The sequence below is a fragment of the Aureimonas sp. SA4125 genome, assembly GCF_019973775.1.
In the GTDB taxonomy this organism is placed as follows: domain Bacteria; phylum Pseudomonadota; class Alphaproteobacteria; order Rhizobiales; family Rhizobiaceae; genus Plantimonas.
Window position 1 is genome coordinate 4,320,636 of the sequence record NZ_AP025032.1, and the last position, 57,671, is coordinate 4,378,306.

General features: G+C 63.6%; 51 protein-coding genes and 1 pseudogene (2 of these 52 cut by a window edge). 48 read left to right on the forward strand and 4 right to left on the reverse strand.

The window, feature by feature from the left end:
- Together Sa4125_RS20390 and Sa4125_RS20395 are read left to right on the forward strand one after the other, a co-directional pair.
- A protein-coding gene (locus tag Sa4125_RS20390) for a hypothetical protein (RefSeq protein ID WP_224001096.1) crosses the window boundary here: on the forward strand, window positions 1-426 show its 3' portion. The gene continues 372 nt to the left of window position 1, outside the view; only the last 426 of its 798 coding nucleotides appear in the window; its start codon lies beyond the left edge, outside the window; it ends in the stop codon at window positions 424-426.
- Window positions 410-1,003, forward strand: coding sequence for a hypothetical protein (locus tag Sa4125_RS20395; RefSeq protein ID WP_224001097.1), 594 nt, complete (start codon window positions 410-412; stop codon window positions 1,001-1,003). Before Sa4125_RS20390 ends, Sa4125_RS20395 begins: the two co-directional genes overlap by 17 nt.
- 60 nt (window positions 1,004-1,063) lie before the next feature.
- On the opposite strand, the gene Sa4125_RS20400 is transcribed toward Sa4125_RS20395, so the two are convergent.
- On the reverse strand, window positions 1,064-1,789 hold the full coding sequence (locus Sa4125_RS20400) for an SDR family NAD(P)-dependent oxidoreductase (protein ID WP_224001099.1): 726 nt from the start codon (window positions 1,787-1,789) through the stop codon (window positions 1,064-1,066).
- 123 nt (window positions 1,790-1,912) lie between these two features.
- On the opposite strand from Sa4125_RS20400, the gene Sa4125_RS20405 reads away from it, so the two are divergent.
- The 27 genes from Sa4125_RS20405 to Sa4125_RS20535 all read left to right on the forward strand — a co-directional run bounded on the left by Sa4125_RS20405 (window position 1,913) and on the right by Sa4125_RS20535 (window position 29,576).
- Window positions 1,913-2,737 carry an IclR family transcriptional regulator gene (locus Sa4125_RS20405; RefSeq protein ID WP_224001101.1) on the forward strand — a complete coding sequence of 275 codons (825 nt, stop codon included), beginning with the start codon at window positions 1,913-1,915 and terminating at the stop codon, window positions 2,735-2,737.
- On the forward strand, window positions 2,737-3,960 hold the full coding sequence (locus Sa4125_RS20410; protein WP_224001103.1) for a M20 family metallopeptidase: 1,224 nt from the start codon (window positions 2,737-2,739) through the stop codon (window positions 3,958-3,960). The genes Sa4125_RS20405 and Sa4125_RS20410 overlap by 1 nt, the downstream gene beginning before the upstream one ends.
- Window positions 3,961-3,992: 32 nt before the next feature.
- The gene (locus Sa4125_RS20415; protein WP_224001105.1) at window positions 3,993-5,318 is read left to right on the forward strand and encodes an ABC transporter substrate-binding protein; all 1,326 of its coding nucleotides are present in this window, start codon (window positions 3,993-3,995) and stop codon (window positions 5,316-5,318) included.
- 59 nt (window positions 5,319-5,377) lie between these two features.
- Window positions 5,378-6,136: an ABC transporter ATP-binding protein gene (locus tag Sa4125_RS20420; protein WP_224001107.1), complete on the forward strand. Its 759-nt coding sequence runs from the start codon at window positions 5,378-5,380 to the stop codon at window positions 6,134-6,136.
- Window positions 6,126-6,839: an ABC transporter ATP-binding protein gene (locus Sa4125_RS20425; protein WP_224001109.1), complete on the forward strand. Its 714-nt coding sequence runs from the start codon at window positions 6,126-6,128 to the stop codon at window positions 6,837-6,839. The genes Sa4125_RS20420 and Sa4125_RS20425 overlap by 11 nt, the downstream gene beginning before the upstream one ends.
- Window positions 6,839-7,702 (forward strand): branched-chain amino acid ABC transporter permease, encoded by an 864-nt coding sequence (locus Sa4125_RS20430; RefSeq protein ID WP_224001111.1) that lies wholly within the window; start codon window positions 6,839-6,841, stop codon window positions 7,700-7,702. The genes Sa4125_RS20425 and Sa4125_RS20430 overlap by 1 nt, the downstream gene beginning before the upstream one ends.
- A gap of 38 nt (window positions 7,703-7,740) precedes the next feature.
- Complete coding sequence (locus Sa4125_RS20435; protein ID WP_224001113.1) at window positions 7,741-8,694, forward strand: branched-chain amino acid ABC transporter permease; 954 nt, start codon at window positions 7,741-7,743, stop codon at window positions 8,692-8,694.
- Window positions 8,691-9,539: a polysaccharide deacetylase gene (locus tag Sa4125_RS20440; RefSeq protein ID WP_224001115.1), complete on the forward strand. Its 849-nt coding sequence runs from the start codon at window positions 8,691-8,693 to the stop codon at window positions 9,537-9,539. Before Sa4125_RS20435 ends, Sa4125_RS20440 begins: the two co-directional genes overlap by 4 nt.
- A complete protein-coding gene (locus Sa4125_RS20445; RefSeq protein WP_224001117.1) occupies window positions 9,532-10,278 on the forward strand; it encodes an SDR family NAD(P)-dependent oxidoreductase in 747 nt (248 codons plus the stop codon). Before Sa4125_RS20440 ends, Sa4125_RS20445 begins: the two co-directional genes overlap by 8 nt.
- Window positions 10,271-11,206 (forward strand): serine hydrolase, encoded by a 936-nt coding sequence (locus Sa4125_RS20450; protein WP_224001119.1) that lies wholly within the window; start codon window positions 10,271-10,273, stop codon window positions 11,204-11,206. The genes Sa4125_RS20445 and Sa4125_RS20450 overlap by 8 nt, the downstream gene beginning before the upstream one ends.
- A gap of 759 nt (window positions 11,207-11,965) precedes the next feature.
- Entirely contained in the window at window positions 11,966-13,156 is a 1,191-nt protein-coding gene (locus Sa4125_RS20455; RefSeq protein ID WP_224001126.1) for a PfkB family carbohydrate kinase, read from the forward strand.
- Window positions 13,157-13,186: 30 nt separating this feature from the next.
- Window positions 13,187-13,939 carry an ATP-binding cassette domain-containing protein gene (locus Sa4125_RS20460; RefSeq protein ID WP_224001127.1) on the forward strand — a complete coding sequence of 251 codons (753 nt, stop codon included), beginning with the start codon at window positions 13,187-13,189 and terminating at the stop codon, window positions 13,937-13,939.
- 61 nt (window positions 13,940-14,000) lie between these two features.
- A complete protein-coding gene (locus tag Sa4125_RS20465) occupies window positions 14,001-14,984 on the forward strand; it encodes an autoinducer 2 ABC transporter substrate-binding protein (RefSeq protein WP_224001128.1) in 984 nt (327 codons plus the stop codon).
- Between the two features lie 100 nt (window positions 14,985-15,084).
- Window positions 15,085-16,065, forward strand: coding sequence for an ABC transporter permease (locus Sa4125_RS20470; protein WP_224001130.1), 981 nt, complete (start codon window positions 15,085-15,087; stop codon window positions 16,063-16,065).
- Window positions 16,062-17,039: an ABC transporter permease gene (locus tag Sa4125_RS20475; protein ID WP_224001132.1), complete on the forward strand. Its 978-nt coding sequence runs from the start codon at window positions 16,062-16,064 to the stop codon at window positions 17,037-17,039. The genes Sa4125_RS20470 and Sa4125_RS20475 overlap by 4 nt, the downstream gene beginning before the upstream one ends.
- On the forward strand, window positions 17,040-18,002 hold the full coding sequence (locus Sa4125_RS20480; RefSeq protein WP_224001134.1) for a carbohydrate kinase family protein: 963 nt from the start codon (window positions 17,040-17,042) through the stop codon (window positions 18,000-18,002). It begins immediately after the preceding gene.
- A complete protein-coding gene (locus Sa4125_RS20485) occupies window positions 17,995-18,972 on the forward strand; it encodes a hypothetical protein (RefSeq protein ID WP_224001136.1) in 978 nt (325 codons plus the stop codon). The genes Sa4125_RS20480 and Sa4125_RS20485 overlap by 8 nt, the downstream gene beginning before the upstream one ends.
- A complete protein-coding gene (locus tag Sa4125_RS20490) occupies window positions 18,972-19,988 on the forward strand; it encodes an SIS domain-containing protein (RefSeq protein WP_224001138.1) in 1,017 nt (338 codons plus the stop codon). Before Sa4125_RS20485 ends, Sa4125_RS20490 begins: the two co-directional genes overlap by 1 nt.
- Window positions 19,989-20,523: 535 nt before the next feature.
- The gene (locus Sa4125_RS20495; protein ID WP_224008075.1) at window positions 20,524-22,146 is read left to right on the forward strand and encodes an ABC transporter ATP-binding protein; all 1,623 of its coding nucleotides are present in this window, start codon (window positions 20,524-20,526) and stop codon (window positions 22,144-22,146) included.
- Between the two features lie 230 nt (window positions 22,147-22,376).
- Window positions 22,377-22,874, forward strand: a complete 498-nt coding sequence (locus tag Sa4125_RS20500; RefSeq protein WP_224001140.1) for a MarR family winged helix-turn-helix transcriptional regulator — start codon at window positions 22,377-22,379, stop codon at window positions 22,872-22,874.
- Window positions 22,871-23,566, forward strand: a complete 696-nt coding sequence (locus tag Sa4125_RS20505; RefSeq protein WP_224001142.1) for an SDR family NAD(P)-dependent oxidoreductase — start codon at window positions 22,871-22,873, stop codon at window positions 23,564-23,566. Before Sa4125_RS20500 ends, Sa4125_RS20505 begins: the two co-directional genes overlap by 4 nt.
- Window position 23,567: 1 nt before the next feature.
- Window positions 23,568-24,899 carry an FAD-binding oxidoreductase gene (locus Sa4125_RS20510; RefSeq protein WP_224001144.1) on the forward strand — a complete coding sequence of 444 codons (1,332 nt, stop codon included), beginning with the start codon at window positions 23,568-23,570 and terminating at the stop codon, window positions 24,897-24,899.
- A 63-nt stretch (window positions 24,900-24,962) separates the two neighbouring features.
- Entirely contained in the window at window positions 24,963-26,624 is a 1,662-nt protein-coding gene (locus Sa4125_RS20515) for a peptide ABC transporter substrate-binding protein (protein WP_224001146.1), read from the forward strand.
- An 83-nt stretch (window positions 26,625-26,707) separates the two neighbouring features.
- Window positions 26,708-27,658 (forward strand): ABC transporter permease, encoded by a 951-nt coding sequence (locus Sa4125_RS20520; protein WP_224001148.1) that lies wholly within the window; start codon window positions 26,708-26,710, stop codon window positions 27,656-27,658.
- 13 nt (window positions 27,659-27,671) lie between these two features.
- The gene (locus tag Sa4125_RS20525) at window positions 27,672-28,559 is read left to right on the forward strand and encodes an ABC transporter permease (RefSeq protein ID WP_224001150.1); all 888 of its coding nucleotides are present in this window, start codon (window positions 27,672-27,674) and stop codon (window positions 28,557-28,559) included.
- Between the two features lie 8 nt (window positions 28,560-28,567).
- Entirely contained in the window at window positions 28,568-28,855 is a 288-nt protein-coding gene (locus Sa4125_RS20530; RefSeq protein ID WP_224001152.1) for an FAD-dependent oxidoreductase, read from the forward strand.
- Window positions 28,856-28,937: 82 nt separating this feature from the next.
- Window positions 28,938-29,576: a LysE family translocator gene (locus Sa4125_RS20535; protein ID WP_224001154.1), complete on the forward strand. Its 639-nt coding sequence runs from the start codon at window positions 28,938-28,940 to the stop codon at window positions 29,574-29,576.
- Window positions 29,577-29,914: 338 nt separating this feature from the next.
- Here Sa4125_RS20535 and Sa4125_RS20540 read toward each other — a convergent pair whose 3' ends face one another.
- On the reverse strand, window positions 29,915-30,238 hold the full coding sequence (locus tag Sa4125_RS20540; RefSeq protein WP_224001156.1) for a hypothetical protein: 324 nt from the start codon (window positions 30,236-30,238) through the stop codon (window positions 29,915-29,917).
- 364 nt (window positions 30,239-30,602) lie between these two features.
- Between Sa4125_RS20540 and Sa4125_RS20545 the strand changes: the two genes are divergently transcribed.
- The 13 genes from Sa4125_RS20545 (at window position 30,603) to Sa4125_RS24345 (ending at window position 46,896) form a co-directional block, all read left to right on the forward strand.
- A complete protein-coding gene (locus Sa4125_RS20545) occupies window positions 30,603-31,406 on the forward strand; it encodes a helix-turn-helix domain-containing protein (RefSeq protein WP_224001158.1) in 804 nt (267 codons plus the stop codon).
- A gap of 4 nt (window positions 31,407-31,410) precedes the next feature.
- Entirely contained in the window at window positions 31,411-32,514 is a 1,104-nt protein-coding gene (locus tag Sa4125_RS20550; protein ID WP_224001160.1) for an extracellular solute-binding protein, read from the forward strand.
- Window positions 32,515-32,584: 70 nt separating this feature from the next.
- Window positions 32,585-34,303 carry an iron ABC transporter permease gene (locus Sa4125_RS20555; protein WP_224001162.1) on the forward strand — a complete coding sequence of 573 codons (1,719 nt, stop codon included), beginning with the start codon at window positions 32,585-32,587 and terminating at the stop codon, window positions 34,301-34,303.
- Entirely contained in the window at window positions 34,296-35,378 is a 1,083-nt protein-coding gene (locus Sa4125_RS20560; RefSeq protein WP_224001163.1) for an ABC transporter ATP-binding protein, read from the forward strand. Before Sa4125_RS20555 ends, Sa4125_RS20560 begins: the two co-directional genes overlap by 8 nt.
- A 10-nt stretch (window positions 35,379-35,388) precedes the next feature.
- Entirely contained in the window at window positions 35,389-36,615 is a 1,227-nt protein-coding gene (locus tag Sa4125_RS20565; protein ID WP_224001165.1) for a CoA transferase, read from the forward strand.
- Window positions 36,612-37,457, forward strand: coding sequence for a CoA ester lyase (locus Sa4125_RS20570; RefSeq protein ID WP_224001167.1), 846 nt, complete (start codon window positions 36,612-36,614; stop codon window positions 37,455-37,457). The genes Sa4125_RS20565 and Sa4125_RS20570 overlap by 4 nt, the downstream gene beginning before the upstream one ends.
- 24 nt (window positions 37,458-37,481) lie before the next feature.
- On the forward strand, window positions 37,482-38,489 hold the full coding sequence (locus tag Sa4125_RS20575) for a hydroxyacid dehydrogenase (protein ID WP_224001170.1): 1,008 nt from the start codon (window positions 37,482-37,484) through the stop codon (window positions 38,487-38,489).
- Window positions 38,490-38,513: 24 nt separating this feature from the next.
- Window positions 38,514-39,191: an RraA family protein gene (locus Sa4125_RS20580; protein ID WP_224001172.1), complete on the forward strand. Its 678-nt coding sequence runs from the start codon at window positions 38,514-38,516 to the stop codon at window positions 39,189-39,191.
- Window positions 39,192-39,642: 451 nt separating this feature from the next.
- Window positions 39,643-40,401 carry an ABC transporter substrate-binding protein gene (locus Sa4125_RS20585; RefSeq protein WP_224001174.1) on the forward strand — a complete coding sequence of 253 codons (759 nt, stop codon included), beginning with the start codon at window positions 39,643-39,645 and terminating at the stop codon, window positions 40,399-40,401.
- A 58-nt stretch (window positions 40,402-40,459) separates the two neighbouring features.
- Window positions 40,460-41,710 carry an FAD-binding oxidoreductase gene (locus Sa4125_RS20590; protein ID WP_224001176.1) on the forward strand — a complete coding sequence of 417 codons (1,251 nt, stop codon included), beginning with the start codon at window positions 40,460-40,462 and terminating at the stop codon, window positions 41,708-41,710.
- 679 nt (window positions 41,711-42,389) lie between these two features.
- Entirely contained in the window at window positions 42,390-43,367 is a 978-nt protein-coding gene (locus Sa4125_RS20595) for a TAXI family TRAP transporter solute-binding subunit (RefSeq protein WP_224008078.1), read from the forward strand.
- 84 nt (window positions 43,368-43,451) lie between these two features.
- Window positions 43,452-45,524 carry a TRAP transporter permease gene (locus tag Sa4125_RS20600; RefSeq protein ID WP_224001178.1) on the forward strand — a complete coding sequence of 691 codons (2,073 nt, stop codon included), beginning with the start codon at window positions 43,452-43,454 and terminating at the stop codon, window positions 45,522-45,524.
- Window positions 45,525-46,617: 1,093 nt separating this feature from the next.
- Window positions 46,618-46,896 carry an Arm DNA-binding domain-containing protein gene (locus tag Sa4125_RS24345; protein ID WP_345944344.1) on the forward strand — a complete coding sequence of 93 codons (279 nt, stop codon included), beginning with the start codon at window positions 46,618-46,620 and terminating at the stop codon, window positions 46,894-46,896.
- Here the strand turns inward: Sa4125_RS24345 and Sa4125_RS20605 are convergent.
- On the reverse strand, window positions 46,812-48,020 hold the full coding sequence (locus tag Sa4125_RS20605) for an IS256 family transposase (protein WP_223998301.1): 1,209 nt from the start codon (window positions 48,018-48,020) through the stop codon (window positions 46,812-46,814). The genes Sa4125_RS24345 and Sa4125_RS20605 overlap by 85 nt on opposite strands.
- 17 nt (window positions 48,021-48,037) lie before the next feature.
- Here Sa4125_RS20605 and Sa4125_RS20610 point away from each other — a divergent pair, with 17 nt between their 5' ends.
- From Sa4125_RS20610 to Sa4125_RS20635, 6 genes and pseudogenes are all read left to right on the forward strand, one after another.
- Window positions 48,038-49,102 (forward strand): site-specific integrase, encoded by a 1,065-nt coding sequence (locus Sa4125_RS20610; RefSeq protein WP_267461344.1) that lies wholly within the window; start codon window positions 48,038-48,040, stop codon window positions 49,100-49,102.
- 47 nt (window positions 49,103-49,149) lie between these two features.
- Window positions 49,150-50,358 (forward strand): IS256 family transposase, encoded by a 1,209-nt coding sequence (locus Sa4125_RS20615; RefSeq protein WP_223998301.1) that lies wholly within the window; start codon window positions 49,150-49,152, stop codon window positions 50,356-50,358.
- Between the two features lie 68 nt (window positions 50,359-50,426).
- On the forward strand, window positions 50,427-50,726 hold the full coding sequence (locus Sa4125_RS20620) for a hypothetical protein (protein WP_224001180.1): 300 nt from the start codon (window positions 50,427-50,429) through the stop codon (window positions 50,724-50,726).
- Window positions 50,727-52,349: 1,623 nt separating this feature from the next.
- Window positions 52,350-54,056 (forward strand): annotated as a pseudogene (locus tag Sa4125_RS20625) (ATP-dependent RecD-like DNA helicase); the annotation flags it as partial.
- A 97-nt stretch (window positions 54,057-54,153) separates the two neighbouring features.
- Window positions 54,154-55,289 (forward strand): IS3 family transposase gene (locus Sa4125_RS20630; protein WP_224001182.1). Its coding sequence is split into 2 segments (ribosomal slippage): window positions 54,154-54,421 and window positions 54,421-55,289, totalling 1,137 coding nucleotides; the frame shifts between segments, so codons are not numbered across the junction.
- 85 nt (window positions 55,290-55,374) lie between these two features.
- Entirely contained in the window at window positions 55,375-55,887 is a 513-nt protein-coding gene (locus tag Sa4125_RS20635) for a hypothetical protein (protein WP_224001184.1), read from the forward strand.
- Between the two features lie 221 nt (window positions 55,888-56,108).
- On the opposite strand, the gene Sa4125_RS20640 is transcribed toward Sa4125_RS20635, so the two are convergent.
- Window positions 56,109-57,671, reverse strand: partial view of a hypothetical protein gene (locus Sa4125_RS20640; RefSeq protein ID WP_224001186.1) — the 3' portion only. The gene runs 381 nt beyond the window's last position; only the last 1,563 of its 1,944 coding nucleotides appear in the window; the start codon falls outside the window, past its right edge; it ends in the stop codon at window positions 56,109-56,111.

Sequence of the window (57,671 nt, forward strand, 5' to 3'; positions counted from 1 at the left end):
CTCGCCGCCGCCAAGCTTGGGCTTGCCGGCGAGATCGTCGTCGTTGGCTGTCCGGCAGAAGAGATCGGCTGGGGCAAGATCGCGCTGCAGCAGGCCGGCATCTTTGACGAATTCGACGTCATCCTCACTTCGCATGGCGACTATCAGAACGGTTCGCTGTCGCGGCCGTGTTTTGCCGTGATGTCAGGTGAGTTCATATTCCGGGGAGATAGCGCCCATGCCGGCATAGGCACTGTACGCAATGCCCTGAAGACGGCGGAAGAGGCGATGGCCGTTTTCACCGCAGTCTATGAGGAGCGGTTTCCCGGCACCGACGAGAAGCATATCTTCCGTCGCCGGGGTCATGCCCGGGGTGATGCCGGAAGAAGTGAGGATGTGGTGCTCGCTCCGGCATCGCGACCTTGCCCCGATGATGGAAGCCTATGAGGCGATGAAGGAGATCTTCGCTGCCACCGCTGCCAAGACGGGCGTCGCGTTCGAGGAAAAGTTCATCGCGGCCTGCCGCGGCTATCTCGCCAACGACGTCGCCGGCAAGGTGCTCGACGAATGCCTGCGGGTGGTCGGCCCGCCGCGCTGGACCGACGCCGACATTGCCTGGATGCAGGAACTTTCGGAGGCCGCCAGTCCCGGAAAACCCTTCGATCTGCACCGCGGGCTCGAGTTCTTCGACGAGGGCATCGACTATTACGGCCAGGACGATGGCGACTGCAGCTGGATCGTGCCGATTGCACGGGTCAACTGGGCCTATCCCACCAACGTGCCGATCCATCACTGGGCCTGGACGGCGCTCTCCGGCCACCCCTCCAGCAGCCCCGGCCCGCTGATGGCGTCGGAGGCAATGGCGCTCGCCGCGGTGACCTTTCTCACGCGGCCGGACCTTGTCGCAGCCGCCCGTGCCGAATTGCGCGAGCGCGTCGGCGAGGAGACCATTCTTGTCGTGCCGCCGGGGATCAACGAAGTCATGGCCAAGGACCCGATGGCCTTCTGGGAGGCGCGTTGGTAGCGCCGGCCGCGCGGACGCCGCTCCGATCCACCCAAGGGTCAGTCGGCGTCTTGCCACGCTCTAGCGAGCCGTAAATCCTCCATCTACCGGCAGCAGGACACCCGTGATGTAGCTTGCCTCGTCACTCGCCAGAAACAATACCCCCTTCGCCACCTCATCGGGGGAGCCGACGCGGCTCATCGGAGTGTTGCTGATAGTCTCAGCGCGCATGGCGGGATCCTGGTCCCGCACCATCTCGGTCTCTATCAGGCCCGGGAGAACGGCGTTCACGCGAATGCCCCGGGCGGCGTAGGTCACCGCGGCGTTCAGCGTCATCACCGACACGGCACCCTTGCTCGCATGGTAGGCCAATTGGCCGGAACCGCCGACATGGCCCCAGATCGACGAGATGTTCACGATCGAAAGCGGCCCCCGCCCCAGCATCATGCCGATCGCCATGCGCATGCCCAGCATAACGCCCGTCTGGTTGACCGCGATGACATCGTCCCACTCGTCGAGATCGAGGTCGTGCACCTCCGAGCGAGGCTGGGAGACGCCCGCTGCATTGACAAGGATATCGAGGCGGCCATGAACGCGCAGGATTTCTTCGGACAGTTCCGCCCAAGCGGAAGCCGATCGGACGTCGAGCGGCCAGGCTCGGATGGACGCCTCGTTTTCCGACGGCTCACGCACCAGGAGATCTGCAACGATCACCGTCGCGCCTTCTGCCGCAAGCGCGGAGGCACACGCGCCGCCAATCCCGCGATGCCCCCCGGTTACCAGCGCTATCCTTCCCTTTAAACGCATTTCTCAGCTCCTTTCCGCAGCTTCAAGTGCCCATAATTTGAGCACTTTAGTCGATTGCGCTTTCCTGAATCGTATCGTATAGCAATACTACGAATTAGATTTTTACGCAAGAATGGACCCCCGGTGGAGCGCTCACCCCTCTTCATACAGTCGTTGGAGAAAGCGCTTTTCGTGCTCGAGGCGTTCGCGCATGCCGAGCATCTGCTGAGCCTCAGCGAGATCGTCCGTCTGTCAGGGTTGGAGAAACCGGCGACGCAGCGGTGCGTCCATACGCTGGTTCAGACCGGATATCTGGAAAAGGATCCGCAATCCGGGCGCTTCTCGCTGGGCAAGAAGGTGCTCGACCTCAGCTTCCATTTCCTGCGCGCGCATCCCCTGGTGATCGCAGCGACGCCCGTCCTGCTCCAGTTGCGACGCGATTGCGGCGAGCGGACCAACCTCAGTCTTTTCGACGGAACCACGGTCATCTACGCTATCCGCCTGCATGGAAAGCGCGAATACCCGCAGCACTCCACGCTGATTGGTCGCCGCATGCCGACCTACTGTTCGGCCGGCGGCAGGGCGACCCTGGCACGGCTCCCGGTCGAGGAGGTGCGCGCCATTCTGGCTATGTCAGACCTGCGGCCGATGACTCCCCTGACGTTGACGGATCCGGCCGCGATCCTTGACAAGATCGATGAGGCCCGAGAGCGGGGCTACGGCTTCGTCGCCGGCGAAAGCTCACCTGGTGAGCTCGTCATCGCAGCGCCCGTTATCGATGCGTCCGGGCGGCCGGCTGCTGCCGTCCATATCGCCGCCAGCGTCAACAAGTGGAAGGCCGATGAGTTCGAGCGGACCTTTGCGCCGCACGCTATGGAAGCCGCGAGCCACCTCAGCCACAACAATGCGGTGACCGCCGGCATCCCGACTTTTGGCGGCCGGCGCCACGCCCATGGGACGGAAAGCTGATGGGCTCGGCGCTGGACACCGAGGCGCCCGTGCTCGACTGGCTGGCTGCCCGCGTGCCCGACATGGAGGCACTTCTCTGCGACCTCGTATCTATCGACAGCAACAGCACCGATGCTGCGGGTGTCGCCGCGGTGGCGACCCGACTTGAGAAATTTCTGCACTCGGCCAATGTGGAAGTCTCTCGGATTTCCAGCGGCTCCGATGCACCTCTGCTGGCGGCGGGCGTGCCTGGCGCCGCTAGCGTCGCGCCCGCCCTGATGCTCGGGCACATGGACACGGTTTTTCCGATGGGCGCCGCCGCCGCGCGCCCCTTCCGCGTCGCCGGCAATCAGCTTCATGGACCGGGCGTGGCGGACATGAAGGCGGGCCTTGTGATTGAGGCTTTCGTCCTGGCGGCATTGGCGGCGACGACTACGCCAGCGCGGCCCGTCACCGCCCTGTTCACCGTCGACGAGGAAATCGCCTCGCCGCTGTCGCACCTGCACATCCATGCGGCGGCGCGCACGGCCGCCTTCGTTCTCAACGCGGAACCGGGCCGGGCCAACGGCAATGTCGTCATCGAGCGCAAGGGCGGCATGTTCGGCTGGCTCAGCGTCACCGGAAGGGCGTCGCATGCCGGGATCGACTTCCCGGCCGGCGCGAGCGCCATTACCGAGCTGGCGCACAAGATCGTCGACCTGGAGCGGCTGACGGATCTCGACTCGGGAATTACTGTCAATGTGGGACTGGTGGAGGGCGGACAGTCGATCAATACCGTTGCGCCGGATGCCAGGGCGGGAATCGACATCCGTTATGCCACCCCCGATCAGCGGTCCAATCTCCTCCAGGCCATTGACGCGATCGTCTCGCTGAACCGGGACGCGGCGACGAGCGCGGCTTTTGATGTCATCGGCGAGTTCCACCCGATGGTTCCCTCGGAAGGCTCCCGGGCACTGCTGGCTGTTTACCAGTCCGCCGCCGCGACCCTCGGCTTTGCCGCCGAGGGCGAGGCAACGGGCGGCTGCTCGGACGCTGGCTTCGCCGCCTCGCTCGGCATTCCGACGCTTTGCGGTCTCGGTCCGGTCGGCGGCAAGGCCCACACCGAGGCCGAATATGTCGAGCGGGGCTCGATCCTTCCCCGCGCCCAGGCCCTCGCCCTCACCCTACTGCGCTTTCCTCTCGACCCGCCCGAGCTGGATACCGGCTCGCGGCGGCCATTGTTCAACCCGCCAACGGATCGTTGATCGACCGACGGCCAGCCAAAGGAGATGACCCCATGCGTGTGTGCCCGAAAGCTTCCCGGCTCTTGCGTCGGTTCAGAACCGCCGCCCTCGGTTCGAGTGCGCTCTTGCTGGCAGGTCTCCTGCCTGCGGCTGCCGACATGCTCCCGGCGCCGACAGTCGAGAGCCTGACGACCTGCGATTTCACCGAGACGGCAACGGCGAAGATCGGTGTCCTGGCACCGCTGACTGGTCCGACGGCGGCCGACGCCACCGATTACTCCCGTGCGGCGGGCATTGCCATCGCCGAACTGAATGCGGCCGGCGGCGTCTGCGGCAAGGACAAGCGCTATCTCTTCGAGATCGTCGAGGCCGACGCGACCAATATGCGCAACGACGCGGTGGTCACGGCATTTCGCCGCCTCAATGGCACTGAAGGCCTCAACGTCATCCTGACACCCTATGCCAGCACGTCGAACTTCGAAATCGATCTGATGGCGCAGGAGAAGATGCCCTATCTCATCTCGGGCGGCGCGGAATCGACTCGGGCGATCATCGAGAAGGATCCTGAGAAATATCCGACAGTCTGGTCCCGTGTTCCGGACTACGGCGGCTATTTCACCGACTTGCCGCCTCTCCTCAACGACTATCTGGACAAGGGCACCCTCAAACTGCCGGCGAAGACCGTGTACATCGTCGGTTCCGACGACCCCTACGGCTCGACCATCGCCGACGGGCTCGACCGGGTCTTCAAGGAAGTCGGCTGGCAGGTCGTCGGGCGAGACACGGTGCCCTTCCAGTCGGTCACGGACTGGCGCACGCAACTCGCCAAGATCCGTGAGCTCAACCCGGCGGTCATCATCAACACGGAATGGTCGGCCTCGGGCGCAGCTACCTTCTTCAACCAGTTCAACGAGCAGCCGCTGCCGTCGCTGCTGTTCCTGCAGTACGCCCCGTCGATCCCCGAATTCCAGGATGTCACCCGCAACCAGGCCGTCGGCGTCATGTACTCCATGCTGGGCGGCGCGATCGACAGCCGCGAGGACACCAAGGCGATCTCCGCCAAGTTTGCCGAGGAATACGGTCCCGGCGGCTATTTCTCCGTCGCCGGCTACAACGCGGCGCAACTCTATGCGCTCTGCGTCAACCAAGGCAACGATCCGACCGACCGCATGGCCATCGGCACCTGTTTCGGCAAGCTCGACGTCGACACGCCCTCTGGACGCCTGGCCTTCGACCCGAAGACGCATCTGGCAATCCAGGGCAACGACTACATGCCGACGCTCTTCTACCAGCTGCAGAGCGACGGCAAGCCGGCCATCGTCGCCCCGGAGTCGGTGGCCCAGGCCACTTTCGCAGCCTCACCCTGGATGAAGCCGTAATCGCCTCAGCCTGCCGGCCCTTCGGGGCCGGCTTCATCGACGCATGACAGGAGGCGGTGATGCCGGACGAAGGCGCTAACATTCTGGAGGTCGACGGCCTCGGTAAGGCCTTCGGCTCGCTGGTGGCGGTGGACGACGTGTCCTTTACAATCGGCCGGCGCGAGATTCTGGGCATCGCCGGCCCGAACGGCGCCGGCAAGACCACGCTCTTCAACCTCATCAGCCGGATCCCCTTCGGCGCCGACCGCGGCACCGTGCGGTTCGCGGGACAACGAATCGAGCGCCTGGCGCCGCATCGCATCTTTCGCCTCGGGCTGGCCCGCACCTTCCAGAAGGAGACCGCCTTCGCCAAGCTGACGGTCGCCCAGAACATCCGCGTCGGCGCCGCCTATGGCGGTGGGATGCGTGGCGCGGCACTTTCCAAGGCGATCGACGAGGCGTTGGACGTGATGGATCTCTCGGCAGTTCGAGGCGAGCTGGCGGCGACCCTTCCGGTCTATGAGACCAAGCGCCTGATGATCGCCTCGGCGGCTGTCATCGGCCCGCAACTGCTGATGCTCGACGAACCGGCCTCCGGCCTGAACTCTGTTGAACTCGCTGACCTGAAGCTCCTGATCCTGCGGCTGCGCGACCGGGGGGCGGCGATCCTTCTGATCGAGCACATCCTGCCGCTACTTTTCGGCATTTCCGAACGCGTCATGGTGATGGACTTCGGACGCAAGCTCACCGAGGGCCCGCCGTCGGCGATTGCCCGCGACCCCCGCGTGATCGAAGCCTATCTCGGGGGCCCGAAGGAGCTCGACACCGATGCGGCTTAGCGTCGAAAATCTATCGGCCGGCTATGGCCGGATCGAGGTGCTTCACAGGCTCACCATTGAGGTAGCAGAGGGCGGCGCGGTCGGGCTGTTCGGACCGAACGGGCACGGCAAGACCACGCTGCTACGCACGATCTCCGGCCTGATCAAGCCGGTCGCCGGCAGGATCCGCTTCGGCGAAGCCGACCTCACGGGCGCCGCGCCAAACGCCGTCGTCGACGCCGGCATCGTGCACGTGGCTCAGGCCAGCGTTCTCTTTCCGCGGATGACCGTACTCGAGGCTCTGACGCTCGGCGCCTATCCGCGGGCAGCCTGGCCCCACCGCAGGGCGTCCCTCGACAAGGTCTTCGCCATTTTCCCGCGGCTGGCCGAGCGCCGGTCGCAGGCCTGTCGCACCTTGTCGGGCGGCGAACGCCAGATGGCGGCGATCGGCGTCGGGCTGATGGGTTGCCCCAGGCTCCTGATGCTGGACGAGCCGACGCTCGGCCTTGCTCCGAAGATCCGCCAGGAGCTCGCACAGCGCATCGCGTTGGTTGCCGAGACGGGCGTCGGCCTCATTGTCGTAGACCAGGACGTCGACCTCCTCCTCGCCCTTTGTCCTCGCCTCTACCTCATCGAGAAAGGCACGGTGACCATGGACATCAAAGACCGCAGCGAACTCCGGCATCAGGATGTCGTCGAGCGCTATTTCGGGAGCACCGTCTGATGGTCTCGATCCTGGTGGCGGGGCTGGTTTCCGGCTCGATCTACGCGCTGATCGCGAGCGGCCTGTCGCTCGTCTGGGGCGCGCTCGGCGTCTTCAATTTCGCTCACGGCGTGCTCCTGATGATGGGCGCCTATGTCGCCTGGTGGGTGTCGGCGCCTGGGGGCCTAGGTCTCGGCCTGCTCGTGGGGATCCTCGCCTGCATCGCTTTTCTGATCCTCGCAGGGGGTCTTCTGTACGCTCTCCTCGTGCGACCATGGATCGGCACGGCCAATGCCGAGCTGACCGTGATCATGACAACGATTGCCGGCGCGATGTTCCTCGAAAACGCGGCGCTGTATCTGTTCGGCGGGCGGCTGAAGGTCCTCGATCAGGTTGTCTCCGGCACCGTCAGCATCGGCGGTACGGCGATGCAGGCGCAGAACCTCCTCGTCATCGTTCTGGCCCCCCTGCTTCTCGGCGCCCTTGCGCTCTTCCTCAAGCTCAGCAAGTACGGCCTCGCCATCCGCGCCATCGCACAGAACCGCGAGGCTGCGCAGCTTCTCGGAATCCGAATCGAGCGCATGTATCTGGCGACCTTCGCCGTCAGCGCCGTGCTGGCGGGCGTCGCCGGGGTAATGATCGGCGGCCTTTTCAACCTGTCTCCCGGCATGGGCAGCGACCCGTTGCTGCGCGCCTTCCTGGTCGTCGTCTTCGGCGGCCTCGGCAGTCTGCCGGGAACCATCGTCGCGGCGTACCTGATCGGCCTGATCGAGGCGGGAAGCTCCTATTACATCGGCATCTACTGGACCCCCGTCGTCCTCTTTGCCGTTCTCATCACTGTCCTGCTCGTTCGGCCGAACGGTCTCCTGGGGCGCCCGGCATGAGCGCGGTTGCAAGCCGGTACCTGGGACTCGGGTTTTGGATGGCAGCCATCGCCGCCGCTGTGGTGCTGCCGCAGATCTTCACCTCCGGCGTGTCGCAGAACCTTGCCGTCGTCGCGCTACTCTTCGCGGTCGTCGCATCGAACTGGGACCTGACGCTCGGCTATGCCGGCATCTTCAACTTCGCGCACGTCGCGTTCTTCGGCATCGCCGGCTATGTCGCGGCGATCGCCACCATCCATCTCGGCCTTCCCGTCTGGTGGGACATCCTGCTGGCGGTGGCCGTCATCGCCATGCTCTCCGGCGTCACCGCGGCGCTGGCGCTGCGGCTGCGAGGCATCTATGTCGCCCTCGTTACCTTTGCCTTCGTGCAGCTCTGTGTCGCCCTGATCGTCAGCCAGAAAGACTGGACCGGCGGTGCCGTGGGTCTCGTCGGCGTGCCCGATCTCGAGATCGCCGGTGGGCCGCTGGGCGCCGATCCGAAGAACTATGTCTACCTCTCCGCCGGCCTGCTTCTGGCCTCGACCTTCTTCCTGCGAAAGCTGGTGGCGTCCGATTTCGGGCTCAGCCTGATCGCACTGCGCGACAACGAGGCCTACGCGGTGGCGAGAGGCGTCTCGGCAATGCGCCAGCGCGTCCTCGCAATGGTCGCGAGCTCGCTTTTCACCGCGGCCGCAGGCGCGGTCTATGCCCATTACCTGATAGTCGCCTCGCCAGACGTCTTCTCCTTCTCGCTGACGACGCTGATCCTGTCGATGACGTTGCTTGGGGGCACCGCGACGATCTTCGGGCCGATCCTCGGCGCCATCGCCCTCACCGTCGTTACCGAGCAGCTCGCCGGCTTCGGTGTCATCCGCTTCATGATCATCGCCGTTCTGATCGTCCTTACCCTGCGCTTCCTGCCGGGAGGCATCTGGTCGGTGGGGACGCACTGGGTTGGCCGCAAGGCGTCGAAGAGCCGCCGATCCAAAGAAACCGGGAGCCTTCCACAATGAACCTCTTCACCTGGCCCGATGGATACCGATCCGCTGCGAGCCTGACCTTCGACTTTGACGCCGAAACCGTCTGGGTGGCGATGGACCCGCAGAATGCCAGACGCCCCGGCGTCCTCTCGATCGGGCATTACGGCGCGCGTGTCGGACTGCCGCTCATTCTCGATGTTCTCAAGCGTCACGATGTCCGGGCGACCTTTTTCGTCGTCGGACAAAATGTCGAGCGCTATCCCGAGCGGGTGCGCCGGATCGTCGACGAGGGTCACGAAGTGGCCGTCCACGGCTACACCCATACGCCGCCGCAGCAGCTCTCCGTCGAGGCCGAGGAGGAAGAACTCGCCAAGGCGCTGGCCCTCCTGCGCGGCACCGGTGCAGACGTTTGCGGGTATCGCTCGCCATCCTGGGACGTCAGCCCTGTGACTCTCGAACTCTTGGAAAAGCAGGGCCTGTCCTACTCCAGCCAGATGATGGCCGACATTCGTCCCTATCGTCACCCCGGCAAGGCACTGGTCGAATTGCCGATCCAGTGGCTGCTCGACGACTGGCCGTTCTTTGCCTTCGGGCTTGGACAAATGGATCGCCCGATCCAGAGCGCGGCGAGCGTCGAGGCCATCTGGGCCGAAGAGCTGGAGGCGATCCATGCCCTCGGCGGCCATTTCATCCTGACGATGCATCCGCAGGTGATCGGCCGCCCGAGCCGTGTCGCCATGCTCGAACGCATGGTCGCGATGCTGAAGTCCCGCGACGACATCTGGCTCGCCACCTGCGCGGAGGTCGCCGCCCATGCCGCGGTGACCCTTGCCGCAGACGATACGGTCAGTCTCTTTGGGGTCGACGACAATGCATGACTTTAACGGTCGGCGGGCAATCGTTACCGGCGCGGCAGGCGGCATCGGTCGCGCCATCATCGCCGAGCTGCAGCGGTCGGGCGCTTCGGTCGCGGGGATTGACCGCGACGAGGCTGGGCTCGCCGCGCTCGGCGATATGGCTACGGTGACCGCAGATCTCGCCGATGTCGCCTCCACGCGGACAGCCGTCGGCGCGGCGATCGCTCTTCTGGGTGGGCCTGTGGACGTCCTCGTCAACGCCGCCGGTGTTTATGTACTAGCCCCGGCCATGAGGGTCGATGTGGAGGACTGGGACCTCAACCAATCGATCAACCTGCGCGCCAGCTTCTTTGCAGCGCAGGCTGTGATCGCCGAAAGAAAGGCTGCAAGCGCCACCGGGCCGATGGCCGTCGTCAATATCTCCTCGACCGGCGCCTATCGCATGGGCACCGGCGACGCGGCCTTGTCCTACGGCGCAAGCAAGGCGGGGCTGATCGGCCTCACCATCGCCATGGCGGCGGAATGGGCGCGCGAGAACATCCGGGTAAATGTCGTAGTTCCCGGCGTCATCGATACCAGCATGGTCCGCCTGATGGACGATCCGGAAGCGGGTCAGGCCTGGCTGGACACGCGCGTCCCGCTACGCCGGCTGGGCCGACCGGAGGAGGTCGCCAAAGCGGTCTGCTTCCTCGCCTCCGACGATGCATCCTACATCACCGGAACTCACCTCGTCGTCGATGGAGGCTATCTCTGTGTCTGAGCAACTGACCTGGCTGGATATCCTGGAACGGCGTTTGAAGGCACTTGCAGACGGGGTGCGCGCTGACTGGAGTGTCTACGTTCGCTTCCTTGCTGGCAACGAGGAGATCACGATCAACGCCGATCGCTCACAGGATACGATGAGCCTGATCAAGGTGCCGATTCTCGTCACCCTGATGCGGCGGGTAGAACGCGGCGAAGCCGATCTGTCGCGGCGCCTGACGCTCACCGACGATCACAAGCGGCTCGGCACCGGCGTCCTTTTCCTGCTTGATGCCGGCGCATCGCTGACGCTGAAGGATGCGGCCTGGCTCATGACCGTGGTCAGCGACAACACCGCGACCGACATCTGCCTGGAGGCCGCAGGAGGCGTCGACGGCGTCAACGCTGAGATGCGGGCCCTCGGCATTCCCGATATCCAGATGACCGGCGACGCTCTGACCTGGTTCCGCGCCCTCGGCTCGAGCATGGACCCCGAACTCGGCACCGTTGCTCCCGGCGAATTCGCCCGACGGGGCTATCCGCCTCTCGGCGTCAGCGACTTGTCAGACGCCCGCGAACGCTATCACTTCGAGACCGGGCGGCCCTTCAGCCTGGCCAGCGCCCGGGGCCTCGGACTCCTCTTGACGCAATTGCACGAGAACTGCTGCGCCGAACCTCGTACATGCGCTGTCATCCGCGGCTTCCTACTCGGTCAACAATTGCAAACCATGGTGCCCAAATATGCCTGGGGCGTCTCCGCGGCGCACAAAACTGGTGGCTTTCAACCCTTCATCGCTTCCGATGTCGGCATTTTCACACCGGCCTCCGGGTCCCCCGCGATCATCTGCATCATGAGTCAACGCTATCGCGGCCAGCGCGCTCTTCTGGAAGATACCGTTGCCCGAATGGGCGAGCTCGTCATCCATGCAGCGGAAGCCTATCGCTAGAACAAGCAAGGCCATCTCGGCCTCGCCTGTCGGAGCGCGCTTTTGGCAAGAGCATTGCGCCTGTGGCTCGGAACAGCACCGAAATCTGATGGCTCTGCCTGGCTCGTGACGCCGACCTCCGCGCAGATGCCGAGGGCGCTTTCAGCTTGGCTCGGCAAGTATCATCTGATCCCCAAAGCCCTGACCTCTGTGGCCGGGGTCGATCCAAGCGCTGATGTCCACGTAGTAACCGACCGCCACGTCGCCATGACGCATGAAGTATCAGGGGGCGCATCCCATTGCTTGCGACAATCTCATATCCTGGTGCGGGCACGCATAGAGGCGCGCCGACCGCGCCGCAGCCGAGCCACGTTTCGATCACGTCGTCGACTGCGAAGTCGTGCGAATGCGCGCATTTGCTATAGTGCGGTCCGCATCGAGATCATGTTCGGACATCTCGAGGACTGGCAACGGGTCGCCACGAATTTCGACTGATGCCCCATCGTCTTCTTCCCTGCCGTCGCGCTCGCGGCCACGGTCATCTTCTGGCTATGACCGATGATTCCGGACACAGCAATCATCACGACCAATCAACGCCATCTCGCTTGTTGAAGCGACCTACTTCGCAATCCCCACAAGACAAATCGCCTGATGAAATTGAAGAGAATTCAATTTCATGCTCCCCAACGCCCAACTATTCAGCACAACGTGGGGCAAATTAGGGCTTTTTAAGCCAGTAAAAATGTGTTTCATTGAAGCGCTTCAAGATTTGGAGATTGCATGGTTCGTCGCAGACCCACGATCGCAGATGTAGCCAACGTGGCGGGCGTTTCCGTCGGGACTGTCTCCAATTATTTGAACGGGACCGCGAGAATTCGTCCTGCGACGCAGTCGAAGATCGATCGAGCCGTGCGCGAACTTGCCTACAGGCCAAGTACTTTCGCGCGATCTCTGTCGACTGTGAGCGTTCGCCGAACGGGCGAAGATCGCTCTCAAATGCCCCGTCTCGTTGTGGTCGGCTATATCAGCGTCGATTACATGTGCCGTATCGACGTTCTGCCGCATCGCGACGACCGGATCACCGCGCATCACATCGAAAAGGCGCTCGGAGGCCCGGCAGCAAACCTCGCGGTCGCTGCCGCCGGCATCGGTGCCAACGGCACCTTTGGCCTTGATGTCGAGCTGGCGACAGCGCTCGGCGACGACCCGGACAGTGACTGGGCACTTGCGGAGCTTGCCCTCAAGGCGGTGCATGCCTTCCCCATCCGCAAGCCCTTCAACAATCGCCTTTCCCGCTGCATCGTCTTCATCGAGCCGAACGGCAGCCGAACCATTGTGAACGAGCCCTTCGAGCTTTCGGATGTGGATTTGGTCGATCACGTCAGGCTGACCTCCGAGACGCGGACCCGGTGCCTGCATATCGAGGGCTACCACTATGAGAGGATGCGGGGTTCGATCGAGAGGTTTCGAGCGGCCGGCTGGACGATCAGCCTTCATTCCGCCGGACTGCCATCCGGTTCAAGGACGCGCGAGGGCTTTCTCGACGTCGTCGGTCGATGCGACCTGACGTTTGCCGGCGAGGCGCTGATCCGCGAGGCATTTGATATCCGCGTATCTGACCGGGATCTTTCCGCTGCCGTCCAGTCGCAGCTCAATACGCTTGAATCTCGCGGGAACTTCGTCCTCACGCTTGGAGCCTCCGGGGCAATAGCGTTTCCGAATGACGGTGGGAGCCCCATCCGCGTTCAGGCCTTGCCGGTTCGTGTTGTGGATGCAACGGGCGCTGGCGACAGCTTTGCCGGCGTCTTTCTGGCCTACTGGCTGAACGACGCCACAATAGAAATCGCGGCCCGTCACGCCGCCGCGGCGGGGAGCCTCACCACAACAGTCGAGGGCGCCCAAGGGGCTGTTTCATCACACGAAGATTTGCTGGAGAGTCTCGCCCAAAGGCCCCTTCAGCGCGCCTCCTGAACCGACGCAGAACCCTGAAAAGGATCGATGATGGTTTTCAAAATGTCGGGCATCGTCAAGCGCTTCGGAGGATTGGTCGCCCTTGACCATGTGGATTTCGTCGTGGCGACCGGCGAGGTGATGGCACTTGTCGGCGACAACGGCGCCGGAAAGTCGACCCTCATAAAGACAATGTCAGGCGCCCATTCCCCCGACGCCGGCACGATAGAGATGGAGGGCCGGCAGGTCCGATTCCGCTCACCGCAGGAGGCCTGGGAAAGTGGCATTGCGACCATCTACCAGGAACTCGCGCTGGCCGGAAAAATGACGGTCGCCGACAACATCTTTCTCGGACGCGAATTGAAGCGCCCCATGCTCGGCATTCCATTCCTCGACAGAAGCGCCATGCGCAAGCGCACCGCCGAACTGCTTCACCAATTGGACGTCCATGTTCCGAGCATCGACTCCTGGGTCGAGTCGATGTCGGGAGGCCAGCGGCAGGGTGTCGCCATCGCGCGAGCCCTCAACATGGACGCTCGTCTGATCATTATGGACGAGCCGACGGCGGCGCTTGCCGTCGCTGAGGTGCGCAAGGTCCTAGACTTCATCGTGAGACTGCGGGCTCAGGGCAAGTCGGTGGTCCTCATCTCGCACAACATCCAAGACGTATTCGAAGTCTCCGACCGCATCTCGGTGATGCGCCACGGTCGCTGCATCGCAGTGCGAGAGACACGAAACACGACCCCGCAGGAAATCATCGGTCTCATCACCGGGGCTTACGAAGTGCGCGCCAACGCATCCTGAGGACCAAGCCAAAGAGCGGTCCATGGGCATCCAGTCCAACAACGAAGCAAAGGTAGCAGACATGAAAAGCAATTTCACGACGGTCACCATGGGCCTCATTGCGGCGGCTTTCGCCACGGGTGCCGTGGCGCAGGAGAAGGTGCGCGTCGCCTTCGTCCCGCAGATCCAGGGCATCCCCTATTATGTCGCGATGGAACAGGGTGCCACCAAGGCAGCCGACGCCCTTGGCGTCGAGTATATCCAGCAGGGACCGACGAGCACGAACTCGGCCGACCAGCTGCGAATCTTCGAGAGCTTCGTCAACCAAGGCGTCAACGTCGTCGGCGTGTCGCCAGTCGATGTCGAAACCCTGAAGCCTGCCATCGCGAAGGCAAGGGCGGCGGGAATACACGTGATCACTTCAGATGCCGACGCTGCTGGAAGCGAGCGCGAATTCTACGTCGCTCAGGCCCTTGACCAGGACCTCGGCTACACGATCCTCGACGAAATGGTGGAACGCACCAGCGAAGATGCGAAGATCGCCATCATTTCAGATGCCCCGACCATTGCGAGCCTCAACGCCTGGATCGCGGCGATCCAGGACCGGGCCAAGACCAGATACCCCAAGCTTCAGATCGTCTCCGTCGACCACACCGATGGAACGGCAGCGCGAGCCTTCCAGTTCGCGACCGACGCCATGACCCGCAATCCCGATCTCAAGGGCATCATCGGCATTGCCTCGACGACGTGCCCTGGCATCGGCCAGGCGGTGGAGGCGGCAGGGCGGCAGGAACAGATCGTGGCAACGGGATTTTGCTCGCCCAACACCGTGAAGGACTACGTCCTCAGTGGCGCGATGAGCTACTCCGTCCTCTGGAACCCGGCCGACCTTGGTTACCTGACCGTATGGGCCGGCAAGCAGTTGGCCGATGGCAAGCCTTTCGAGGCCGAGCCAAAGGTGGATGGTCTCGAGGCAAACGTGCGCTGGATGGCTGACGAGAAAATCCTGTTGCTCGGAGAGCCCGCGGTTTTCACCAAGGAAAACATCGAGCAGTTCAACTTTTGAGCGCTTGTCCGAGGCGCCCGGTTCCGGGCGCTTCGGATACTGTCGCGGTCAGGCTGCATGTGCGAGCTGTCGTTACCGCCGACGATTTGAGAGGTTCTGCATGACTTCAGCGGCCGATCCACGCCCCGCCCTACGCATGGTGTCGGCGACGGCCTCGCGTGAAGTGGCTCTCGTGATCGCGATCCTGACGGTGGGCGCCGTCTTTGCGATTGCATCGCCCTACTTCCTGACTACCAACAATCTGGTGCAGACCCTGCGCGCCGGTCTTGAACTGGCGATCGTGGCGGCCGGAATGACCCTCGTCATTATCATGGGCGGGATCGACGTCAGTGTCGGCGGCATCCTCGCCGTTTCGGCCATAGTGATTGGCAAGGCATACCAGGCCGGCCTCCCAGCCTATGCTGTGGCGCCGCTCGGGCTCCTGGCAGGCACAGCGCTCGGCACGTTCAACGGCTTCGTCACGACCAAACTGAAGGTGCCGCCGATCATCGCCACGCTGGGCAGCATGTACGTGTTCTCCGCCATCATGTTTCTAGTGATTGGTGGTGCCTGGATCTCCGGCCTGCCGAGCACGCTTTCGCCCATGGTCAATGGCTGGATCGGCTTTGTCCCGGCATCCGCGCTGGTCATTGCTGTCGTCTATCTCGGAGCGTGGATCGTTTTGTCCAAGCTGCCTTTCGGCAACCATATCTACGCCATCGGCTGCAATGAGCAGTCCGCCAGGCTTGTCGGCATCAACGTCGATCGCACTAAAATCCTCACCTACGCCTTTCTGGGATTTCTGGCCGGCCTGGCGGCGCTCCTCTACGTGGCCCGCCTGCGCAATGTGGAAATCAACATCGGCACGACAATCGCACTCGAGGCGATCGCGGCCACCATCCTCGGCGGCACCAACATTCGGGGCGGCGTCGGCAGCCTGCTCGGCACGCTTCTAGGTGTCGTCTTTATCCGCATCATGCAGAACGGTTTGGTTTTGACCGGCGTCTCTTCCTTGTGGGAAACGGTGATCATCGGCTCGTTGCTGGTCGTCGTCCTGACGGCTGATTCCCTGCGCAACCGCAACAATCCGAGGGCGCAATGACCCGCAAATCTGGCTTCCGGACTTATGACCCGCTGAGGGCTCGTCTGCTTCTGCTGTGCGGCCTGCTGGTCGTCTCGATCGTGGCAATGAGCCTGCTTTCACCGTACTTCCTGCAGGCCAGCACCGTGCCCTACCTCCTGCAATACGTGCCAATTCTCGGTTTGCTTGGTCTCGGACAGACACTTGTCATTCTGGCGGGCGGGCCGGGAATCGATCTATCCGTCGGCTCCATCATGTCTCTCGTGGGAGTCGCCGTGGGCGCCCTTTTCGCCGCCGGCATCGATATCTGGACAGCCTGCGCCATCGGCGTTGCCGCCGGCGCGGGTCTTGGGCTAGTCAACGGTCTGCTCGTCAATGTCCTGCGCATTCCCTCGCTAATGGCGACTCTCGCTACCATGTTTGCCTTCGGCGGGCTGGCGCTCGCTACCACCATGGGCCAGCCCGTCGGGGGCTTCCCTCCCGAGTTCGCCTGGCTCGGTCAGGGTCACACGCTGGGGCTGCCCAATGCATTTCTATTCGTCCTTCTTCCCGTCGCGGTCGTCCTGCATGTGATGCTGACGGGGACCACCATTGGGCGCCATATCATCGCTGCCGGCAACGACGACCGTGCGGCCCACCTGTCAGGGCTCAATGTGGTACGCATCCGCATTGGTCTCTACGTTCTTTCCGGCGTTCTGTCGGCTCTTGGCAGCATCATCGCCATGTCGTGGTTCCTGGCCGCACGGCCCGATGCGGGCAAAGGTATGGAACTCCTCGCCGTGACGATCGCCGTCCTCGGGGGAACGCACATCTTCGGTGGAACCGGCGGCATCCCCGGTACCATCGTCGCCATCCTTGTCGTCACCACCCTCCAGATCGGCCTGCAACTGGCCAATATATCGGCTGCCTGGCAACTGGGTCTGATCGGACTGTTGCTGATCGCTTCGGTTTCGAGCGTCGCGGGCTGGCGGATGCCAAAACGCGGAAAGATCTAAATGACTGATATCGATGTTCTTTGCATCGGGGACCTGGACGTCGACATGTTCGTCTCCGTCTCCGAAATCCCGGGCTTTGACCAGAAAGTGGCTGGACGCAATCATGGTCAAAAAGCCGGCGGCATGTCCGCCAACTGCGCCGTTGCCGTCTCGCGACTCGGTCTTAAAAGCCGGCTCGTCGCGGCTGTCGGTTCCGACCCGGCCGGCGATGTCGCGATTGTGAGCCTGACGAAAGACGCGGTCGATCTCCAATATTTGGCGCGCCGGCACGACGAGCAAACCTTCATGTGCCTGGTACTGCTTTCACCGGCGGGCGAAAAGTCCCTCATCAAGCTGGAAACACCAGCGTATCTTCCAAGCGTGTCCGATCTGGTGCCCGACGCCTTTGACGGCGTGCGCCATCTCCATGTCACCTTCGGATCGCCGGAATTGTCGCTCGCCGCTCTGCGAATGGCGAGCGAGCGGGGATTGTCGACCTCGCTCGATCTCGAGCCGCCGGATATCGTGCGCAACCCCCACCTTCTTTCGGCGGTCCTGCCTCTGATAGACACGCTGTTCCTCAACAAAGAGGCGTTCGAGGCGGCACGCAATGTTCTTGGTGAACCCCTGACGCCACTCCATCTGCGCGGTGACGCAGAGGTGATTGTCACGCTGGGCGCTGGGGGATGCCAGCGCTTCAGCGGAAAGCATGTCGTAGAAAGCCCGGGCTTTGTCGTCGACCCGGTGGACACAACCGGGGCGGGCGACTGTTTCGCGGGCGCCTATCTGGTGTCCAGGATCTCCGGCATGCCGATCGGCGACGGCCTGCGTTTTGCCAACGCGGCAGCCGCCCTGTCGACCCGCAGTATCGGGGCCCAGGAGGGGATGCCACGCCGACGGCAGGTCGAGGATTTCCTGGCGAGCCGACTTTCCACGGGAGGTCGCCCCGATTTACTGAAGACAGAAGGGGCTGTTCATGTCTGATCGACGTTTCCAGCATCGGGATGAACTGGAATCTGCCGGCCTTTCCGCCCCCGATGACCAGACGATGCATTTCCTGTGGCAGATCGTCGACGAAGGCGTTCTTGGAGCTAGCCGGCACGTCGAACTTGGCAATCAGCTGATCCTTCATTTGATCGGTACCAGTGAAAACGGCCTACGCCGGGCCCGTCTCGCCGCGGCTTTCATCGCACGGACACGCGGGCAGGACACGCCGGTGATCGGTAACAGTCTTCACCTGCTGCTTGCCGGGCTGGATGACGTTGACCCGGGCAAGCAGGCCGACCTTCTGCGCAATCGTGTGCTGGACTGGGACCAAGCTGCCAAGGCACGAAAGGCGCGCCTCGTTGCTGCGGCCACGCGGCATCTTTCCGGCAAGTGCGGCGTCATGGCCTTCGACTATTCCAGCACGGTTTCTGCAGTCGTGCGAGCACTCGTCAAGGAGAATCCGCAGCTGAAAGTGATCGTTCCGGAAAGTCGCGCGATCGCAGGCGGCGCGCGTTACCTGGAAGAATTCCTGCCCGCCGGTCTTGATGTCATCTTCATTCCGGATGCAGCGATCGAGTACGGGCTGGAACAGTGCGATGCTGCGCTCTTGGGAGTGGAGACCCTGCGCTGTGACGGGAGCTTCCTCAACACCATCGGCAGCCGAATGATTGCCCGACTCGCGCAGGATATGGGTGTCGAGATTTTCGGCGTGACCGATCTGCTGAAGCTCGACACGCGCAGTTACGGCGGACACAGGCCTTCCCCTGCGATCCGATCCTACGACGAGGTTCTGACTGCCGGAATGGCGGTGGGGACGTCACGCCAGGTCGATACACGCGCGCCGGAACTCGAAGTCATTCCGGCCGCGCTCACGACCGCGCTTCTCACGGAGTTTGGCCCCGTGCCTCCCGGTGCCATATGGGCGCTGGGACGCTCCGCCTTCAACCTGAATGACGAGACGGCATGATGACCAGCATGATGGCCCGCGAGATTGCGACGCAACCCGAATTGATGCTGTCGATCCAGCCCGTACTGGCGCGGATCTGCGACGGCCTGCAGAAGCCGCGGGGGCGCGTTTTCGTCGGCGGCTGTGGCGACTCTGCCTTCGCTCCGAAGGCGCTGGCGGCCGTCTTCCGGCAGATCGGGGTGCCTATCGTCCCCTGCAGCGCGATGGATCTTACCGGATATATCGATCTCGAACCTGCCGACACCGTGATCTTGTCGTCCATCTCCGGCAGTACAAGGCGCAGCGTCGAAGCAGCCCGGGTGGCGCACAGCCGAGGTGCAAGGGTCGTTGCGGTGACCTGCAATGGTGACAGCACCCTGGGCCTGGCGGCAGACGAACTCGTTGTCCTGCCTTATACGCCCTTAAGCAGAAAGACGCCGCATACTCTTGATTACACGGTAACACTCCTGGCGCTGGTGGAGATCGCCCGCAGCTACGCTGCCCTCCCGCAGGAGTCGACACGAGCGATACTGGCAACGATGCCAGGCGTCTTGGCCTGCGCCAGATCCGAGGCGGCGGCTGTCGTTCCTGTCGCCAAAGAGTTTGGCAAGTTCTTCTTTCTCGGGGCCGGGCCGGGACTTGGTACCGCCGAATATGGCGCTGCCAAGTTCCATGAGGCCGGCGGCCTCGTCGCGATCGCCGCAGAAACAGAAAACTTTGTTCACGGCATGAACTTCATGCTGGAACCAGACGACCTGCTGATCGCAATCGGAGGCTCTAATCTGGCGGAGCGCCGGGGTGGTGAGGTCCTCTCGGCCTTCGCCTCGCTGGTGGCGACAAATCACATGCATGTAGGGAACGCTGGAAGCGGCTCTTGGCAAGATAAATTCGCCGATGTCATGGCGCAAACATTTTTCGTACAGTGTTTGTGCCTGCAAGTCTCAACTCTTTTAAACTTGCAGCTTGAAGAGCCGCGAGCAGGTAGACCTTGTGGGGCTGTACATCTTGCGGCCCAGACAATTGCGATGGCGAATTGAGATATTGCGGCATGCAGATGATGTATTTCTACTTTTGCGATTTTTGTTGTTCCTCCCGGAAATCCTCCAGCCGGGCGGTCCAAAAGCGGTGAGCACGTCACGACATCAAGGAGCTGATGCGTCCGGCGCGGCGGCAAACGCAGGATTAAGAGAACGGACAGGACGTCGATGACGTCCGTAGACTTGAGCTTCCGGTCGATCCGGATCGAATTCCCGGACGCACGTCCACTGGAGATCGGGTATCCTGGGAACTTAAGAGTAGGGATGCAAAGGCGGAAACTTAGCGCCGAGATTTCGTTGAAAGGGTAGCTCGGAAGAGATCCCCGAGCAGGTGGCGGATTTTTGGCGAGCGTTGCCTGAGCGACGGTACCCCGACCCCGCCGACCGTCGTACCTGCTGTAGTCGCACGCTCCGCTATCCGCAGCGCAAAAGTAGGCACTATCCATTCGTCTCGAGAACTGGCCGTCGAAGGGCTGGACGTCCACGGCATCGAACTTGCATCATCCCGGCGGACGTCCCGTTCACGGAGATCTTGATGACGCAGCAGAGCCAATCGCCACTCCTCGTCGTTGAAAACCTGTCGGTCGCCCTGCCGCCTGGGATGGACCGTTCGCATGCGGTGAAGGACGTGTCGTTTACGCTCGCGGCGGGCGAGATCCTCTGCATCATAGGAGAATCCGGCTCCGGCAAGTCCGTCACCGCCGGCGCCGTGATGGGACTCCTGCCGCAGACGCTCCGGATCGAGGGCGGCCACATCGCTTTGAAAGGCAAGGATCTCCTGCAGGCATCTCCGGCGGAGCTGCGCTCGCTGCGCGGCCGCATCGTCTCAATCATATTCCAAGACCCCCTGTCGGCGCTGAACCCGCTGATGACTATCGGCGACCAGATTGCCGAGGCGATGGATTCGCACCCGGCACATGCACCGAGAGACAGAGCGGCTCGGGTCATCGAACTGCTCGGTGAGGTCGGCCTGCCTGATCCCGAGGCGATAAAGGACCAGTACCCGTTCCGCCTTTCCGGCGGACAGCGCCAGCGGGTGATGATCGCGATGGCGTTGGCGCTCGATCCCGACATCCTGATCGCCGACGAGCCTACCACTGCGCTCGACGTTACGACGCAGGCGCAGATCCTCCAGCTCATCGCCTCGATTCAGAGGCGCAAATCGATGGGCGTGATGTTCATCACCCATGATTTCGGCGTCGTCGCCGATATCGCCGACCGCGTTATCGTCATGGAGAAGGGCGTGATGGTCGAGCAGGGACCGGTGGAAACCGTGCTGCGCGATCCAGGGCATCCATACACGCAGCGCTTGATCGCGGCGGTGCCGCGAATGAAGACGGCGGACCGTGCGGTGGCTGTGGGAATGCCGACCGTGCTGGAAATCCGAGACCTCGCCAAGACCTACCGGCTCGGCTCGCTGTTCGGAAAGCCGCGTGAAATCAAGGCGGTGGACGCAGTCTCTTTCAAGGTGCGCAAAGGCCAGACGGTCGGCATCGTCGGGGAATCGGGCTCCGGCAAGTCAACGCTCGGGCGGCTGGTGATGAAGCTGCTCGACAGCGATGGCGGCGCGATCCTGTTCGACGGCCGCGACATTGCCGGCCTGTCCGAGGCGAATTTCAGGGCCATGCGGCCCCATATCCAGATGATTTTCCAGGATCCCTTCGCCTCGCTGAACCCGCGCATGACGGTCGGCCGAATCCTGACGGTCGGCCCGATGGCGCACGGCATCTCCGCCGCCGAAGCCCGGGCCAAGGCCGTCCGGCTGATGGACCTCGTCGGCCTCGATGCCGGTGCCCTCGACCGCTATCCGCACGAGTTCTCCGGCGGCCAGCGCCAGCGCGTCGGCATCGCCCGGGCGCTGATGTTCGATCCCGTCCTGCTCGTCGCCGACGAGGCGGTCTCGGCGCTCGACGTCTCGATCCAGGCGCAGATCCTCGACCTCTTGGAGAAGGTGCAGGTCGAGACCGGTGTCGCAATGATCTTCATCACCCACGACCTCCGCGTCGCCAGCCGCCTCTGCGACGAGGTCGGCGTGATGCACCGAGGCAAGATGGTCGAGTTCGGTCCACCGTCGCAGATCTTCCATGCGCCGCAGCACCCCTACACGCAGCAACTGGTAGCTGCGATCCCTGGGGCCGACTGGGAAAAGGTCGCCTGAAATGCGCGCCTCTTCGTCCTCAGGCGTCTGCGCCTTCGATAGTTAATCCTCCAGCACCTTGCCCACTTTGTGCACAGCAATAGCCGACGCCGAAAAATCAGTCACGCGTTGCCAATAAATAGTTGTACTTGTCGACTATCCGGCGGATAGTCCCGAAATGGATCGCGAACTCATCCCATCAATCCGAGCTGACATCCTTCTTCCCCCTGCTTCGGCACAGGAGGTGCAGGGTGGCTGAGAAAGCGGAGATGGGTGAGGCGCTGCGGGCCGAGAACGTCGATCTCGGCGTGCTCGACTCGACGCTGAGCTTCTTCATTCGCTCGATCAACGTCGCGGTCACCCGCGACCTCAACGACCGGCTCGGTGGGCTCGACCTCGCCCGCGGCACGGGCAAGATCACCACCTTGCTCTTGGTCGAGAACCACCCCGGCATCCGCCCCTCGGTGATTGCCGACGTGATCTTCAAGGATCGCTCCGCCATGGGCCGCATTCTCGAGGACATGACCGAGGCCGGCCTGATCCGGCGCGAGGTCGCCGAGAGTGATCAGCGTGCCCAGGCGTTGTTCCTGACCGACAAGGGTGCCGAGCTTGCGATCACGGTGCGCGACATCGTCCGGCAGTCGCGCGCGTTCTTTGCCGGGGTCGACGACGCAGACTACGCCGAGGTGCTGCGGCTTCTGCGCAAGATCTATTGGCGCGTCGTCGCCAGCAAGGGAATTGCCGCATGACCGCCGCCCCCGTCGCTTTGATCTCCGGCGCTTCGCGGGGTATCGGCCTCGCCATCGCGGGCAAGCTGGCCTCGCAGGGTTGGAGCCTTTCGCTCGGCATGCGCACGCCGTCGATGCCGGGCTTCGCCGATCCGACGCGCACGCAACTGCAGCACTACGACGCGGCCGAGGGTGGCGAGGCGGACTGGGTGGCGAGTGCCCTCGCCCGCTTCGGACGCATCGACGCCATCGTTGCCAATGCCGGCATCATGATCCCCAAGAGCGTGATCGACGCCGAGGACGAGGACCTCGACGCCATGTTTTCGGTCAACGTCAAGGCGCCGCGTCGGTTGGTCAAGGCGGCGTTCGGTCCGCTCGCCGCCACCGGCCGAGGCCGCGTCGTCATCCTCGCCTCGCTCTCCGGCAAGCGGGTGAAGTCTGCCGACTCCGGCCTTTACGCGATGACCAAGTTTGCCGCCGTCGCGTTGTCCCACGGCATCCGCCAGAGCGGCTACCACCTTGGCATCCGCGCAACGGCGGTCTGCCCCGGCTTCGTCAGCACCGACATGGCCCGCGCCATCACCGACCGAGCCGAAGAGACGATGACCCGCCCCGAAGAGCTCGCAGACGTCGTCGCCATGCTGATCGGCCTCTCCAATACCGCGAGCGTCGCGGAATTCGCAGTGAGCTGCGCGCTCGAAGAAAGCTACTGACATGCCGGGACCTTACGTCGACCCCTTCCACGGCGATGTCGACCTGCCGGAAAAGGTGGACGTCGTCGTCATCGGCGGCGGCATCATCGGCACCTCCACCGCGCTGGAGCTCGCCGAGCGCGGCGTCTCGGTGGCGCTCTGCGAAAAGGGCGGCATCGGCCACGAGCAGTCGAGCCGCAACTGGGGCTGGGTGCGCATCTCCCGCCGCGATCCGCGTGAGGTCGCCCTGATGGCCGAGGCGCTGCGCATCTGGTCCGGGCTCGACGAGCGGATCGGCCGACCGACCGGCTATGCCCGCGCTGGCATCATCTTCACCTGCGCCGACGACAAGTCCTATGACGAGCACGAGCGATGGGGCCAGAACCTCGAGCCCTACCAGATCGAACACCGCATGCTATCCGGCAAAGAGTTGAACGATCTCCTGCCGGGCTCGCGGATGAAGGTGAAGGGCGCGCTTTACACGCCCACGGACGGCCGTGCCGAACCACAGAAAGCCGCACCCGCCATCGCCGAGGCGGCGCGTGACAAAGGTGCACACGTCCTCACCGAATGCGCCGTGCGCGGCATCGAACTTGCGGCCGGCGCCGTCTGCGGCGTCGTCACCGAGCGTGGCTCTATCGCCTGCTCGCAGGTCGTGCTTGCCGGCGGCGCCTGGTCGAACCTTTTCTCCGGCCGCTTCGGCATCGACCTGCCGCAGCTCAAGGTGATGAACACCGTGCTGCGCACCAAGCCGCTGGAGGGCGGCCCGGACCAGGCGATCTGGGCCGAAGATTTTGCAATCCGCAAGCGGCGCGACGGCGGCTATACCGTCGCCTCGGGTCACGAAAACATCGTCGATATCGTGCCGGCCTCGTTCCGCTATGCCAGCGACTTCCTGCCTTCGCTGCGATCCGAATGGCGATCGCTGTCGTTCCGGCTTGGCGGGCGCTTCCTCGACGAGGCCCGCCTGTCGCGGAACTGGGCAATGGATGAGGCCTCGCCTTTCGAATACAACCGGGTGCTTGACCCAAAGCCCTCCAGCCGAATTTCTGACAGCGCGTTCAAGGCGTTGCGCAGGAACTTCCCGGCGTTCGAAAGGGCTGAAATCGCCCAGAAATGGGCCGGTTACATCGACGTGACGCCGGACGCGGTGCCGGTGATTTCGCCTGTCGACGCCGTTCCCGGCTTCCACATCGCCACCGGCTTTTCCGGCCACGGCTTCGGCATCGGACCGGCCGCCGGCCGGCTTATGGCGGACATCGTAACCGGCCGGCCGCCTTTGGTTGACCCGCACCATTTTCGCTTCTCCCGCTTTTCCGATGGATCAAAGATCGAGCTGATCAGCGGTTTCTAGCCAGCCGCCGGTCGGCGGAGGGTTCCACGCATGGCGTTCAACCCGTTCTCAAAGAGGTGAGGCATGAGCAGCGAACCGACATTTTTCCGCCCCAACCGGCGACAGACCCTGACCATGCTGGGGCTGGGCGCCGCAGGCCTCACCGCACCTGGGCTGCTGCGTCTGGGCGAGGCCCATGCCGCCGGCACGACGCCGCCCAAAGGCCAGGTGGTGATCGGCTTCTCGCAGGAGCCGACGGTGTTCAACCCCCATCTTCTGCACATCGAGGTCGACGAGGGCGTGCATTTCGCCATCTTCGACCCGCTGTTCGGCGTCGATCCGGACGGGAAGTTCTACCCCGGCCTCGCCGCCGAGGTGCCGACGGTCGAGAACGGCGGCATTTCCGCCGACGGCCTGCAGTGGAAGGTCAAGCTGCGCGAGGGCGTCACCTGGCACGACGGCAAGCCGTTCACCGCCGAGGACGTGAAGTTCACCATCGAACTTCTTGTCGATCCCGACTTCCGCTCCTGGCGCCGAGGCGGCCACGAGCTCGTACGGGATCTCACCGTCGTCTCGCCGACCGAGATCACCTGGCGGATGGACAAGCCCTATGCGCCCTACCCGTCCATACTCGCATCGACTTTCATCGTGCCCAAGCACGGGTTCGATGGCGTCGCGGACAAGAACACCGCGCCGTTCAACAACGCGCCGATCGGCACCGGCCCGTTCAAATGGGTCGAGCGCGTCGCGGGCGATCATATCGAGCTCGCCGCCAACACCGCCTATTTCGGCGACGGCCCCTATCTCGAGCGCTTCATCTTCAAGTACATTCCAGACCTCAACGTGCTCTACACCCAGTTCAAGTCCGGCGACATCGACGTCGTCGGCCTGCAGTGGATCACCCCGGACCACTACGAGGAGGCCAAGGGCCTCGCCGACAAGGAGATCATGCTCCTGCCGCGCGGTACGGTCGAGTCGGTCACCTTCAATATGGAAAAGCCGCAGTTCAAGGACCTCGCCGTCCGGCAGGCGCTCTACCACGCGCTCGACAAGCAGGCGATCATCGACGCGCTCTACTACGGCCTTCCGAAGCCGACCGAGAGCTACGTGCCGCAGCAGTCCTTCTACTTCAACCCCGACCTGCCGAAGCACGAGTTCAGCCTCGACAAAGCCAGAGAACTGCTCGACGGGGCCGGCTGGGTACCGGGCGATGACGGCATTCGCGCCAAGGATGGCGTGCGCCTGTCCTTCTCGAATTCTACCACGGCCGGCAACCATCTGCGCGAACAGGTGCAGCAGTTCATGCAGCAGTCCTTCGGTGAGATCGGCGTCGAGATGACGATTTCCAATCTGCCGCCGGCGGTGATGTGGGGCGAGTACTGGATGATGTCGCAGTTCGACTCGGTGGTGGTCGGGCTCGACTTTCTCACCGGCCCGGATCCGGACACCTCCGACTACTTCATGTCGACGTCGATCAACGCCAAGGGCGGCGCCGGCCAGAACAACTGGCAATATGTCAGCCCCGAAGTGGATGCGCTGTTGGCGGCCGGCGGCAAGGCCTTCGTGCCGGAAGAGCGCAAGGCCGCCTACCTCAAGCAGCAGGAAATGATCCGTCACGACCTGCCCTTCCTGCCGATGTATCAGTACGTCTCGGTGGGCGGCTTCAAGAAGGGCGTCGAGCAGTACCTGCCGAACGTCAACGTGCGCATCGACACATGGAACGTCGCCGCCTGGCGCTGGGTCTGATTCCCTGGGGCGGCTCCGGCCGCCCCATCCCTTCCGCGATGCCGTTGGGCTTGACCCGGCAATCCGATACGGAGGCGACCGCCATGGGCCGATATCTCGCTGGTAGGCTCGGCCAGAGCCTGATCCTTCTGCTGCTGGTTTCGATGATCGGCTACTGCGTGTTGCTGCTAGCGCCCGGGGGGCCGATGTCGCAGTTCGCGCTGACGCCCGGCATCTCCAAGGCCGAGCTCGACAAGATCGCCGCCCAGATGGGCCTCGACCGCCCCGTCCTCGTCCAATACGGCGACTGGCTCTGGCGCCTTCTTCACGGCGACTGGGGACGCTCCTTTCGCGACGGTCAACCGGTCCTGCACATCATCTTCAGCCATCTGCCGGCGACACTGCTGCTGATGGGCACCTCGACTGTCATCGCGATCTGCCTCGGAACCTTTATCGGCATACGCGGAGCGGTGAGGCGCTATTCGGCCTTCGATTATGCCGCGACGGTCGGTGCCATGGTGGCGCTGTCGATCCCGACGTTCTGGTTCGGCCTGATCGCCATCTACGTCTTCACCCTGCAACTGAAATGGTTTCCCGCCGGCAACATGTACACGATCGGCGACGGCTCGTTCCTCGACGTCGCCTGGCATCTTGTGATGCCCGCCCTGGTGCTGGCGCTCGTCGACGTCGCGATCTGGAGCCGCTACATGCGCACGGCGACGCTCGACGTGATCAACCAGGATTTCGTCCGCACCGCCCGCGCCAAGGGGGTCAGCCCGCGACGGGTCCTGATGAAGCACGTCGTCGGCAACGCGCTGCTGCCGATGATCACGCTTGCTGGGTTGCAGGTGCCGGCGATCCTCGGCGGCGCACTCGTCACCGAGACGGTGTTCACCTGGCCCGGCATGGGCCGGCTGTTCCTCGATAGCCTCGGCTACAACGATTATCCCGTGGTGATGGGCCTCCTCATCTTCTCGGCGATCCTGGTGCTGATCGGCAGCCTGCTCGCCGACATCATCACCGCCGTGGTCGATCCGCGCATCCGTCTCGCCTGAACTGGAGCTGCCGATGTCCGCCGCCATCCCGACGCTCCCCGACAAGGCTGGCCGCGGCCTGTGGCAGAACCGCACGCTGCGTCGCTTCCTCCGCCATCGGCTGGCCGTGGTGGGGCTTGGCATCGTCCTTCTGCTGACGCTCGCCTGCCTTATCGGCCCCTATGTACTCCCCTACGATCAGTTGCACATCGACCTCGCCCGCCGGTTCGCTCCCCCATTCAGCGGCGCCCACATCTTCGGGACCGACCCGCTCGGCCGCGACATCGCCGCGCGGCTGTTCATGGCGGGACGTATCTCGCTGCTGGTCGGTGTCTGTGCGATGTTGGTCTCGATCGCCATCGGCGCGACGATCGGCATCGTAGCCGGCTATCGCCGGGGCCTTGTCGGAACAGTGCTCATGCGCGTCGTCGACGCCTTCCTCGCCTTCCCCTCTATCTTCCTTCTTCTGGCACTCGCCTCCTTCATCAAGCCCAGCCCGATCATGATCACGCTGATCATTGCGGTGACGAGCTGGATGGAGATCGCCCGCATCGTCGAAGCCGAGGTACGCTCCCTGCGGGAACGCGACTTCGTGCTTGCGGCACGCATGCTCGGCCTGTCGAATTCCTGGATCATGTTCCGTGAGATCCTGCCCAACGTCGCCGGCCCGATCATCGTCGCGGCGACGCTGACGATCGCCCGCGCCATCCTTCTCGAAGCCTATGTCAGCTTCCTCGGCTACGGCATCCAACCGCCGCTGCCGAGTTGGGGCAACATGCTGAACGGCGCCCAGCAGTATCTTGCCAACGCGCCCTGGCTGGCGATCATGCCGGGCCTTGCCATCACGCTCGCCGTCACCGGCTTCAACTTCGTCGGTGACGGACTGCGTGATGCGCTCGACGCCCGCAGCGACCACAGCTGAGGCAAGGCATGGCCCGCTTCTCGTCCTTAAACCCCTCGCTCCGATACTCGACGGCCGCGCCCGCGCCGCAGACCGAACAGCCCGATGGCCACATGCGCGCCATCGTTTGTATCGTCGGCGCCGGGTACGTCGGCCTCGCCACCGCTCTGGAGCCCGCCGAAGCCAGCGTCGAGGTGGATGTGCCTGAGGCGCAGGAAGCCGGTTTCGGCAGCTTAAGCCGCAATGCCTGCCATTGCACCTTCGCGGCGGAGCGTCTCCCTGGCGAGCTCGTGGACACCGTCAGGCGAGCAGTCTAGCCCAATCGCATGCGAACACCTCCGCGGCACGCATCTATGGGATGCTGGAAATCGCCGACGGCGCGCATTGAGAGACGAGACGATGAGTTATTCAGACCTGCTTACATTTGCCTTGGCGACGTTCTTTTTGGTCTCCTCCCCGGGTCCGAACGGCGCGCTAATTGCCAAAACCGTTCCGACGTCTGGCATGGCCGCAGCATTTGCAAACGTCGCCGGCTTCTTCACAGCGTTCTGGATCCACGGAACGCTCTCGGTCCTCGGGCTTTCGGTCATCATCATGCAGTCGGCGACGGCATTTTCAGTCATCAAGTACATTGGCGCGGCATACCTGTGTTGGGTCGGCCTGAAATCCCTGTTTGAAGCTATCGTTCAGAAGAAGACGATACCCCATGCTGCAAGCGGGCATCGGCCGAGTTCGCTTGGCCGAGCCTATCTGGAAGGGGTTTTGACGAACGGACTGAACCCCAAAGTCTCCATGTTCTACCTGGCCGTCTTCCCGCAGTTCATTCCGGCCGACGGTCACCCTGTTGCCTCGGCCTACACGCTGGTGGCGATCCACTCGTCGATCAACATCGTCTGGTTCAGTCTCGTGATCTTGTTGTTTGCCCGCCTCGCATCCTTCACCCGCGTTGGAGGGTTTCAGCGATGCCTTAAGGGAGCGACAGGCGCAGTTTTTCTCGCCTTCGGCATTAATCTGGCTAACTACAGACCGATCGGTTGAATCTCGGCTTCCTGCGTCGCAGATGCCGAAAGCGGACCGGCAGGAATTCACCCAGCTCGACCTTGATTCAGCCCGGCAAACGCGCTCCGTCATGAGCTGTCGCGTCGGTGACGTCAGACTTGCGAATGACGTCGTGCCGCGGTCGACAGAGATGTGGTTCTTGTAGCCGAAAGTCGGGATCGCAATGTCGATCTGCTGCTTCCGACCATCCTCTGCCGGCCTGGCCAGGGAAACTTCACCGTCCAACGGTCATCGGTATCCTTCTGCCGCGCTTTGAACGGCTGGTCCTTCCATATCTGCCTGGCCGTCTCGCCGGCCTTTATTCTGGCCTCCTCGTCCTAGGTGTTGCGCTGACGTGGCGCGACAACGAGCATGGCACCCATGATCCGACCCGACATCGGCAGATAGCCCGCCTCGCTGATTGCCCGGTCGAGACGGGCAAACAGAGCGTCGAGCGCATCGGCGGCGAGACACAAAGCTGAGCCGGCGAGATTAGGCAGTCCCGGCCGTACGACCGACCTGTCGGAGACCCTCTCGGCGTCGAGACCAGCATAGAGGTAGGAGCCTGCAGTTGCGGCCACCACCAACACGGCGTCGGTCACCAGAATGCAGGGTTCTATGCCCTTCGGAATTACCAGCGCCGCGAACGCGTCGGGCGACATATGGTGCCCGTCGGCGATGAGGCAGGCATCGAGACGTGCTTCGGCAGTTGTGCCAACAGCGTATTGTCCAGCGTGGCGAATCGGCGCGGCAAGCCATTTCCCGGATGCGTCGATATCGCCATCCCAGCATCGGCCGCCTGGCGGGACGTCGGCGATGATGATGACGTTGCGCCTGTCGTTATCAGGGATCTTATCCGTTCGTGAGTTCGCTCCCGGCAGTTTCAGTATGCCCCGCTGCCTCTGGACGGCGGCATATCGGGCCCCGAGCGCATCCGACAGATGCGCAGTTCGGGATGCACCAGAGCCGCTTCATCCAATCGCAGCAGTCACGGCTTGACAGCCCGGAGGCCGGGTCATATCGTTCATGATAGTGAATAGATTCAATATATTGAACGACACTGGGAGGCAGATATTGAGTGGCCGGGGCTCGGAACGCGTTCTTGACATGCTGGAGTGGTTTGCGGCGCAAGCCGGTGCCGTTTCGCTGGCGGCCGTGGTCCAGGCGCTCGATCTGCCCAAGAGCAGCACGTTCCTTCTGCTGCGGCTTCTGACAGATCGCGGCTATCTCGAGCGTCTCGGCGATGGAACCTACGTGCTGATCCGCCTGCCGGGCGAGCGGGAACCTGGGCGCGAAGCCTGGGGCACTTTGCTCCGGCTTTCGGAGGCGCCGCTGCGCGAGGCGGTCGCCGCCTCCAACGAGACCGGCTTCATCGCGATCATGGAAAAGCGTGAGGTCCGCTACCTCACCAAGGTCCTGCCGACCCGCGAGATCCGCTATGACCGCGACATCACCAAGCTGCGGATGGCGCACCAGGTGGCGAGCGGCGTGGTGATGCTCGCCGGGCTCGCGGCGTCGGAATTCGATGACTATCTTGGCCAGCTCGCGCCCGAGCTGCGCAGCGAGGTTTCGGCGGCGGTCGCATCGGCACGGTCAGACGGCTTCTGCGTCAATCTCAAGGGCGTCGTCGAAGGCGCTGCCGGCATCGCCGCACCGATCCACGACGCCGACGGGACGACGGTCGCCGCCATCAACATCTCGGGTCCACGGGAGCGCATTGTCGCGAATGTCCCGCGGCTCACCGACATCGCCGTCCACACGGCCCGCCTCGTCTCGGAGGAATTGACGCGGCGGAGCCGGACAACCAGCAGAAACCCAGGGAGGAACTGACCATATGTTCAAGGACAAACTAGCCGCTCTCGTCTTCGGCGTCGCAGCCGCGGGCTTTGCGACACAGGCCGGCGCGCAGGCCGTGCCGGCTGGCTATCCCGCAGACTACGCCCAGACCATCGAGGCCTCCAAGGCCGAGAAGGGCCTGGTGATCTATTCCAACATGGCCGACAACAACTGGCAGCCGGTGGTCGAAGGCTTCAAGGCCGCCTATCCCTGGATCAACATCGAGACGCTCGACCTCGGATCGGGCACCGTGCATTCGCGCTGGGAAGCCGAGGCCGGCAGCGGATCGCGCACCGCCGACATCCTTATTTCCGGCGCCAACGACCGTTGGGCAAACTACGGCACCGAAGGCCGCATGCTGGACTACAAGAGCCCCGAGCTTGCCAAGCTGCCGGACTTCGCCAATCCCTATGCCGGCGTCTACGTGATGTCGGCCGACCCGCTGGTGATTACTTACAATGCCGCTCTGCTGAGCGAAGAACAGCGCCCCAAGGGCTTTGCCTCGCTGGTCGCGGCGGCTGTCGCCGATCCCTCCACCTTCGACGGCAAGATCACCACCTATGATGCCGCTCGCAACTCTTTCGGCCTGGCCGCCTGGTGGAACTTCATGGCCAAGAAGGGCGATACCGGCTGGAACGAGCTGCGCCAGATCGGTCCGATGATCCGCGGCGAAACCTCGGGCGGGCCGATGAACGAGAAGATCGCCACCGGTGAATACGTCATCGGCGTCGCGGTTTCCGGCATCACCATCTTCCCCCGTCTCGAGCAGCCGGGCGGCGAGCTGCTGGGCTTCGCCTTCCCCGACGACGGTACCATCGTCATGCTGCGCGGCATGGGCATCCCCAAGGAGGCCGCCAACCCGAACTCGGCGAAGCTGTTCGTCGACTATGCCCTCAGCCAGGCCGGGCAGACCCTGATCGGCAAAGGCGGGCTGGTGCCCTACCGTGACGACGTGCCGGAGGACCAGGTCCGCTACACCTACCAGGGCCTCCAGGCGCTGATCGGCGCCGAAAACGTTATCGAGGCCGGATTCGACAAGGCCTTGATCGACGAGGCGCCGGCTTTCGTCGCCAAGTGGAACGCCGCCCTCAAGGGCGAATAACAGCGCTTCCGTCGCGGGACGGATCTTCTTGTCCGTCCCGCCACCCGCTTCCTCATCGGAACCATTTGCCATGACAGCCACGACCGCCGTCAGGGAATCGCCCGCGGGCTTCGATCGCTCCCGGGCGATCTTCTGGGGCATCTTCGCGCTGACCACCGTGATGGTGGTCGGCCCGATCGCCCCGATCCTCGTCCAGGCCTTCCTCGACAAGCCGCTTTACGACATTGCGGCGGGACTGACCCTTTCCAATTTCGGCCGCCTTTTCGGCGATCCCGAAATTCTCGGCATCTTCTTCAACACGGTGGCCTTCGCCGTTCTCACCATGGTCGTGGCGCAGGTCTTCGGCGCGGTCATGGCGGTTATCGTCGGCCGCACCAACCTGCCAGGGCGCCGCCTCTTCGGCGAGCTTCTGCTGTGGCCGCTGTTCGTTTCCAACCTCGTCATTGCCTTCGGCTGGTTCACCATGTACGGCCCCTCGGGATACGTCTCGCTGGCGGTGCGCAGCTGGATCGGCACGATCCCCTGGAACCTCTATTCGATTACCGGCATGGGCATCGTCGCGGGCCTCAGCCAGGCGCCGCTCGCCTATCTCATGTGCCTCGGTGCCGTCACCAAGGCCGACGCCTCGCTGGAAGACGCGGCCCGCTCGGCCGGCGCAGGACCGTTCCGCGCACTCTGGTCGGTCACCGTGCCGATGATGCGCCCGGCCATCATCTATTCCGCCGTTCTGAACTTCGTCATCGGCATCGAGATGCTGGCTATCCCGCTTTTGTTCGGCGCGCCGAGCGGCATAAACACCATCACCACCTTCCTCTACGACCGCGGCATCAACGCCGCCGTGCAGCCGGACTACGGCATCGTCGGCGCCGCCTCGCTGGTCCTGCTCCTCGTGGTCGGCTTCCTGGTTTGGCTGCAGGGCTACCTGATGAAGGGCAGCGGCCGCTTCGTCACCGTGCGCGGCAAGGCGACGCGGCCTTCGACGCTCGACCTCGGGCCGTGGCGCTGGGCCGCTTTCGCGCTCGTCGCTTTTTATGTCCTCACCACCATCGTGGCGATCTTCGTCGGCATCTTCATGCGAGCCGGCGTGACCTTCCTGACGCCGCTGATACCCTTCTACAAGCTTTTGACCACGGCGAATTTCGAGCTGATCTTCAACTCCACCTCCTACATGCGCTCGATTGGCAATTCGGTGGTGATCTCGCTCGTCGGCGCCATCATCGGTACCTTCTTCATCGCCATCGTGACGCTCGTCGCCCGCCGCTCCGAGTTCCGGTTCGCCCGGCCGCTGGAATATGTGGCGCTCTTCCCGCGCTCCCTACCCGGCATCATCGCCGGTCTCGGCTTCTTCTATGCGGTGGTCTGGATTCCCGGCCTCGACGTCATCCGGGGCACGATCTGGATCCTGATGATCGCCTTCATCCTGCGCTACATCCCCGTCGGCTTCGGCGCCATTGCCCCTGCCTTGTCGCAGGTCGGCGAGGAACTGGATCGCGGTGCCCGCATCTCGGGTGCCGACTGGTGGACGACGGTGACGCGGATCATCCTGCCGATCCTGAAGCCGGCGCTGTTCTCCTGCTTCGCGCTGCTCTTCATCCACTTCTTCAAGGAATACGTGACGGCGGTCTTCCTGTACCAGCCCGGCTCCGAGATCATCGGCACGACGATGCTCCAGCTGGTCGCCCAGGGCGACAACGGCCCGGTCTCGGCCCTTGCCACCATCCAAGTCGTCATCACCGCGGTCTTCGTCCTGCTTGCCCGCCGCGTACTGGGAGCCAAGATCTATGGCTGATCTCGTCCTCGACCATCTGACCATCCAGTACGGCGACGTCACCGCCGTCAAGGACGTGTCGATCACCGTGCCCTCGGGCGAATTCCTGACCCTTCTCGGCCCCTCCGGCTGCGGCAAGTCGACGACGCTCTTCTCCATCGCCGGGCTCAACAAGGCGACGTCGGGGACGATCCGCATCGGCGACAATGTCTTGTTCGACGGCGCCAAGGGCATTTCCGTCGCGCCGGAGCACCGCGACATCGGCCTGGTCTTCCAGAGCTACGCGCTCTGGCCGCACATGAGCGTCGCCGACAACCTCGCCTTCCCGCTTAAGCTGCGCAAGATGGGCAAGGCCGAGCGCGAGGAGCGGATCCGCGACGCGCTGACGCTCGTCGAGATGTTGCCCTATGCCGAGCGTTTCCCGTTCGAGCTCTCCGGCGGTCAGCAGCAGCGCGTCGCGCTGGCCCGAGCGCTGGTGTACCGGCCGAGCCTGCTGCTGCTCGACGAGCCGCTGTCCAACCTGGACGCCAAGCTGCGCGAACGGGCACGGGTCTGGCTGCGCGAGTTGCAGGAGCGGCTGAAGGTCACCACCATCTACGTCACCCACGACCAGTCCGAGGCGCTCGCCGTCTCCGACCGCATCGCAGTGATGAGCATGGGCCACCTGCGCCAGCTCGGCCGGCCGAAAGAGATCTACAACACACCGGCCGACGCGTTCGTCGCCGACTTCATCGGTTCGTCCAACTTCCTCGCCGGCAAACTGGCCGGCCCGGAGCGGCTGGATGGTCGGACGAATGTCGAGCTGGCCGACGGCTCGCGCATCAGCACCCTGCCCGGCCGCGCCGCGGCCGACGGTACGCTGGTCGTCGCCGTCCGCCCCGAACGGCTGGAAATCGTCTCCGGCCCGCAGGACAATGCCATCCCGGCGACGATCGAGAACGGCACCTATCTCGGCTCGATCTATCAGTACGAGGTGGCGGGCGCCGGCTCGCACTTCCGCATCCAGACGGCCGAGGAGATCGCGCCGGGGAAGGCCTACATCCGCATTCCGCCCGAGGCCGCCACGATCTTCCCGGCCGAGCCGGATGGCAATTGAGGCCCCTGGCATGAGCACCAACAAACCCGTCATCCTTTTCGACGCGGCTGCCAGGGGCCCGCTGTCGGGCGTGCGCGTCGTCGACCTGTCGCGCCTGGTAGCGGGCAACATGCTGACCCTGCAACTGGCGGACTTCGGCGCGGACGTCATCAAGATCGAACCGCCGTCCGGCGACTCGCTGCGCGACTGGAAGGACGACGGCCAGTCGCTGCACTGGAAGACCTATGCCCGCAACAAGCGCTCGCTGGTGATGAACCTGCGCGACGCGGTTACGCTAGACGCGCTGAAGACGCTGATCCGCACCGCCGACGTCCTGGTCGAGAACTTTCGTCCGGGCACGCTGGAAAAGATGGGGCTCGCCCCCGATACGCTGCTCGAACTCAATCCCGAGCTGATCGTCGTGCGGATATCCGGCTTCGGACAGACCGGCCCCTATGCCCATCTCCCCGGCTTCGGCACGCTGGTCGAGGCGATGAGCGGCTTTGCGGCCCGCACCGGCTTTCCCGATCGCGAGCCGGTCCTGCCGCCGCTGGCGCTGGCCGACATGATCTCCGGCATGTTCGGCGCGCAGGCCACCACCATGGCGCTGCTCGCCCGCGAGAAGGGCATGGCGCACGGCCAGGTCATCGACCTCTCGCTGCTCGAGCCGATCTTCGCCGTGCTCGGGCCCGAAGCCTCGATCCACCGTGTCACCGGCAAGGTCAAGGAGCGCGTCGGCAGCGGCTCCAATACTGTCTCGCCGCGCAATATCTACCGCTGCCGCGATGGCAGGTTCGTCGCCCTCTCCGGCTCCATGCAAGCGGTGACGATGCGCATCTTCGACATTATCGGCCATCCCGAGATGAAGACCGATCCGCGCTTTGCCACCAACGGCGAGCGCGTCCGCAACCGCCTTCTGGTGGATGCCGCCGTCGGCGCCTGGTTTGCCGAGCGCGACCGCGACGAGGCCCTGGCCGTCATGCGCGAAGCCGGGGCGACGGTCGGCCCGGTCTTCGACATCGCCGACATCGCGGCGGACCGGCATTTCGAGGAGCGCGAGATTTTCGTCGAGGTCGAAGACGCCGACAACGGATCGCTGCCGATGCACAATATCGTGCCGCGGCTCTCCGCCACCCCCGGCGTCTGGAGGCGGCCGGCGCCGTCGCTGGGCGAGCACAACGTTGAAATCCTCAGCGAAATCGGCCTCGATGCCGACGCCATCGCCGCTATCGCTGCAGCCATCCAGGCGACGCCATGATCCGCTCCCTGCTCTACGTTCCCGGCAGCAGCCCCAAATTCATCGCCAAGGCGCACGAGCGCGGCGCCGATGCGGTCATCGTCGATCTCGAGGACGCGGTCGCGCCCTCGGAAAAGACGTCCGCCCGCGAAGCCCTGCCGGAAACCGTGCGAAGCGTCGGCCGCAACGGCGCCATGACCTTCGTGCGCGTCAACAATTCCGACGACCGCCTTCTGCCGGATGCTGCCGCCGCCTGCCGGGCGGGCGCCGACGGGCTCTACGTCCCGAAGGTCACCTCGCCGGGCCTCTTGGACGCCATCGCCCGCCACATCGCTCCGATCGAGGTGGAGCTTGGCCGCAAGCCGATGGTCTTTGTGCCGCTGATCGAGGATCCAGGTTCCGTGTTCGACGCTCGGCCGATCGCTGGGCACGAGCGCGTTCTCGCCATCAGTGCCGGCGCCGAGGATCTCGCCACCGCCATGGGCGCTCTGCCGACGCCCGAGGTGCTGAAGCTGCCGAAGCAGCTGATCCACATGGCGGCGAAGGCGGCGGGGGTCCTGTCCTTTGGTCTCCTGCGCACGGTCGCCGACTACAGTGACGTCGAGGGCATGCGGGTCGCCGTCCGCGAGGCCCGCGACTTCGGCTTCGATGGCGCGAGCTGCATCCATCCGAGCGTCGTCGCCATCCTCAACGAGGCCTTCGCCCCGTCCGAGGCGGAGATCGCCTGGGCCCGCAAGGTGGTTGCGGCCAATGCCGAGGCCGCGGCCGCCGGCACGGGCGCCTTCACCCTCGACGGCCGCTTCGTCGACGCGCCGGTCGTCACCCGCGCCGAAGCCGTCATCGCCCTCTCCAAACGCCTCTAGACTTTCCGTCAAGGAGCCCTCGCCATGCCGAGCGAAACCCCCAACGGCAGCGGCCGCAGCCGGCGGATTTTGGTGACCCACACCCAGATCGCCCCGAGCGCCCTGGCACTGCTGAATGCCAACGACATCGACGTCTTCTTCTCGCCGCCTTACGATGCGCCGGACGTCGTCGCGGCGCGGGCCCGGGATCTGGGCGTCGACGCCATCATGGTGCGCCAGGGCAAGGTCAACGACCTCGTCATCTCAGCCTCGCCGAAGCTGAAGGTGATCGTCAAGCACGGCGTCGGCATCGACAACATCGACCTGCGCGCCGCCGCCGCCCGCGGCATTCCGGTGCTGCGCTCGCTCGGCTCCAACTCTCTGGCCGTGGCCGAGCACGCCATCGCCCTCGCGCTGACGCTGATCAAAGAGGTCCTGCCGCTGGACCGGGCGGTGAAGGCTGGCGAATGGCCGAAGCCGACCTTCATCGGCCGCGACATCGCCGGGTCGCTGATCGGCCTCGTCGGCTTCGGCGCCATCGGCCGCCATACGGCGCGCCTCGCCGAGGCGCTCGGCATGGAGGTCAGCGTCTACGACCCGATGGCCTCCATGGCGATTACGGCGGCCGGCTACACCGAAGCCAAGGCCGTCGACGACCTCGTCGCGGCGGCCGACATCGTCAGCCTGCACTGCCCGTTGACGGTCGAGACCCGGCACCTGATCGACGCCCGCCGGCTGGCGCTGATGAAGCCGACGGCGCTGGTCGTCAACACCGCCCGCGGCGGCATCATCGACGAGACCGCCCTGGCAGAGGCTCTGGCGCAAAAGCGCATCGCAGGCGCTGCGCTCGACAGTTTCGCCGCCGAGCCGCCGCCGGCGGACAGCCCGTTCTGGGCGCTCGGCACGCTGGTCGCCACGCCGCACATCGGCGGCGTCACCACGGGATCGGCCCGGTCGATGGCCGAGATCGCCGCCCGCCACATCATCGACGTGCTCGACGGCAAGGCGCCGGACGAAGCCAGCCTGTCGCATGCCGATACCCTCGCCGCCTGACCCTTCGAAAAAGGAACCACCACCATGCCCGTAGGCTTCAGAATCAACCGCAGCTGGACCCGCGTCGACACCGCCACCGTCGACAGTTTTCGTGCTTTGCCGGTTGCCAATGTCAGCGATGCGATGTCGCGCCTCTCTTCCGCCGGCCCGCGCCTCAGACCGATGCACCGGAGCGGCACCCTCGCCGGTCCTGCGCTAACTGTCCGCTCGCGCCCCGGCGACAACCTCATGCTGCACAAGGCGATCGACATGGCCGAGCCCGGCGACGTCATCGTCATGGACGCCGGCGGCGACCTCACCAATTCGCTGATGGGCGAACTGATGCTGGCGCATGCGATCAAGCGCGGTGTCGGCGGCTTCGTGCTCTATGGCGCGGTGCGTGACGCCGAGGCTTTCCTTGCTCGCAACCTTCCGGTCTTTGCACTCGGCGTCAACCATCGCGGCCCCTACCGCGACGGTCCGGGCGAGATCGGCTACGCGATCGCTTTCGACGGCATGAGCATCGCCCCCGGCGACCTGGTGCTGGGTGACATGGACGGCGTCCTCTCGGTCGCCTATGGCGACACCCCGGCCGTCCTGGCCGGCGCGCAGAAGAAGCACCAGGGCGAGACGCGGCAGATGGAAGAGACCGAGGCCGGCACGTTCGACCGGTCCTGGGTCGATAAGGCACTGGAGCGTGGGGGCTGCACCTATTCGGGGTAAGGCGGCGGGGCCCAAGGTAAGTCCAGACAGGCTTCATCCGATTAAGAGCCGACGGTGTAGCGCGACGAAGCATTAGCCGACACCGTTCCGCAGGCAAACGACATGGTGTCGCCGGGCTGCCTCCCCTCTGCTTCAGCACAAGGCGACGATGACGGCGAAAGCGCCTTCATCCGGCAGCCGCGAAAGCCGAGCCAAGGGCCGTCTGTCTGGTCCAACGCGACCTTGGCATTGGAATCCGCGGATTACCGCGGCCTCTACAGCATGACCTCGACCTTCCATCGGAGTTTCCATTCGTTGGCCGCTTGCGAAACCGCGGCGATTGCCGCAGCCTTCGCGCAACGGCGTATGTCGTCCCGGCTTCTCAGCCATGACGACGTCGCCCGCCGCACTGCGACGCCTTCCAAAGCCGCCCCGTTTTCGGGCCCTCAACCATACCCATGGAGTTGAAACGATGAGACCGTTTGTGTGTGCTGCCGTCGTCGCCCTGCTGGGGCTCACTCACCTAGCGTCCGCCCAAGAGCAGGTCATCCGAATCGCCACCGAAGGTGCCTATCCCCCCTTCAACTACATGCAGCCCGACGGCTCGATCGCCGGCCTTGACGTCGACATCGCGAACGCCCTCTGCGCCGAAATGAAGGCTGAATGCACCATTGTCGCGCAGGACTGGGACGGCATGATCCCGGCGCTGATGGCAAACAAGTTCGACGCGGTAATCGCATCGATGAGCATCACCGAGGAGCGCAAGCTGCAGGTCGACTTCTCCGACAAGTACTACACGACGCCGCTCGCCGTCGTCGTGCCGAAGGACAGCGCGCTGTCGGGGGTGGGCGTCGAGGACATGAAGGGCAAGACCGTCGGCGCGCAGGCCGCGACTACGCAGGCGAACTATGCCGACGACGTCTATGCCAAGGGCGGCGCCGAGGTGAAGATGTATCCGACCCAGGACGAGGCGGCGACCGACCTGCAGAACGGCCGCGTCGACGCGCTGATCTCCGACAAGTTCGTCGTCGTCGACTGGTTGAACAAGGCCGGCAAGGACTGCTGCCGGCTGCTCGGCGACGTGCCGGAAACGGAAACCGAAGCCGGCATCGCGATCCGCAAGGGTGACGACGCGCTGCGGGAGCGCTTCAATACCGCGATCAAGGCCATCGTCGCCGACGGCACCTATGGCAAGATCGTCGGTAAGTACTTCCCGTTCGACATCTACTGATGGAGGTCCGCAGGCCGGGTGCCGCAGACATGCGCCCTCCGACGACACGGGAGATCGCATGAAGGCCGACGTCATCGTGCTCGGTGCGGGCATAGTCGGCGTTTCCACGGCGCTGCACCTGCAGTCGCTCGGGCGCAGCGTCGTGCTCGTCGACCGCGGCCCGCCAGGCGGGGGAACGAGCTATGGCAATGCCGGGCTGATCGAGCGCTCGAGCGTCGTTCCCTACGCCTTTCCCCGCAGTCTGACGACGGTGCTGCGCTACGCGCTGAATCGATCCTCGGACGTGCGCTACCACGCACGCGACCTCCTGCATGTCGCTCCGTTTCTCTTTCGCTACTGGCGCCAATCATCCCCGCGCAATCTGCAGATCGCCACAAGGGCCATGCTGCCGCTGATCGAGGCCAGCATCACCGAGCACGACGCGCTCATCGAAACTTCCGGTGCCGGCGACCTCGTGCGGGCGGATGGCTGGATCGCGGCGTTCAAGTCGCCGCATCGTCTCGCGGCCGCGGTCGCCGAGGCTGCGGGGCTGGCGTCCTATGGCCTCCGGAGGGTGGTTCTCAACCCGACCACCTTCGCCGAGCTTGAACCAACCGTCAGGACGGGCGCCGGCGGCTTTTGCGGCGCCATCCACTGGCTCGACCCGAAGACCGTCGCCGATCCCGGAGAACTGACCCGGCGCTACGCTCGGCTGTTCGAGCGGCGCGGCGGCAAGCTTCTCGTCGGCGATGCCGCAAGCCTTGCCGAAGCATCGCCGGGCTGGTCCGTCACAACGGAGGGTGGACCTGTCACGGCACCCGACGCGGTCGTCGCGCTCGGACCGCAATCGGGGTCGATCTTCCGGCGCCTCGGCTATAAAATCCCGCTCGGCATCAAGCGCGGCTATCACCGGCACTACACGCTGCCGGCGGGCGTGTCGCTCAACCACGCCATTGTCGACGAGGAGGCTGGCTACGTCCTGGCGCCCATGCGACAGGGCATCAGGTTGACCACCGGAATCGAATTCGCCCATGCCGACCGCCCCGTCGATGCACGCCAGCTCGAGCACGCCGAGCGGCTTGCCCGGCAGCTCCTGCCGCTCGGCGAACCGGTCGAAGCAACGCCCTGGCTTGGCCGCCGTCCTTGCCTGCCGGACATGCGCCCGGTGATCGGCGCCGCCTGCCGCCACAAGGGTCTGTGGTTCAACTTCGGCCATGCCCATCACGGGCTGACGGTCGGACCCGCCAGTGGTCGCCTCTTGGCCGAACTCGTCACCGGCAGAGCCCCCTTCGTCGACCCGGCGCCCTATCGGAGCGATCGCTTCAGATAGTTGTCTGCGGCCGGCAGCCAGGCATACTCGGCCTGCTATCCATCATCTCGACTTTCCGCGCCCAGCAAGAGATTCCTGCATGATGCAGCCGCCCCCGGCTGACCCGGCATGCGCGAAGACGAGGTTGTGACACCCGCGCTTCTCGTTGATCTGGACGCGCTGGAGGCCCATCTCGATTGAATGGCGTCCTTTTGCAGCGGTTCGGGGGTAAACCTGCGCGCCCGTGCCAAGACCCACCAATCGCCGGTGGTCGCCCGCTGGAAGATGGCGCGAGGTGCCGTTGGCCAGAGCGTGCAAAAGGAGTCCGAGGCGAAGTCCTCACCTGGGGCGGTGTTGGCGACATCTGCGTTTCGAACGAAGTCCTCTCGCCACACAAACTCGCTCGGCTTAGGCCTTGACGCGAATTGCAGACGTCGCGGTCTGCGCCGACGACTTTGGCGTCGTCGGCCTGATCGCGGCCGCAGCGAAAAACGCCTCCTGCCGGCTGCATGTCCCTGTGGAGATTAAGTCAGCGGCGGCCTTACACAGAGAAGTTCGTCAGGTCTCACCCGACCGAAGCCACCGAGCTTTGGCGTTCACGTCACTCACCGCATCAAGATCGATTTGCCTTCGACAAACACGCGGGATGCCGCCATGGTCGACTTCTTGGAAAACAAGCCTCAAAGGAAGACTGATGATGATGTCGCTCAGAAAGATTGCCGCCTGCCTGATCGTCGGCTCCGCCGTGGCAGTAAGCGGATTGGCGATGGCGCAGGCGCCGCAATTCTTCCGCATTGGCACGGGCGGCACGGCCGGCACGTATTACCCCATCGGTGGTCTGATCGCGAACGCCATTTCGGGCTCGGGAGAAAAGGGTGTCGGCGGCCTCGTCGCGACCGCCGTCGCTTCAAACGGATCGGTCGCCAACATCAATGCGATCAAGGCCCGTTCGATGGAGTCGGGTTTCAGCCAGTCCGACGTGGCCTACTGGGCCTATACGGGCACAGGCCTCTACCAGGATCAGGGCAAGGTCGAGGATCTACGCCTTCTCGCTACGCTCTATCCGGAGACGATCCACCTCGTTGCGGCGGAAGGGTCTGGCATCCAGTCGGTCGCGGACCTGAAAGGCAAGCGCGTCTCGCTTGACGAACCCGGCTCCGGTACAATCGTCGACGCCCGGCTAGTGCTCGGCGCCTTCGGACTGACCGAGGACGACGTCGAGGCTGAGTACCTGAAGCCCGGGCCTGCGGGCGACCGTCTGCGTGACGGCGCGCTCGACGCCTATTTCTTCGTCGGCGGCTATCCGACAGGTGCGATCTCCGAACTGGCAACGTCAAGCGGCATCTCGCTGGTTCCGATCAAGGGTCCGGAGATCGACAAGCTGCTGGCGGAATACAGCTTCTTCAGCAAGGACACGGTTCCTGCCGAAACCTATTCGGGCGTCGGCGAGACGGAAACGATTGCGGTCGCTGCCCAATGGGTGACGAGCGCCAAAGTCGACGAGGAACTCGTCTACAAGATCATCGACGTCATGTGGAACGACGCCTCGCGTGCTTCCTTGGATGCCGGCCATGCCAAGGGCAAGCTGATCAAGCTGGAGACGGCAACGACCGGCCTCGGAATTCCACTGCATCCCGGCGCCGAGCGCTACTACAAAGAGAAGGGCGTCCTGAAATAGGAAGGCCGCACCCAAAATCTATCGGGTCCGCGGCCATTGCCGCGGACCTTTTCGTTCAGCTCACTGAATTACGGATCCGGCACGATGAAGGTATTCCCCGACGAGGACGTGCGCCTGGCGCCGCTGGAACTCGATGAAGAGGCGGCGCGTGCGCTAGAAGAGAAGTTCGACTCCGAGATCCGCTTCCGGGCTCTTTCGAAGGAGGCGGGTTGGCTGGTCGGGGGGCTACTCGTCGCCCTTTCGCTGTTCCACTACTACACCGCAGGTTTCGGCCTTCTCTCGGAGATGATCCATCGGGGCATCCATCTCTCAATGGTGATTGCCCTCGTCTTCCTGGTCTTTCCCTTGACGAAGCGCGGCTTCGACACCCCTGCCGGTCATTCCATGGCGCGCCCAATCGGTATCCCCTTGTACGATTGGCTGCTGGCCATAGCCGCCGTCGTCGCCGTGCTGCACGTGCCCCTCATCCCGCTCGACACGCTGGCCTTCCGCGTCGGCAATCCGACAACGACCGACGTCGTGCTCGGTGGGACCTTGATCCTGCTCCTGCTCGAAGCGACGCGGCGCTCTGTCGGTTGGCCCTTGCCGATCATCGCACTCGTTTTCATGGCTTACGGCATCTTCGGCCAGTCGATGCCAGGCATCTTGGTTCACCCTGGCGCGACCGTCTCGCAGCTCGTCGACCACCTGTATCTGACGACGCAGGGAATTTACGGCATCGCGCTCGGCGTCGTCGCCACCTACGTCTTCCATTTCGTCCTGTTCGGCGTCTTTGCCACTCGCATCGGCCTCGGCCAGTTGTTCCTAGATTGCGCAGCCTGGGTCGCCGGGCGATATGCCGGCGGTCCCGCAAAGGTCTCTATCTTTGGCTCCGCGCTGTTCGGGATGATCTCTGGCTCGTCCGTCGCCAACACCGTCACCGTGGGGTCTTTGACGATCCCGGCCATGATCAAGCTCGGCTACAAACGCGAATTCGCGGCAGCGGTCGAGGCGGCATCATCGACCGGCGGCCAGATCACACCGCCGATCATGGGGGCCGCGGCGTTCCTGATGATTGAGTTCCTCAATCTGCCGTACACGACGATCATACTGGCGGCGATCGTACCGGCCTTCATGCACTTCTTCGGCGTTCTGATGCAGGTCCACTTTGAGGCCAAGCGCAATGGGCTGCGCGGCCTGCGTCCGGACGAGATGCCGGATCTCAAGGAAGCTTTTCGCCGCGACTGGCCGACCGTCATCCCGCTCGTCGTCCTCGTCGGCATCCTCCTGGCCGGCTACACGCCCTATCTCGCCGCCTTCTGGGGTATCACCCTCTGCATCCTGGTCGGGCTCTTCAACCCGCGCCGACGCATGAGCCTTGCCGACATCGCAGTTTGCCTCCGGGACGGCGCGAAATACGCGTTGGCCGTCGGTGCTGCCGCAGCTACCGTCGGCATCGTCGTCGGGGTGGTCACGCTGACGGGCGTCGGCTTCAAGATCTCCTTCATCGTCACCTCGACAGCTGCCGATATGGCGACTTTCGTAGGCGGCATCGTCCCCGCCTACCTCTTCGCGCCGCAGACGCTCACGCTGCTCTTCTCGCTGGTGATGACCGGCATCGTTTGCATTCTGATGGGCTGCGGCATCCCGACGACAGCCAACTACATCATCATGGCGACCATTGCCGCGCCGACGCTGGGCCTCCTCGGTGTCGAGCCGATCGTGGCGCATTTCTTCGTCTTCTATTACGGCGTTCTCGCAGACATCACGCCACCGGTGGCGCTTGCCGCCTATGCCGCCGCCGGCATGGCGGCGGCCGACCCCTTCAAGACCGGCAATATCGCGTTCCGGCTCAGCCTCGGCAAAGTGCTCGTCCCCTTTGTCTTCGTCTTCTCGCCGTCGCTGCTACTGGTTACGACCGGGTTCACCTGGACGGCCTTCGCCCTTGCCTTCATTGGCTGCGTGCTCGGCATCGCCTGCCTCGGGGCGGCGTTGTCCGGGTGGATGTTGGTCAGGACAAAACGTTGGGAGCGGATCCTTCTGGGCCTCGCCTCGCTGCTTCTCGTCGCTCCCGAGCTCTATTCGACGCTCGTGGGCATCGGCCTGATCCTTCCTGTCGTCGTGCGGCAATGGTCCGTACAGCAAACGGGAAGAGAAATGCGCTCCCCTGAACGTTGATGAAGACCAAAGGTCGAATGCGACCTGCGACGCTTCGGGAGCAATGGAAGGCATTGATCCCCATTGTTGTGGGGGCAGGCTTCGTACTGGCGGCACCTGTCGCCTGGCTCATTGCGCCGCGGCTCGGGGCTAGATAGTGGCGGGATAGGAACCGCCGCTGACGCGACAGGACCGCGACTAGTGTGACGGCCAGAGGATTCACAAGCGGGTGATCGTGAGGCCATCGCCTACAGCGATGAATTTTTGCCCGTCTTCTGTTAGTGCCTCTCGACCGTCCGTTAGAAACCACTCAACTAAAGAGATCGTCCAAGGTGCGGATTCACCGCCAGACTTCGGCCTCGATTGGTGAGCGATCTGATGAAGATGGTAAACCTTGCCAGCCGAGCCCTTGCCTATAGCCAGCGCGAGCTCGACTTTTTGGGTCTGGACGTCCGTCTCCCCACCGACAATGTCCGCATCATTCCATGCCGATAGTGCGTGAAGCTCGCAATCGGCGGCGGCGAGGACACCTCGTCATGTTAAGTGACGCAGCGCCTGCTTCTCGTCACAGGCGAAGCGGTCCGCTGGCGCCTCTCCGGTCTTGCCGTGGATGCGACGATCTGCGATCTCCCGCGTCTAGGCCTCAAGCGGACGGCCCCTCCACAGGGCCGGCGTCGGGGTTTGACCCTCGATCCGCACCAGGCCTCATCGTCGCAACGATCGAGAAACCGGATCCTTGGTTCGGAGCGAGATCTTCTCGATCTTCCGGCCGATGATCGGGGAGAGATCGACCGGTATTTTCTGGCGGAAATAGCAGGTGCCGTTGTCCGGATGACGCCACGGACTTGCGATTCTGACTCTCATGCGCGGTGTACCACCCCGGTGTACCAGGCGGCGAAGCATAAATCCTACGGTACAGTGCTTTCCCTATGAATCAGCGTGTGTGCCAGTCAACTGGCGGAGAAGGGGTCCGCCGACTTAGCGTCCAAAGAAGACTAGAGAAGTCAATTATAGCTAGAGATAACAAGCGTTTATATCGTTCACAATGTCCAGCACGATCCATTGATATCTTCCGACATCCGCATTACGATGTGGGGCGATTTGTGGGGTGGCGATGGCGAAGCGAACGGGACGACATCCAGATAAAGCGCTTACTGCAGTCCAGGTCCGGAATCTGAAAGTACCGGGACGCTACGCTGATGGCAACGGGTTGTATCTGGTCGTCGATGAGTCGGGCGCTCGCCGATGGCTGCTGCGGTCGTGTCCGTCAACGTGGTGGAAATTGAGTGTAGCTGAAGCGGCTCCGTTTCAGGCGACTTCGGTGGAAATCTGTTCGGGTTTTGCAGTGTTGCCCATGGCCATGAGGTCGGCCATGGGTTCGGTCTGCATGTAGCGGTTCTGGATCTGCCATTCGTCGTTGGCCTCGAGAAGGACGGCGCCGATGAGCCGGATGATGGATCCCTCGTTCGGGAAGATTCCGACGACGTCGGCACGCCGCTTCACCTCCTTGTTCAGGCGCTCCAGGGAATTCGTCGAATGGATCCGGGTCCGGTGCTGACTGGGAAAATCCATGTGCGCCAGCACGTCGGTCTCGCTGTTGTCGATGAAGGCCCCGAGCTTTGGACACTTTCCCCGAAGCTGGTCGGCGACGTGGCGCAGCGCCTGGCTGGCGCTAGCACGATCGGGCTGGGCGAAGGCTTGGCGCAGCGCGGCCGCCGCCATGCTCTGCTGCGCCTTCGGGACATACGACAGGGCGTTGCGCATCCAATGCACCCGGCAGCGCTGCCAGGAGGCGCTGAACACCCGGCGAATGGCGGCTTTCAGCCCTTCGTGAGCATCCGAGATCACGAGCTTCACGCCGGACAGGCCGCGGCGCACGAGGCTCTTGAGGAAGCTCGACCAAAACGTCTCCGCTTCCGAGGGGCCGATGTGAAGGCCGACGATCTCGCGCTTGCCGTCCGTGTTCACGGCCACGGCGATTATGGCGGCGACCGAAACGATGCGTCCACCCTCGCGCTGCTTCAGGTAGGTCGCATCCAGCCAGAGGTAGGGCCAGTCGCCAGTGAGAGGACGGTCGAGGAAGCCGCCGACGCGTTCGTCGATGTCTTTGCACAGCTTCGATACGGTGCTCTTGCCGATCCCCGACAGCCCCATGGCCTGTACCAGATCGTCGACCCGCCGGGTGGAAACGCCGCTGATCCAAGCTTCCTGAATGACGGCAACCAAGGCCTTCTCCGAGAGCTTTCTCGGCTCCAGGAACGGCGGGAAGTAGCTGCCCTGCCGAAGCTTGGGTATCCGAAGCTGCAACGAGCCGAGCCGCGTGTCGAGCGAGCGGTCGCGGTAGCCATTGCGATAAGTCGCCCGTTCCTGCGTCCGTTCGTGGCGCCCGGCGCCGATCATGCCTTCAACGTCGACCTCCATAAGGAGCTGCATCACGCTCTCGGCTATCGTTCTCAGGAAATCGCCGTCCCCGGCTTTCGCAAAAAGCTCGGCAAGCGGTAGTCTGTCCTCGGTCATCGGGTTCTCCGGTCAGGTTGAAGTCTCGCAACTCCACCTTAGCCGCCCTATCCGGTGACCGCCTCAGCCACACCTTTCAATGTCGGAATTTCCACCACGAGCGCGGACACTACCGGCTGCTGCGGATCACGATACAGGGCAACCGTCGCGACATAGGGCTCGGTGGCACATCCGTTGTGTCTCTGGCCGAAGCGCGGGAGAAGGCGCTGGAGTTTCGTAAGCTCGCCCGGGAGGGCGGCGATCCCCTCGCTGAGCGTCGCAAGGTGCGAAGGATCACACCGACCTTCGCCGAAGCCGTCGAGCTCGTTCACGCGGAGCACGCGTCGACTTGGAAAAATGCCAAGCATGCACAGCAGTGGAGGAACACGCTCCAACAGTACGCCTGCCCATTCATCGGCGAAAAGCCGGTTGATAAGATCGACACCCCTGACATTCTGCTCGTACTCTCCCCGATCTGGCTGACCAAACAGGAGACGGCTCGGCGCGTTAGGCAAAGGATAGGAACAGTGCTCGATTGGGCGAAGGCCTCCGGGCACAGGGACAGCGAAAATCCTATCAATGGCGTGGCCAAAGGCCTCCCCAAGCAGGGAGACAGAAAGAGCCATCATTCGGCCTTGCCCTACAAGGAGGTGCCGGATTTCGTGACACGCCTCCGGTCGTCGGGCGACGCAGAGTTATCGCGACTGGCTTTCGAGTTTCTGATTCTCACTGCCGCACGGACGAGCGAGGCTCTGGGCGCCCGGTGGGATGAAATAAACATGGAGGGAGCGCTTTGGACTGTTCCGGCCGACCGCATGAAAGCTGGGCGCATCCATCGAGTGCCGCTGAGTGCACGCAGTTTGCAAATTCTCGATAGAGCCGCGGCACTTGGGGGTGGCAGCAGCTGCATCTTCCCCGGGCGATCTGGTGACAAGCCACTTTCGAACATGGTTTTTTTGATGGCCCTCCGCAGGATGAAGGTGCCGATTACCGCCCATGGCTTCAGATCATCATTCCGCGATTGGGCCGCGGAAACGGTAGTGTCCGCGCTCGTGGTGGAAATTCCGACATTGAAAGGTGTGGCTGAGGCGGTCACCGGATAGGGCGGCTAAGGTGGAGTTGCGAGACTTCAACCTGACCGGAGAACCCGATGACCGAGGACAGACTACCGCTTGCCGAGCTTTTTGCGAAAGCCGGGGACGGCGATTTCCTGAGAACGATAGCCGAGAGCGTGATGCAGCTCCTTATGGAGGTCGACGTTGAAGGCATGATCGGCGCCGGGCGCCACGAACGGACGCAGGAACGGGCGACTTATCGCAATGGCTACCGCGACCGCTCGCTCGACACGCGGCTCGGCTCGTTGCAGCTTCGGATACCCAAGCTTCGGCAGGGCAGCTACTTCCCGCCGTTCCTGGAGCCGAGAAAGCTCTCGGAGAAGGCCTTGGTTGCCGTCATTCAGGAAGCTTGGATCAGCGGCGTTTCCACCCGGCGGGTCGACGATCTGGTACAGGCCATGGGGCTGTCGGGGATCGGCAAGAGCACCGTATCGAAGCTGTGCAAAGACATCGACGAACGCGTCGGCGGCTTCCTCGACCGTCCTCTCACTGGCGACTGGCCCTACCTCTGGCTGGATGCGACCTACCTGAAGCAGCGCGAGGGTGGACGCATCGTTTCGGTCGCCGCCATAATCGCCGTGGCCGTGAACACGGACGGCAAGCGCGAGATCGTCGGCCTTCACATCGGCCCCTCGGAAGCGGAGACGTTTTGGTCGAGCTTCCTCAAGAGCCTCGTGCGCCGCGGCCTGTCCGGCGTGAAGCTCGTGATCTCGGATGCTCACGAAGGGCTGAAAGCCGCCATTCGCCGGGTGTTCAGCGCCTCCTGGCAGCGCTGCCGGGTGCATTGGATGCGCAACGCCCTGTCGTATGTCCCGAAGGCGCAGCAGAGCATGGCGGCGGCCGCGCTGCGCCAAGCCTTCGCCCAGCCCGATCGTGCTAGCGCCAGCCAGGCGCTGCGCCACGTCGCCGACCAGCTTCGGGGAAAGTGTCCAAAGCTCGGGGCCTTCATCGACAACAGCGAGACCGACGTGCTGGCGCACATGGATTTTCCCAGTCAGCACCGGACCCGGATCCATTCGACGAATTCCCTGGAGCGCCTGAACAAGGAGGTGAAGCGGCGTGCCGACGTCGTCGGAATCTTCCCGAACGAGGGATCCATCATCCGGCTCATCGGCGCCGTCCTTCTCGAGGCCAACGACGAATGGCAGATCCAGAACCGCTACATGCAGACCGAACCCATGGCCGACCTCATGGCCATGGGCAACACTGCAAAACCCGAACAGATTTCCACCGAAGTCGCCTGAAACGGAGCCGCTTCAGCTACACTCAATTTCCACCACGTTGACGGACACGACCGGAATTCCGCTACCGAATGGAGACAGATCTCTCCGACCTGAGGCGTGAGTTGAGGGGCAACCTAGGTCAGCTCGTCGTCACGCCGGTCGTCGTCGCCGCGGTCGCGACCGGAGGTGCGCTTCTCTCGGGCCTCACGCACGATCTCCAGACCGCTGCCACTATTGGGCTGACGGCCGCAGTAGGAACAAAGGTCGAGGAGGTCGCGAAGACGGTCGCGGGGTTCGTCAAGGATCGTATGGGCTTCGACGAAAAGCAGCGCACCGTCCTCGCGAAGCATCCCATGGCCTACATGTGGGAACTATCTCGAGCGCACTAACGCGCGGCGCCGCAACTTACAGAAATCGCCAATCGGTCACGATGACCCAGCCGTTGACCATCGGCCCGTGATGTCGACAAATGCATGTCGGGCGGCCGACACATGCCGCGATCGGAGGGGTGGCGAGTGATCGAGGGCGCACGGAGGATACCGACCCAGCACATTTCTATCCGCGTGCCCTGGCACGACTTGGGTTGGAACGGTCGTGTCTGCCAAAATCCCCGCAGCAACACGCACTGCACGGCGCTTCCCAGGATCGGCGACACAAAGAACGACGATTGGGAGTCCTCCGTTGCTGGAGAGACCTTCGACATCAACGGCGGCCGATTGCCGGCCTGCGCCGCGGAGCGGGGCGCCTTCATGTCCGACTTCTCCTACATCCGTCGCTTCGAGCATCCCTATGCGTCCAACGGCACGCACGCTCACTTTCGGCGGACCACCTACAGCCACTCGCCCTTCTCGGCAGCCGCCGTGCCGTTCGGGTGGATGATGAGGGGCAACGAAGACTTGCCGGACCAAGCCACGAGACTTTCGCTCGGCTATCGCCACGAACTCGAGCCGGATGTCGGGTTCGACAGCATCTGGGTGCAGGAGCGGCGTAACCAGCTTGCGATGTTGGACACCTTCTTCGGTGCGATCGAGCCCAGGATCTCTCTGGTCTTCTTCTACGCCAAGAAGACGCCGCTGACCGAGGATCCGCGGCGCGTGATCGTAGGCATCGGCCGCGTCAAAGGCGTCGGTCCGGCGACCGAGTATGAGTATGAGGGACAGGCCTCCGGCGCACTCAGGTCGATGGTCTGGGAGCGCAACGTCGCGCACTCAATTCGCCCGGAGATAGGGGACGGTTTCCTGCTACCTTATCAGGAGATACTTCAGATTGCGGAGGCGGATCCTGATTTCGATCCGAAGCCGTTCGTCCTCCATGCGCCCGAGGAGCATTGGGACGCTTTCTCGATGGGCGCGGAGCACGTCAGCCACGACAAGGCGATCGCCACGCTGCTTGCAGCATCTGCGACCGTCTCCCGTTACGAGGAGGTCCTTGCTGGCGATTGGGATCACGCCCACCGCTGGATTGACGGAGAACTGAACCGCCTCTGGCGCCTCCGGGGGGCCTTCCCCGGGCTCGGTTCGGCGCTGAGCGCGCTCGGCCTAGAGAACGGCACGCTCCTCGCTCACGCGATCGGCGGAATCCTTCACGCCGACGGTGGTGCCGACGTTCGGGATCCATGGCCGCTCGTCGGTGCGCTGCTGGCCGATCCGTCCCCGCTTCCGAAGGAGCTCCGTGGGTCTATCGGACCGGTCGCGGCCAAGCTGTGGGGCAGCCTAAAGCCGGAGAGGCGGGCGCTGCTCGAACTCCTCGCCCGCTTCGAACTTTCCGCCGAGCAGGTCAGGCGATGGTGGGTGAAGGAGCGGCGTAAGGAGTCCGGTATCCCCTATGAGGACAATGCCATTCTCGCGAACCCCTATCTGATTTACGAGGCGGATCGGGAGAGGCCAGATCCCATATCGGTCAGAGTGGTCGATCGCGGGGTGTTTCCCGACCCCCAGGTTCTCGCCGCCGCGCCCATCCCTGCGCCGTCCGCCTGTCCGGAACCTCTCGATCCGAGAAGGGCACGCGCGCTCATGATCGATACGCTGGAGGTCGCAGCGGGCGAAGGCCACACCCTCCTTCCGCAGGACTGGCTCGTCGACAGGGTCAGAACCGCGGAAGTATCACCACCCTGCGCCATCGCGAGCGATTGGGTCGACGCCTTCGGCAGCGAACTGACGCCAGTGATCGAGACCGCCACTACCGTCGCCGGCGATCCGGCCTGGCAACTCGCTCGATATGCCAACTCCCGCACCCTGATCGCGACACGCGTCCTCAGACGCATCGCTGGTGCGCGTCACAAGGGGGATCATGACTGGCGTCGACGTATCGACGACGCGCTTGGCGGCAAGTCCAAGGGCGACGATCCCGCCGAGGAGGCCGCAAGGGCAGAGAAGGCGGAGGCCCTCGAGGAGCTTTTCAGGTCGCGCGCATCGGCGCTCATCGGTCCCGCGGGTACCGGCAAGACGACGCTGCTGCTCGCGCTTTTGTCGCTTGAGCAGATTACGAATGGAGGCGTCCTACTCCTCGCTCCGACGGGCAAGGCCCGTGTTCAGATGCAGCGCAAGGCAGGCGACGTTACTGCCTACACGCTCGCGCAGTTCTTGCTGACCTCCAAGCGCTACGATCCCCAGACCGGCGCCTATCGGACCAATGGCTCATCGGAACGGGAAGGTGGGTACGCCACCGTCGTCATCGACGAAGCCTCCATGCTCACCGAGGATCAGCTCGCTGCCGCCCTTGATGCGCTCGACCCCGCGACAGTGCAGCGCCTGATCTTAGTCGGCGACCCCCGGCAGCTACCGCCGATTGGAGCGGGCCGCCCATTCGTTGACGTGATCCGCCAGCTCCGAAACACAGGGGACAAATCCAATGGACTGGCGGAGCTTACCGTCGTGCGCAGACAGTCTGGCGCGGGGTCCGCGCGTGACGATGTGCTCCTCTCGCGCTGGTTCAGCGGCGAGGCGCCCGATCCCGGCGCTGACGAAGTTTGGTCGAGGCTTTCGTCCGGCACGGCATCCGGGATCCGGACGGTACAGTGGGGCGGCGACGCCGACCTTCACCGGAAGCTCCTGGCCGAGGTCATCCGCCACGTCCGGGAAGGCGTGGACGACGCCATCAGCGATGAGACGGCGTTCGAAATGAGCCTGGGCGGTAGCGAGTTCAACGGACGCGCCTACTTCAATCTCTCGCGGCCGGACGAGGCCGGGAACCGTCGCGGCGGCGGCGCGGAGGCCGAGTCCTGGCAGATTCTGGCGCCGATGAGGGGCGGCGAAACTGGCGTCGATGGTCTGAACCGATGGATCAAGTTGATCTTCCGGCAGTCGGTCCGGAAGTGGTGGGACGTCGACACCTACTATCAGCGTAAGATCGCGAAACCGCTCGGCGGCCAGGCGATCCTTTACGGCGACAAGGTCATTAACCTGTCTAACGGGCGGCGAAAGGATGTATGGCCGGAGCTTGAGAAGGCCTACCTGGCCAACGGCGAGATCGGCCTCGCGGTCGGTCAGTATAAGGGCAAGACTTGGAAGCTGAAGGGCCTCCCGTGGAAGCTCGAGGTCGAGTTCTCGACGCAGCTCGGCCACAAGTTTGGCTTCACCGGATCCGACTTCGGCGAGGATGGGGACGCACGGCTTGAGCTCGCATACGCCCTCACGATCCACAAGTCTCAAGGCAGCGAGTTCGGGACGACGTTCGTCGTGATTCCCAATCCCTGCCGACCGCTTTCCAGAGAGCTCCTCTACACAGCTCTCAAGAGGTGGCTCGGCAAATCTGCACAGCGGGCTGAGTGGATTGTCTGCCTGAAGACGGCCAGGATGGCCGCGACCAGGAGAGACGATGACCAAGAGACCGAGGCGGAACCACAGCCCTACCTTCAAAGCAAAGGTGGCGCTGGCAGCAGTGCGCGGCGAGAAGACGCTGGCCGAATTGGCGCAGCAGTTCGACGTGCATCCCAATCAGATCACGCAGTGGCGCTCTCAGCTTCTGGAGGGCGCCGCCGGAGTTTTCGGATCAGAAACGACCGCAATCGCCGCCGCCCCAGTCATCGACGTGAAGACGCTGCATGCCAAGATCGGGGAGCTGACATTGGCCAACGATTTTTTGGAAGGCGCGCTCGACAAGGCCGGACTGTTGCCGAGCGCAAGACGATGATCGACCGCTCCCATCCTCTGCCGGTTGCCGGGCAGGCACGCGAACTCGGCATCAGCCGGGGAAGCGTCTACTACCTGCCACGCGCTGTCTCTGCCGCCGATCTCGCACTCATGCGACGGATAGACGAACTGCATTTGGAATATCCCTTCGCCGGCAGCCGCATGCTTCGCGACCTCTTGACTTTGGAGGGCATTGTTGTCGGCCGCCTGCGTGTCGCAACGCTGATGAAGCGGATGGCGATTGAGGCGATCTACCGTCGGCCGAACACGTCAAAGCCGGCGCCGGGCCACAAGATCTATCCCTATCTCCTGCGCAAGCTGCCGGTGATGCGGCCGAACCAGGTCTGGGCGATGGACATTACCTACATCCCGATGGCCCGCGGCTTCGTCTATCTCGCCGCCGTCGTCGACTGGTTCAGCCGGCGGGTGCTGAGCTGGCGGCTTTCGATCTCGATGCAGGCGGACTTCTGCATCGAGGCGGTGGAGGAGGCCTTGGCCCGTTTTGGGAAACCCGAAATCTTCAACACGGATCAGGGCTCGCAGTTCACCAGCATCGACTTCACGAAGGTCCTGTTGGACAGGGAGATCAAGATCAGCATGGACGGCAAGGGCGCCTGGCGCGACAACGTCTTCGTCGAGCGGCTCTGGAAATCAGTGAAATACGAGGAGGTCTATCTCCGGGCCTATGAGACGGTCAGCCATGCCCGGGCCTCGCTCGCCCGATACCTCGACTTCTACAACGGCGGACGCCCGCACTCGAGCTTGGGCCGGAAGACCCCGGACCACGCCTACTTCAACCAGCCGCTTCTCGCAGCGGCATAAACCCGGCAGACGATCCACTTATCAGGCCGCCGAGCCTGTTCAGACAAACCGAGCCACCTCTCTCACAAGGCAGCAGCGGGACGTCGTGCTGTTTCATCAGGGCGAGTTACGTGATCTCATGAAGCTGTCCGGAGCAGATCGTTCGGAGACCGCCCGTCGGTGGACGAACCTGTTCATCGCTCCTTCCCCTGTCGAGCATGTGGGCTCCTTCCTCGAGAGCGGGCTCATCCATCGCACCACGCGTGGCGAACTGGTGCGGTCGAAGTCCGAGGTGATCATTGCCGATTTGCTAGATGGCTTCGGTGTCCCCTACACCTACGAGCAGCCCTTCAAGGGAGCGGACGGCTCGATCAGGTATCCTGACTTCACTGTTGCGGACGCTGAAATGGGCCGAACGCTGCTGATCGAGCACCTCGGTATGCTCGACCGACCCGACTACGTGGCGAGGTGGAAGGCGAAAGAGGCCTGGTACCGCGCCGCAGGTGTGGGCCAGGCCGGCGACCCCACGACCGAAGTGGTTCTGTTAACCACAACCGAGTTAGGCGGCTTTAACGCGGCTAACATAAAGAAGCAGCTCGCCAGCGCACTCAGTCTATAGAGCTCGTGACCGATGGTCCGGAGCAGGAAGGCATCGATCCGTTGTTCGCGGCGCTCGCGATTGACGCGTCGGGTCTCTCGATGCCGCCCAGAACGTCCCGCTCGAAAACAGCCGTCCTCCATCGCTCGGCGCATCCTCGAGAAAATCCGGTTCGCTAAACGCCCTCCTCCTTGGCCCCGAGATCACGGCTTCGGCTCTCACGAAGTGCCTTCTGCTGTGCTCTAATCCTTCGGCCGCCTGCCTCTCGTCCGTTTACGTGCGGCCATGACGTCAAACGGCAGGCCGCGGAACACTGAGAAGTCGATTTCCGGGCTTAGGGGAAGCAGGGCGAGTTGTCGGGCACCCTTCTCACTCAATACCTGCTGCCCATAGCCTTCGTGCTCATCGCCGCCCACCGTGTGCCCCACCTGAATCCGGCGGATGCGCCCATCGACTTTCTCGTCGCGCATGTCATCGATGTTGCCGCCACGAAGAGAATGAAACACCTCACCGTTGCCCTTTTCGATGCCCGCCTTCTTGAACAGGCGCTGCATGTAGGACGAGGCACTTTTTGAAGGATCGTGGAGGTTCATGATCCCCGGGAAGAGAAATGCGTCGCCCTGTTTCATTGCCCAGTCGATGAAGCCGATTTCCTTCAAGAATGGATGAAGCACGAAGAAGCCTGTGCTGGCATCGGTCTTGAAAGGCACGCGCACCCATTTGCCATCTTTCACGACGATGCCTGACGTCTCGGCTACGAAAAGGCCGCCAAATTTATCCCGGATGTCACTCCCCTGGAGATGAATCAAAAGGCCAAGGCGTCGGCCTGTCAGATGGCCGAGGAGCGGCAACATCGCTTCATCCAAAAGACCGCTTGCGACGCCAATCCTGAAGACAGCAGAAATCTTTTCCGCCGACAACGGTGCCGACTTGCGTTTGGGAGCTGCGGTTTCAGGAAACCTGATGTTTGCATTGGCAAAGGGGTCGGAGTAGCCCAGTTCCTTCATCTTGTGACGGATCATCGTTCCAATCGAACCAACATATCCGTCCTGGAAAGTCGACAGCTTGATCGGCTTGAGATGCATGTCACGGTTGTCGTCGATAATCTCCCGAGCAGTCCAGTCAGTTCGACGATCCGCTTCGTTAGCGGGCCAAAAGCTGAGGAGGTGGACATAGGCCTGAAGATCCGAGGCATTGTAGGTATCGACAGGATGATCGCCAATCAGTTCCAGAAAGAGGTCTCGGCGAAACCGAGCCGTGTTGATGTCTTTCTGCTTGGACGGTGAAGCGGCTTCTCGGTACTCAAGATACTCCTCCGAGACTTCGCTGAAGCGTGGCTTCTCGGAGGCGGGGCGGGGCACGGTACGGCGATCCAGACGATAGGCCGGAATGATGTTGCCTTTCTCGTCTCGTACGACGGCTCGGGGCACGAAGGCGGCCGGAGGCGCTTCCAGGGTCGGTCGAGGTGGCGCGGCTGACTGCGGCTGCGGGATGGCTGGCGAGGGCTGAAGCTGAGTAGTGGTATGAGACGGTGCAGGCCCGCTGGGAGACAGAGCCGTCCCCGCGAACTTGTCCACGTACTTCGTCTTCAGGACATCGACGTTGTCGACGATGAGAGAATTGCCCTCGGAGCCTTTCGCGATCTCACGCGCGATTCCGACCAGCCCGCGCATCCCCGCAAAGGCCTGGCTCTCTTCCGCCGATGGCTGCCTTGGATCCTGTTCGACAATCCGTTTCACTGCTTTGAGGTAGCCTCGCACCTCGACCACAACCTCGTCAGGCGTTTCGCCGGAGAAGAGCTGCTC

Coding starts and splice junctions, on each gene's coding strand:
- Sa4125_RS20395 (WP_224001097.1), top strand. CDS start 410: ATGATGGAAGCCTATGAGGCGATGAAGGAGATCTTCGCTGCCACCGCT.
- Sa4125_RS20400 (WP_224001099.1), bottom strand. CDS start 1,789: ATGCGTTTAAAGGGAAGGATAGCGCTGGTAACCGGGGGGCATCGCGGG.
- Sa4125_RS20410 (WP_224001103.1), top strand. CDS start 2,737: ATGGGCTCGGCGCTGGACACCGAGGCGCCCGTGCTCGACTGGCTGGCT.
- Sa4125_RS20415 (WP_224001105.1), top strand. CDS start 3,993: ATGCGTGTGTGCCCGAAAGCTTCCCGGCTCTTGCGTCGGTTCAGAACC.
- Sa4125_RS20420 (WP_224001107.1), top strand. CDS start 5,378: ATGCCGGACGAAGGCGCTAACATTCTGGAGGTCGACGGCCTCGGTAAG.
- Sa4125_RS20425 (WP_224001109.1), top strand. CDS start 6,126: ATGCGGCTTAGCGTCGAAAATCTATCGGCCGGCTATGGCCGGATCGAG.
- Sa4125_RS20430 (WP_224001111.1), top strand. CDS start 6,839: ATGGTCTCGATCCTGGTGGCGGGGCTGGTTTCCGGCTCGATCTACGCG.
- Sa4125_RS20435 (WP_224001113.1), top strand. CDS start 7,741: ATGGCAGCCATCGCCGCCGCTGTGGTGCTGCCGCAGATCTTCACCTCC.
- Sa4125_RS20440 (WP_224001115.1), top strand. CDS start 8,691: ATGAACCTCTTCACCTGGCCCGATGGATACCGATCCGCTGCGAGCCTG.
- Sa4125_RS20445 (WP_224001117.1), top strand. CDS start 9,532: ATGCATGACTTTAACGGTCGGCGGGCAATCGTTACCGGCGCGGCAGGC.
- Sa4125_RS20455 (WP_224001126.1), top strand. CDS start 11,966: ATGGTTCGTCGCAGACCCACGATCGCAGATGTAGCCAACGTGGCGGGC.
- Sa4125_RS20460 (WP_224001127.1), top strand. CDS start 13,187: ATGGTTTTCAAAATGTCGGGCATCGTCAAGCGCTTCGGAGGATTGGTC.
- Sa4125_RS20465 (WP_224001128.1), top strand. CDS start 14,001: ATGAAAAGCAATTTCACGACGGTCACCATGGGCCTCATTGCGGCGGCT.
- Sa4125_RS20470 (WP_224001130.1), top strand. CDS start 15,085: ATGACTTCAGCGGCCGATCCACGCCCCGCCCTACGCATGGTGTCGGCG.
- Sa4125_RS20475 (WP_224001132.1), top strand. CDS start 16,062: ATGACCCGCAAATCTGGCTTCCGGACTTATGACCCGCTGAGGGCTCGT.
- Sa4125_RS20480 (WP_224001134.1), top strand. CDS start 17,040: ATGACTGATATCGATGTTCTTTGCATCGGGGACCTGGACGTCGACATG.
- Sa4125_RS20485 (WP_224001136.1), top strand. CDS start 17,995: ATGTCTGATCGACGTTTCCAGCATCGGGATGAACTGGAATCTGCCGGC.
- Sa4125_RS20490 (WP_224001138.1), top strand. CDS start 18,972: ATGACCAGCATGATGGCCCGCGAGATTGCGACGCAACCCGAATTGATG.
- Sa4125_RS20495 (WP_224008075.1), top strand. CDS start 20,524: ATGACGCAGCAGAGCCAATCGCCACTCCTCGTCGTTGAAAACCTGTCG.
- Sa4125_RS20505 (WP_224001142.1), top strand. CDS start 22,871: ATGACCGCCGCCCCCGTCGCTTTGATCTCCGGCGCTTCGCGGGGTATC.
- Sa4125_RS20510 (WP_224001144.1), top strand. CDS start 23,568: ATGCCGGGACCTTACGTCGACCCCTTCCACGGCGATGTCGACCTGCCG.
- Sa4125_RS20515 (WP_224001146.1), top strand. CDS start 24,963: ATGAGCAGCGAACCGACATTTTTCCGCCCCAACCGGCGACAGACCCTG.
- Sa4125_RS20520 (WP_224001148.1), top strand. CDS start 26,708: ATGGGCCGATATCTCGCTGGTAGGCTCGGCCAGAGCCTGATCCTTCTG.
- Sa4125_RS20525 (WP_224001150.1), top strand. CDS start 27,672: ATGTCCGCCGCCATCCCGACGCTCCCCGACAAGGCTGGCCGCGGCCTG.
- Sa4125_RS20530 (WP_224001152.1), top strand. CDS start 28,568: ATGGCCCGCTTCTCGTCCTTAAACCCCTCGCTCCGATACTCGACGGCC.
- Sa4125_RS20535 (WP_224001154.1), top strand. CDS start 28,938: ATGAGTTATTCAGACCTGCTTACATTTGCCTTGGCGACGTTCTTTTTG.
- Sa4125_RS20540 (WP_224001156.1), bottom strand. CDS start 30,238: ATGTCGCCCGACGCGTTCGCGGCGCTGGTAATTCCGAAGGGCATAGAA.
- Sa4125_RS20545 (WP_224001158.1), top strand. CDS start 30,603: ATGATAGTGAATAGATTCAATATATTGAACGACACTGGGAGGCAGATA.
- Sa4125_RS20550 (WP_224001160.1), top strand. CDS start 31,411: ATGTTCAAGGACAAACTAGCCGCTCTCGTCTTCGGCGTCGCAGCCGCG.
- Sa4125_RS20555 (WP_224001162.1), top strand. CDS start 32,585: ATGACAGCCACGACCGCCGTCAGGGAATCGCCCGCGGGCTTCGATCGC.
- Sa4125_RS20560 (WP_224001163.1), top strand. CDS start 34,296: ATGGCTGATCTCGTCCTCGACCATCTGACCATCCAGTACGGCGACGTC.
- Sa4125_RS20565 (WP_224001165.1), top strand. CDS start 35,389: ATGAGCACCAACAAACCCGTCATCCTTTTCGACGCGGCTGCCAGGGGC.
- Sa4125_RS20570 (WP_224001167.1), top strand. CDS start 36,612: ATGATCCGCTCCCTGCTCTACGTTCCCGGCAGCAGCCCCAAATTCATC.
- Sa4125_RS20575 (WP_224001170.1), top strand. CDS start 37,482: ATGCCGAGCGAAACCCCCAACGGCAGCGGCCGCAGCCGGCGGATTTTG.
- Sa4125_RS20580 (WP_224001172.1), top strand. CDS start 38,514: ATGCCCGTAGGCTTCAGAATCAACCGCAGCTGGACCCGCGTCGACACC.
- Sa4125_RS20585 (WP_224001174.1), top strand. CDS start 39,643: ATGAGACCGTTTGTGTGTGCTGCCGTCGTCGCCCTGCTGGGGCTCACT.
- Sa4125_RS20590 (WP_224001176.1), top strand. CDS start 40,460: ATGAAGGCCGACGTCATCGTGCTCGGTGCGGGCATAGTCGGCGTTTCC.
- Sa4125_RS20595 (WP_224008078.1), top strand. CDS start 42,390: ATGTCGCTCAGAAAGATTGCCGCCTGCCTGATCGTCGGCTCCGCCGTG.
- Sa4125_RS20600 (WP_224001178.1), top strand. CDS start 43,452: ATGAAGGTATTCCCCGACGAGGACGTGCGCCTGGCGCCGCTGGAACTC.
- Sa4125_RS24345 (WP_345944344.1), top strand. CDS start 46,618: ATGGCGAAGCGAACGGGACGACATCCAGATAAAGCGCTTACTGCAGTC.
- Sa4125_RS20605 (WP_223998301.1), bottom strand. CDS start 48,020: ATGACCGAGGACAGACTACCGCTTGCCGAGCTTTTTGCGAAAGCCGGG.
- Sa4125_RS20615 (WP_223998301.1), top strand. CDS start 49,150: ATGACCGAGGACAGACTACCGCTTGCCGAGCTTTTTGCGAAAGCCGGG.
- Sa4125_RS20620 (WP_224001180.1), top strand. CDS start 50,427: ATGGAGACAGATCTCTCCGACCTGAGGCGTGAGTTGAGGGGCAACCTA.